Source organism: Microcoleus sp. Pol7_A1 (assembly GCF_036701085.1).
GTDB classification, from domain to species: domain Bacteria; phylum Cyanobacteriota; class Cyanobacteriia; order Cyanobacteriales; family Microcoleaceae; genus Microcoleus; species Microcoleus asticus.
This window is the reverse complement of sequence record NZ_JAUBQD010000005.1, coordinates 57,389-115,059: the sequence shown is the minus strand read 5'-3', so window position 1 is coordinate 115,059 and position 57,671 is coordinate 57,389. Positions and strand designations below refer to the sequence as shown.

Sequence of the window (57,671 nt, the reverse complement as noted above, 5' to 3'; positions counted from 1 at the left end):
TGGCAGCCAAGGGCGTAGGTATTTTAATGATTTCCAGCGAACTGCCGGAAATTGTGGGAATGAGCGATCGCGTCTTAGTGATGCGAGCAGGAAGCCTCGTCGGTGAGGTAGGCGGATCGACTGGGGAAGCAATTACGCAAGAGAACATTATGGCTTATGCCACCGGGGCAACAGAGGTAAAAAAATCATGAGTCAAACAGAAGTAAAAAGCACCAGAAATCAATCAAGCGATCGGCAGAAAACAAGTAAAGCTCAAGCTTGGAGAAATTTTATCCAAGTTGCCGGTATCCTGCCGATTTTGGTGGCCATATGTGTAATTTTTTCCCTGGTAACGCCCAACTTTCTTTCCTTAGGAAATTTGATCAATGTCATTCGGCAAGCATCGATCAATATTGTCCTAGCTACCGGCATGACTTTTGTGATTTTGACGGGCGGGATTGACCTTTCTGTTGGGTCAATTTTGGGCGTGACGGCAGTTGTCGGGGTGCTGGTTTCCTTAGTTCCAGGTCTGGGTTGGTTTGCCGTACCGGCGGCGTTAATAGCCGGAGTATTTTTGGGATTAATTAACGGCTCGCTAATTGCCTATTTAGGTTTGCCTCCGTTCATCGTAACCCTGGGTTCTTACACAGCTTTGCGGGGTGTTGCTTATTTAGTAGCTAACGGCACTACCGTTATTAATAGAAATCTGAATTTTGCTTGGGTAGGTAACAATTATGTCGGCCCAATTCCCTGGTTGGTTATTATCGCTTTTCTCGCAGTTTTAGCGAGTTGGTTTGTTTTGCGGCGGACTGTTCTCGGAAGGCATATTTACGCCGTGGGAGGCAACATTCGGGCAGCACGATTGACAGGTATTAAGGTGAGTCGCGTGCTGTTATTTGTCTATGGCGTCAGTGGCTTGCTTTCTGGTTTAGGTGGAATTATGAGCGCGTCGCGCCTCTACAGTGCGACGGGGATGTTAGGGCAAGGCTACGAATTAGATGCGATCGCTGCTGTAATTTTGGGAGGAACCAGTTTTACAGGTGGAATTGGCACTATTTGGGGTACTTTGCTGGGGGCTTTAATTATTGCCCTGCTCAACAATGGACTAACTCTCATGAACGTGTCTTTCTTCTGGCAGTTAGTTGTGAAAGGTCTAGTGATAATTATCGCAGTGACGATTGACAAACTTCGCACCGGTTCAAGCGCAGCGTAATATTGCTAATTCGGTCGATCGGTTCCTTATGCGGAGCTTTGTCCTATGCACATCCAGCATTTTCCTCACCTGATTACTGCTTTTATCCTGGCATCACCGGGTGTATTTCTACTAACATCATCCCCAAGTTTTGCTGCACCAATTGATAGATTAGTTGCTCCTGAACCGTTAAATACCTTGGCAGAAAAACCCTTCGCGCAGGTGAATTCTGTCTCTCAACTCTCGGATGTAAAACCGACTGACTGGGCGTTTCAGGCGCTGCAATCTCTAGTAGAACGCTACGGCTGCATTGTCGGTTATCCCGACGGAACTTACAGAGGAAACCGGGCGCTGACGCGGTACGAATTTGCCGCAGGATTGAATAGCTGTCTCGATCGAGTCAGCGAACTAATTGCCACAGGAACAACCAACCAGATTACTGGGGAAGATTTAGCGATCGTCCAAAAGCTGCAAGCAGAATTTGCCACTGAATTATCGGTGTTGCGGGGTCGAGTCGATGCTCTCGATGCACGCACAGCCGAACTAGAAGCGAATCAGTTCTCGACTACGACGAAGCTGAATGCGGAAATTATTGTGGTGGTAACAGATACCTCGGGTAACAGTGTTGGGGATTCGCGCGATCGCACCAACACTATTATTGCCAACCGGGGGCGATTAAATTTTGAAACCAGCTTCACCGGTCGCGATATGCTGAGAACCCGTTTGGAATTCGGCAACTTGGGCAGGATTGCCGACAACACGGGTACAAATATGACGGCATTGAACTTTGATGGCAATGTCGATAACACAATCACCGTCCCTCACATATTGTATGTCACCCCGCTGACCTCTAATCTCTCGCTGACCGTGGGCCCCACAGGTGTTGGGTATTCCGATATTACCGATTTGCTGACTCCTCCCACGATCGCTAGCGATAGTGAGGGAATTCCCTCGAAGTTCGGACAATACAGCCCCCTCTACCGCCGGGGAGGTGGCGGTGCTGCTGTCAACTGGACGATCGTCAAAAAACTCACCCTGACTGTGGGCTATGTCGCCGGCAATCCCAATCTCTCGCAGCAAAGTAACGGTTTATTCAACGGTTCCTACAATGCTCTAGTTCAGCTTGCCTACCGGGGCGATCGCGGAGCAATTGGCGTAGCCTATTCTCGTACCTTTGCACCAAGCGGTAAAGCCGACCTCACAGGCGGTACGGGCAGTTTTCTGGCTGCGCGACCGTTTGGGGACAATATTGCTACATCCAGCGATTCTGTAGCCGTACAAGGATTCTACCGCCTTGCTCCCCGCTTCCAAGTTCACGGTTGGGGCGTTTATACTCGCGCCAATGCAGAAAATTCCGGTGTTAGCAGCGTTTCGGATGGTAGAGGTGGCGTGGTTTTGCTAAATGTTGACGGTAACGATCGCGCCGATATTGTGTATGCAGCGATCGGGATAAGTTTCCCAGATGTAGGAGGTGAAGGCAACCTACCCGGGATTTTGGTGGGTTTGCCAGGTCGCGTGACGAGCAGTAATGTGCGCCGCGAGCGAGATACTTCCTATCACATTGAAGCGTTCTATCGCTTTCAGGTCAACGACAACATTTCCATCACCCCTGGTGTTTGGGCCGTTGTTAATCCTGAGAATGACAGCCGCAACGACACTCAATGGGTTTGGTTGCTCCGCACGGGCTTTAACTTTTAACCGGAAAGATATTTTACTAACCTAGTCCTGGACGCAAAAACCCAGTTTCTTGACGTAATTGCCTCATTTGAGACGATAATCACAAGAAACCGGGTTTTTTAGACTGATATTGCATCCAGGGCTTCAATTCCATGCCACACAACAAAAAACCCCTACCATTGCTGGCTGGGGTAGAAAATTATCAGGGTGCATCTACTAATGTGCTTACTATAGCATCTATTGTGGGGTGTCACCCCTGATTGGTGACACCCTGGAAGATTTTTTAATTACAATAAATTATACTTGAGGTTATAAAACATTGAGAAAACTTGTATATGAGAGCGGATTGTCGCTCTTAACCTAAGATAGGACAGACGCAGGAATCCTCAGAAACCTTGTTAATTCATAGATTTATGCTTGCCAAAGCCAAGATTTTCCAAGAAACCGGGTTTATGAGCGCAAGTCCGATAAAATTTAAAATTTAGAATAAATCTGTGCTAGACCTCAAATTAATCCGAGAAAACCCGCAAGCCGTGCAAGAAAGCCTCAACCTGCGCGGAGGTAACTATGAAATCGAGCCGATTTTGCAATTAGACAAACAGCAGCGGGAGTTGGAAGGCAAGCGATCGCAACTGCAAGCCCGCAGCAACGAAATTGCCAAACTCATCGGTCAAAAAAGAAAATCGGGTTTACCCCTCGAATCTCCCGAAATTCAAACTTTGCAAGCCGAAGGCAACGAAGTCGGCACGCAGTCGAACGAACTGCAAGCACAGGAAAAAGACCTAAAAGCTCAAATAGAAGCTTTATTGCTACCGCTGCCAAACTTGCCGAGCCCGTCAACGCCGATCGGCAAAAATGAAGAGGAAAACATCGAAATCCGGCGCTGGGGAGACGAATACATTCCCCAAAATTCCGGTATTTTACCGCACTGGGAAATCGGCGATAAATTAGGAATTCTCAACTTTGAACGAGCCGTAAAAATCGCTCAGCCCCGCTTTGTGTGCTTAATTGGAGCTGGTGCAGCCCTGGAAAGAGCGATAATTCAATTTATGCTCGATCGCCACACAAAAGCAGGTTATGTAGAAGTTATTCCCCCATTTTTAGTTAACACTGAATCCCTGACTGCTACGGGCCAATTACCCAAATTTGCTGAAGAAAGTTTCAAGTGCGACCAAGATGATTTGTGGTTAATTCCTACTTCCGAAGTTCCGGTTGTCAATTTGTACAGAGGTGAAATTTTGACAGCAGAACAGTTGCCAATTTATCACTGTTCTTACACTCCTTGCTTTCGCCGCGAAGCTGGTAGTTACGGCAAAGATACGCGGGGATTAATTCGATTGCACCAATTTAATAAAGTTGAATTGGTGAAACTCGTGCATCCGAGTACCTCGGAGGCAGAACACGAAAAGTTAGTGCAGGATGCTGAGGGAGTTTTGCAGGCGCTGAAATTGCCTTACCGGGCGATCGAACTGTGTACGGGCGACTTAGGTTTCGCGGCAGCAAAAACCTACGATTTAGAGGTGTGGCTGCCATCTGCGGGCAAATACCGCGAGATTTCCAGTTGTTCAAACGTCGCAGATTTTCAGGCGCGGCGGGCAAATATTCGCTTTAAAGAAGCGGGGAAAAAAGGCACTCAATTTGTTCACGCCCTCAACGGTTCCGGTTTAGCTGTGGGCCGCACAATGGCGGCAATTTTGGAGAATTACCAGCAGCCAGACGGAACTGTAAAAGTGCCGGAAGCCTTACAACCCTATTTGGGACGGGAAGTTTTATAACTCACTAGGTCATTGAAATCGCCGAGTAATATTAATTCCGGTTGCATCGGAATTAATATTACCCGAAATCAGGACACGGCACTGCCGTGTCCCCACAATTTATCACCGTAGGGATACGGCACTGCCGTATCCTCTATATCATTCCGGCGCAGCCGGAATTGATACTATATTACAAATTTCTTAGAGCTTCCTTGATATCGAGGGCTAAAAATCTATCCAATGCGAGATACATCCAGTAAACAGATAACTGACTGTCACTGCTAGTCTTGTGAAATCCCAAAGCCAGAGCCTGTTTTTCGTACATGGGGTGAATCATCAGCGTGTACAAGTCGCAAAGATTGGGGAAATCTGTTTGCATTTCGACTAAAAATTTTTGTGTGTCTTCGAGGAAAGGAATTCGGTATTCTGACAAATACTGCGGATCGATCATCCAACTGCGGACAAATACAGACTGGCAATTTGGATCTCCTGGTAGCGCCATATTGAAAGGATCGATCTCGGAAATAGAACTTAAATGAAGGCTTTTGCTAGGAGCGTTAAAAAAATTTACTTCAGATTCCGTAGCGGTGGGATAAAGTAAGTAAAACCCGACTGGATTGAGATTATCTGAGCGGCGCAAAACTCGCATTCCCTTTGAGTATTGACTGGCCAAAAGCCGCAGGATTTTAGCAATTTTGTGGGGAACGGCGTTAGTGTTGCGGTTCATCCAGTTGTAATTGGTGGCTAATAAATTTGCAACGGGAATCGCGTCGCACCGGGGGTTAAAATTATCTAATTCGAGTTGTACGGGATTTTGAGGTTCGGAAATATTTAAAATTTCTGGAATGGGTTGAATTTCTATTTCTGTAGTGTTACCGTCAAAGTGTTTTTTAATTAACCCCAGGGCTGCTAATTTATCTAACATCATTCCCGCCGCCCGATCGCTACCGCGATCGGAATCGCAGTAAAATAGTTCTGCGGCTTCCCGGTGAGTGCACTGCACTTCTGTTGCGGGCAATTCCAGTTTCCCCAGCGGCGGTTTGAGGCGGGGCTGATTTTCCTGAAGCTGTTTAACCAATAAGTAAATCCACAGCCTGATAAAGCATTCAGCCCTAGTGCGAGTTACGCCGACTCGTTTCATCAACAGCGAGACAGCCGTGCGTCGTTGAGATTGAGAATACCAAACATTTATTTCTTCCAAATCCATTGTAGTTGCCAAGCAGTGAAGGAACTCTACTTACATATTGGCTCACTTTCTGAAAAAACTTCACCATGATTCAGGTGACTTGTGCTTGCTGTTGCTCGATTTCTGTGATTTCGAGAAGCTTGACAAAATAGCTAGTTTCTCGTTGCAACTTCACTGCTTCCCAAGCCACAATCAATTTTAGATATTTCTGGCTTGATTTAACACAACAACGAACCCGAGTAAATTAGCAACTTGAGAGGTTTACCCCATGTACAGTGCTTATATCAATCGGATTGGCAAATTTTTACCCGGCTCGCCAATTAATAATGATGAGATGGAAGAGTATCTCGGCAAAATTGCCTCGCGCCCTTCGAGAGCCAGGCAGCGAATTCTCAACAGCAACGGCATTCAACAGCGCTACTACGCGATCGACAAACAGCAGCAAACACTATATTCTAACAGCCAAATGGCAGCGTTTGCCGTCCGTGACGCGCTCGCCCAGGGAAATTTGGAGCCAGGGGCGATCGACTTATTGGCCTGCGCTACCACTTTACCAGATTTATTAGTACCGGGATTTGCCAGCACAGTACACGGGGAACTTTCCGAATTATCTCCCCTAGAAATAGTGTCAACTCAAGGAGTTTGCTGTGCCGGAGTTAGTGCTTTAAATTACGCCACATCCCAAATCGAACTAGGCAAAAAACAAACAGCAATTGCCGTCGCTTCCGAATTTCCCTCGCGCCTGTTCAAAAACACCAAATTTGAAGATGAAACTTCCGTGCAAGCGGGAAAACCCCTGCCTTTCGATACAGAATTTCTGCGCTGGATGCTATCAGACGGTGCCGGAGCCTTTTTGCTGCAAAACCATCCCAACTCCACGGGAATTAGTTTAAAAATAGAATGGATTGAACTGGTTTCTCATGCCAACGCCTATCCTGTTTGTATGTATTCAGGATTAGCAAACGAAACATCAACCAAAAGCTGGCTGGATTATTCCTCCTACCTCGATGCAGCCACAGCGGGAGCTTTTGACTTGCGGCAAAATATTCGCTTGCTGGACAATGTAATGAAATTAGGCATTGAAGGTTGGCTGCGGTTGATTAAATCAGGGAGGGTTTGTCCGCAAGAAATAGACTGGTTGCTTTGCCACTACTCGTCTCACTTTTTCCGGGGACAAATTGTAGAACTTCTGGAACAAGCAGGCTGCATGATTCCCGAGGAAAAATGGTTTACTAATTTGTACACGCGGGGAAATACAGGGTGCGCTGCGATTTATTTAATGTTAGAGGAATTGTTCAATTCTGGTAAGTTGCAGCCCGGGCAAAAAATCTTTTGCTTTGTGCCTGAAAGCGGGCGATTTACAACCGCCTACATGATGTTAACTGCTGTGACAAATACCAATCAACCTATAATTTCTCAAATTTCTAACTTTCTTGAGTTTCCCGAAGCTTCGCCTCTCGAAAGCGTTAAACCTGAACAGCCCAACTCTCCGCAAGCTTATTTGTTGCGGGAGTTAGCATGGATTTGGCTGAAGTTCGATCGCGAAATTCGTTCTGTTCCCATTGTCCGCAAATTGTACCGGGGAGAGTTTACAATAGAAGACTATCAAGCTTTACTTTGCAATCTGCGCCCGCAAGTTGTCGAGGGAGCTCGCTGGATTGCTCGCGCTGCTTCTAACATGAGTGATTTTCGACTGCGATCGACTTTTATCGGTCACGCCCAAGACGAACACCGCGACTATCAAATGCTAGAACAAAATTATGTTGCTGTGGGCGGTGAATTGTCAAAAATTGTGGAATATGATAAGAATATTGGCAGCGAAGCACTGTCAGCTTTTATCTTCCACCAAGCCTCGCGGGAAAATCCGGTTGATTTAATTGGCAGTATGTTTATCATCGAAGGATTGGGAAATCGGTTGGCAGGAAAATGGGCAAAACAAATTCAAGAAACTCTCGGTTTGCAAGATGAACAAGTATCGTTTTTAGCTTATCACGGAGCTAACGACGAGTCGCACCTCGGCAAACTGGAAAATTTGATTAATGCCGAATGGATGACAGATGATATAGCCCGCCGCATTGTCAAAACCGCTCGTGTCACTGCTCGTTTATATTTGCTGCAATTGGAGGAAATTCGCTAATGCAAAAGCTGCAAAAACAAGATACCGAAAATCTCCCAGATGAGCGAAAAATCCCTTACGCTACCAAACCTTACAACCGCCGAGATCCGAATGTTTGGGACGTGCTGTTTTGCGATCGGTCGATTCCCGTCGATTTAGTCGCCAAAGCCTACATGATGCGGGATTTGCAAAACTGGACTCGCAATTATTTGCTCATCCCGATCAAAGTAATTGCTAACTTGTTGCTCGCGTTAATTATGACAACAAAGCGCTTATTGCCCTTTCAATTTCGCGCTTACACTTTAATGCACAAATCGGCTGCATTTTTCCTGAATAACTTTGTCTCGCCAGAAGCTTGTTATTTAATTGTCCGGCACATCTGCGCCGGCTCCAACATTATCAACTTCTTGATTGACAACGGCCCCGACACCCAGATTGAAAAGTCAAAGCTTTATCCGCGCACAGTTAGCGATTTAGCTAACAATGCGTTTCTCGAACACGACTTAATTCTCTATAACTTTGTCTGGGATTACAACCAGGCAATGCTGACAAATCCTAACTGGTTGCAGGCAGTCAAAAAACGGGGAATTAATTATGATAGCATTCAACCAGTAGAAGTTTCAATAGATTTTGAAAAACGCAGATGGCTAAAAATTCTGGATTTAGAATCTGCGATCGAGCTGTTTAAAGTATTTTATTCTCTGTGTTTGACTAGCGACGAATTTGCGCGAGCAGTGATGTCGCTTCAGTTAGATGAAAACTTCGGAGTTTACGTCAGCGAGATTACTGGAAATTGCGACTGGAATCATGTAATTGTCAACCGCCATCCGCTAGCGCCAAACAGTCCGTTTAATGCGGCACGCGACTTGTTTTTGCACGGGATAATTTCGGAATATCTATATCGGTATTTGGAACTGCAAAAAGAGATGAACTAAACTCCGATTAAATAACCCTAAATACCGTAGGGTGGGTTTTACCAAAAATATTTAATAACCGCAAACAATCTACCTAAACCCGCCTCATACAACTAATAATCTACATCAACCCTTTCTTTGATATAAAAAAAATGTAGATTCCAATTGACCGTTGAGCGGGGCGGGTTCACGAGATTGTTTTTTTAGGCATAGATGGCTGGTAAAACCCGCCCTTACGCAATCAGAAATTATAGTGGATTTTTCAGGTAAAGTTAATAGGAGAACTCAAGCTGCTGCTAGCTGTAAGTATTCCGCTGATTTCGGCAAATTCTGATTCACAACAATCCATTTACCTGTAATCGGGTCGCGGTAAGTAATAAACGGATTGGATTTTAAGGGTTCACTGCAAGGTTTAGCCGCCATTTGTACACACTCCCAAAAACTGGTATTGAATAACTACTACAACACCATACCTTTAATCATCGGATGTTTTGCCTAAAATCTGCGTGATTTATACCTGAACAATAGGTGATATTTTAGGTATGGTTTGGTGACAGCGAGCAGTGGCCTAATGTGATTGAAAACTGCGTTGGCAGTGAGCAGTATCACCAAAAAGCATCCGTAAAAAAAATCTGCCTTTTGGCTTTTACCTTCTACCTTCAAGAGGGCGACTATTTTAGTGTAGATCTGATATTATTAAGTAAGGTAAAGACGTTTATCAGAGATCCCCTCACAAACTTATGGTGCTATTTGGATTTGGCAAAAAGTCGAGCCTGCCCTCTCCCCAAGAGGCATTACCGGGACGGGCAGAGTCGATGTCGGTACCGGCAAGTCACTTTGTTAACGGCAATCCGCTCAAACCTCCCTTTCCAAACGGCATGGAGACTGCCTTGTTTGGCCTGGGCTGTTTTTGGGGAGCAGAACGCAAATTTTGGCAGCAAAATGGAGTTTTTTCGACGGCTGTTGGCTACGCAGCCGGGATTACTCCAAATCCTACTTACAACGAAGTTTGCAGCGGGATGACGGGACATAACGAAGTAGTTCTGGTTGTGTTCGATCCGAAAGTAATTAGTTACGAAACGCTGCTCAAAGTTTTTTGGGAAAGTCACAATCCTACTCAAGGAATGCGTCAGGGAAACGATTCTGGTACTCAGTACCGATCGGGAATTTACACGTATTCAGCTACCCAAATGCAGCAAGCTGAAGCTTCGCGAGATGCTTACCAGCAGGCTTTGACGGCGGCCGGTTACGGGAAGATTACCACTGAGATTATTGAGGCTCCTGAGTTTTATTACGCAGAAAGCTATCACCAGCAGTATCTTGCTAAAAACCCGAACGGTTATTGCGGTTTGGGCGGTACAAAGGTTTGTTTGCCTGCTATGTCTCAGGCTTAAAACTTGACCCAGCTTAGGGATAGGGACACATAGTTCAGGACACAACAATGTTGTGTCCCTAGAACATAGATCGGGACACAACATTGTTGTGTCCCTACACAAGAGGGCTTATAGAAAGCAACAAAAAGCTGAATATGTTAGTAGTTTAAAACAGGTATTAAATGTTGAGTGCTGTTGTAATTATCAATCTACTAATATCTCTGGTTTGCTTTTATATCGCTGCGAAGGTGTGGAAAATCAGGCGGACGATCGCACTTTTAGAAATTCGGATCGCGGCAATCGAACGCTGTAGCAGCAATGTCCTCAGCACGTCGCCGGATTTTCTTGCTAACAGGCAGCAAGGTACCCGCCAACTGCGACGGCGTTATCAACAATTAGAATTGCAACTGCAACAAGTTCAGCAACTTTTGGGATTGCTGGGTTTGGGACGGACACTTTGGCGGAGGCGCGCTCGACCTTTGAGGTAAGCTATCCTAAAACAGTCGCCCGTGCTGACTCCCTAGGATTGTCAACAATATTTCTACCTTTGCAAAGGGCTGCGATCGGGCAAACGTGCCTAAAATTGGTGTATAGAGAGAAGTTATACAAATGTCAACTAAACGTTCAGGATTATTTATTGGCGGTTTGCTTGTGGGTTCTGCGATCGGGGCCGTAACTGGGTTGCTGATGGCACCGCGAACGGGCAAGGAGACGCGGCAGATATTGAAAAAATCGGCTGATGCTTTGCCCGAGTTGGCGGAAGATTTATCTACTAGCGTGCAGTTGCAAGCCGATCGACTTTCTGAAACTGCAATCCGAAATTGGGACGAAACTTTGATTAGACTCAAAGAGGCGATCGCGGCAGGTCTGGAGGCGACTCAGCGGGAACGCCAAACGCTGTCGGAAACTGAAGTCGAAGTGAGTCCCCCGTTGCGCCCTCCCGTCCGCTAAATGACATGAAATCCCAAACCCCAAATCCCAGATTCAAGTGAGCGATCCCATCTTTTGGCTAGGACTTTCGATTTTTCTAGTGGCAGTTAGCCTGACTGCTGTTTTAGTGACTTTAATACCTGCAGTGCAAGCCCTGGCCAGGGCAGCGCGCAGCGTGGAAAAGCTCGCTGACACGCTTTCTCGCGAATTTCCGCCCACTTTGGAGGCGATTCGGTTGACGGGGCTGGAAATTAGCGAGTTGACGGATGATGTCAGCGAGGGAGTACAAAGTGCGGGCGAGGTTGTCAAACAGGTCGATCGAAGTATTGGTAGCGCTAAAAAGCAGGCGCAAAACGTGCAGGTAACAACTCGCAGCGTGGTGACTGGGATTAAGGCTGCTTGGAAAACTTTAACTAGGAAGCCGCCCGTGTCTGGGACAAATCGCCGATCGACAGAGAGATTGTCGCCGAGTCAAAGAAGTGCGATTTCGCTGAGGGATTCGGGTTTGGAGGATAGGTATTCTGGGCCTTACGGTGCGGGTGCGAGTAATGGGGAATCGCCACGGTTGAGGGGTAGCGATGGTTCGGGTTTGCCGGGGGATGCGGAAGATTTTGAAGAAGTGCGATCGAACGATTCTTGATTGCACCCAATTCCTCATCATCCCTCAACAGCACACCCATCCCACCAGCAAGGATTCCGATCGATAAAATCCATCAAAGCATCATACTTAGGCGAACCCTTTTGTTCCACATATTCCAAAGCGCCCCAACTTCCCCACTTACTAAATCCACCCACGTCCACAAAGTGCATGAAAAGACTGCCTCCAGCTTGTTTCCAACTATTCAGTAATTGGGTGTACATATCATACATTTCTGGACGCCTATTTAATTCCATAAAAAACTCAGTCAGTTTTTCGTTATTCTCCACTCCTTCAGTACCTACAATATGTTGACCGCCCTCGTAAACAAATAACTTGAGACCTTTTTTTTGAGCCACATCTAAGAAATACCTAAAGTCATTATCAACATCTGGCAAACTATCTTTGAAACCAGGAAGCAACCCGCCCTCTCTTAATTGCTTAAAAGCTTTCCCAAACCCGCCATCTGCGTCCTTCAACCAAGACTCTACTGTGCTGACACTTTCTTTCCCGCCCAAGTTGCCGCTAAAATATCCAGCTATGGCTAGGGCATCAATCCCGTGTTGATAACAAGGTTTATTGCCCTCAGCTACCCAAGAGGAACACTCTAAAGCATAAGTTTCTAAATCTCTCCAGCCTCTTTGAACTCCTAAAACGCAGACAACTCGATTCTTTTGATCCTCAAAAACACCTTTCCAGATATCGCACATTTGAGCAGTACGCATTCCGTACCATTGCATAAAAGCGTCGCCTTTATCTCCCCACTTCGCTTTACCTTGTTCCAAAGCATAATGCGATTGTGGAAATGACCAATTCCAAACCTCATTAGAATACTCTACATAAACTTTCAGCTTGGGATCTACACTATCTTTTACCCTTTTAGCAAAGTTAGTCATATATTCATCAGTAGCCTGATGCGGGATATTAAACCAGGGTTCTGCTTGGACTTTGTTAGCTAAATTAACCATAACTTCTATGGGAACATTTCCTCTATAAGCATAGGATACGCTCTCTGGTTTAGGTCGGTTTGACCAGTCTTTTTGTTCCGAACCATTTGTTCCCATCCAGTCCATAAAACGCAAAACTTTAAACTTTTTAATCTTGTCTATAAACAGCGGATTAAATATTTCACCGCTTTGATAAAGCTGTTCATCTTGGGATCGAACAACTTTAATATTGCGGATATAGTTCCCTGTTTTCTTCGGATCGGTAGCAGTAATTGTAATCATTATGCCTCCGCCTTGTGTGGCATCCACATTAATGATATCCCTCCCGGGTTTCGACGCAGCCTCATCTTTTTTGGCATCATAGGTATATTCGATCGCACCCTCACCCTCATAAGTAACAATATATTGCCCTGAAGGATAGCGATTGGGGATTTCCCTCAGTAATAGCGTACTTACCCTAGTATATTTAGGAGCATCTTCGGGAGACGGAAGAGACTTCACCCACCCATTTTCATCAAGGTTTAAAAGATTATACTCCTCTGTATCCCATTCACCTTTACAGTTTGGTTGTCCGGTGACGCATTGAGTGATCCATTGTCTAGAAGATTTAAAAGCATCTAAAAAGGGTAATTGTGTGGAGTAGTCAGCAATACCACTAAGCCCAACTCCTAAAGAAGAGCGAGAATTTGACGTATTTTGTACATCTGCACGCACAGCTACTTTGTTATCTACTTGCCGTGCTGCTGTGGGAGCAATATTAGTTGTTAAAGCCCAACATCCGGGAATGAAAATGACAAAAATTAATAAACCCAGCACAAAGCCCAGAGCTTTTTTGTTCGATCTGATACTTAATCGAGACATAATTTTGACTGATTTTATTGTTTTAGGTAAAATCCGAGCGGTAAGACAGTTTTAATTTCGATATTTTATCAAAAAGTTCCTTCTAAAACTATCAGCTATAAGATTATTAACATTTTTGCCTCTCAGTGGAGGGGCGATCGCCCTTTCTGTCCCCAAGTGCGATCGCCCTTATCTAACTTCTATTCTCCTCACATTACTAAGCAACTGCAAGTTCATATTGCAGAACTAAAATTTCATCGGCTTTTAACATAGCCATAGCATATTCACTCCCTTGACTATCAGCAAACTCCACTAAATACTGACATTCCTTTCCCGTGTCCTCATACACTTCAATAATAGTTCCCACAAGTCCAACTGGCAAACTAGAAATATATGCGTATTCTGGTTCCACTAGCGCTAATCGCTTATTGGAAATCGGCTTGAGAATCGCAACAGAATCCAAAAGTCTAAAGTTTGTGAGCATAGTTTAACAAAAGCTGAAATCCAACAACGGTTAGAATTAGTTGAAGTAATTTCCCAGAAGTACCTTCTCCAGGTTTTTAGGGGCAGGTTTAGTTAGAATATACACGCTTTCAGCGAGTTTACCCATTTCACGCACCCGCCCTCCCCACGCTAGGATTTACCTCTTACTTAGGCCTTAAGTTCGCGCTGCTAAACTCAGAAGCCACAATCATCGACCCAATCCCCGCATCCGTAAATATTTCTTGCAGCAAAGCATGAGGAATTCGACCGTCAATAATGTGAGCACCATTTACACCCTGAGCCAAACTCCGCACACAACAATTAACTTTCGGAATCATTCCCCCAGACACAACTCCCGACTCAACCAACTGTCTCGCTTCTTGAATATCTAACTTAGCAATCAGACTATCCGGCTTGTGATAATCCTCTAAAATTCCCGCAGTATCAGTCATCAAAATCAACTTTTCCGCTCCCAAACCAGCCGCAATTTCCCCAGCCACCGTGTCAGCATTAATGTTGTAAGATTGACCCTTTTCATCGGCTGCCACGCTCGACACCACCGGAATATAACCGCTGTTCACCAAAGACTCCAAAATCTGGATTTTCACGCTGCTGACTTCACCAACAAATCCAATTCCTTCCCGACCATCTGGACGAGCTTGAATCAGATTGGCATCCTTGCCGCACAATCCCACTGCTTTGCCGCCAGCTTGGTTGATTAACGAAACAATTTCCTTATTTACTTTCCCCACCAAAACCATTTCTACAACTTCCATTGTCGCCGCATCAGTCACCCGCAAACCATCCTTAAATTGCGGCTCAATTCCCAATTTTTCCAGCCAAATATTAATTTCCGGGCCGCCGCCGTGAACCACAACCGGACGCATCCCCACGCAAGCTAGCAGCACAATATCCCGAACCACCTTGTCTTTGAGATTGCTATCTTTCATCGCCGCACCGCCATATTTGACCACTATGGTGCGACCGGCAAAGTGTTGAATGTAAGGCAGTGCTTCGGACAGCACCTCTACTCGATTAGTGTCCGAATTCCTAACAAAATCGCTTTGTTTGAGCATGGGTAAATTACAAAAGACTAAAAACTTAATTCTAAACTTTAATGGCTAAAGCACATATCAACAGCCACAAAAATCACTTTTTGCCTTGATTTTATCGGCGCGCAGGCTCGATCGCCTTTATTGAACCCCATCCTCAAAAATTTCATAGGTATTTTTAATAAAGCCATTAAAAATTATGTACTATAACTTATACATTTTTTGCTACAGTCAAGAAATGTATAGCTCCCTTGATTTACTTAACGTTTTATGTTAACTGCTGTCGCCCAAGACTCCGAAAACCTTCAGTACAAGCTACCATCAGAGACTGACTCATCCCCCCGGATGACGGTATTTTGCGATTTAGACGGGCCCATAGTCGATGTGTCCGATCGCTACTACGCCACCTATCAACAGGGATTGGCCGACACTCAAGCAGCCTATCTTGCTAGGGGAATCAACCTCAACCTCCAAATCCTCAGCAAACAGCAGTTTTGGCAAATGAAACAAAACCGAGTGCCCGATGCTGAAATAGCCAAAAGTTCCGGCTTGTCGGGAGAAGAAATTCACGTTTTTCTCGGATGCGTGAGTCAGATTGTCAATCAGCCAGACTTGTTGCACTTAGATCGCATCCAGCCGGGAGTCCAATGGGCGATCGGACTTCTGCACTCCCGCGGCGTGCGGCTGATTTTAGTCACCCTGCGGCCGAGAAATCAAGCCGTTCAACTGTTGCAAAATTACGGTTTAGCCAGACTTTTTACCAGCATTCGGGGAACTCAGATGGTGGATGCCGCCTATCACAACTATACAGCCTTAAAAACTGAATTGTTGGCTGAAGTTGCTGAAGAATTTGAGTCATCGCTGGGTTCGGCTTGGATGATCGGAGATACAGAAGCAGACATCCTCGCAGGACAAGCATTAGGAATACCTACAATTGCCGTTACCTGCGGAATTCGCAGCCGCTATCAACTACAAAAGCACCAACCTAATTTCATTCTCAGCGACTTGATTATTGCCGTTCATCACTTATTAGGTTCCGGCCAGCAAGTAATAGTAGAATGATTCTAGTTAACAGTAATGAGTTAACAGTTAACTGTTGACTGAGGACTAATGACTGAGGACTAATGACTAACTAAGGCTTTTCTACATTCCTGGTCATTTCCCACAAGCGATTGAGGGGAAAATAAATCACCGGAGCCCAAAGACTGCTAAGAATAGCAGAACACAAAGCCACTCGCTGGTGATAGCTCCAAATTTCCAGTAAAGCCCGATCGCCCATAGCAAAAAATTGCAGCCCCATCACCGTTTCCGCTACCACCGCCATCCCAAATACAATTAACGCGATCGGAATCGGATCTCTCTCAACAATATCTGCCGGAATCGACCAGGTTTTCTGCAAAACAACTGTTAAGACTCCTACAACAACTAGACTCACAGCGTGGGTGGGATGAGGAGCCGTCATCGCATCTTGAAGAAACCCCAAAACCAAGCCCATGCTACCAGCCCCCCAAACTGTACGTTTCCGCTTAATACTCCAAGCTACCAACCAAATTAACAGCCAGTTCGGCCCAATTCCCAGCAATTCCATTCCCGGCATCCGAGTGGGCAATATCAGTATGCACAGCATCACAGATAGAAATGTAACTGCGAAATTGAGAAATTGGCGCGATCGCGAAGACATCCGAGATAAAGCTTTCATTGCTGCTGTACTCCCTCAGATGGTGCAGAAGATTGACTCTGCGAATCCTTTGTTTCGACTTGCTTAGAGTGGGGGTAAACCACCGCCCACTCCAGAGAATTCATCGGTGCAGAGAACTCAACAACAGCTTCTGGAGCCGGAGTTTTATTCATATCCACCGAAACCACTTTTCCCACCGGCAAACCAGGAGGGAACAACTGACTGAAAGAAGAAGTTGAAACCACATCTCCAGGCTTGACATTAGGAACATTATCAAAAAACTCCATCACAGCCTGATTTCCGCCTTTCCCGCGCATAAAACCCATGTGGCGACTGCGGGTAATTCCCACACCCAATTGACTCGTAGCGTCGCTGACTAACAGCACCAAGCTAGTATTAGGAGTAACGCTGACAACCCTGCCTACTAAACCGCCAGGACCCATCACAGTAAAATCTGTTTTAATGCCATCGTTACTGCCGCGACCCAAGGTTACTTGCTGCCACCAGTGGTCGGCGCTCCGACCGACAATAGGAGCTACAATTCCTTGAGGTTTCTTACCCGAAACGTAACCTAAAAGCTCTTTTAGCTTCTGATTTTGATTTTCTAATTCTAATAGCTGCGCTTGCAATTCTTGAGTGCGCGCCGAGATCAGCTCCTCTTGCCCAGAGCCGTTGGCGTGAAAAGGACGAGTCACCCAATTGTAAACTTCAAATACTGCCGCACCTTGTGTTTGCCGAACTCCCCAAGCGGCAGTTACAGCTAAACCTAAAAGAGCAATTTGCAGCCGCAGATCCCACCACTTTCGGAATGTATTTTTTAGCATAATTTCAGTAATCTAAAATTGTTATCTCAGCATTTTAGATTTGAGATTGCAGCCGTATTTCTAAATCCACAATCCCAAATTTGTTAACTACATATTACGCGACGACTGCCCGCTGAAAACCCGTTCCAACTGTTTGTTTTCCAATACCCTACCAGTTCCCAAAACCACGCAGCACAGCGGATCGGCTGCCACGTGAGTGACAATTCCTGTTTCGTGACTGATCAGAGTATCTAAACCTTTCATCAGCGCGCCACCACCAGCGAGCATAATTCCCCTGTCAATAATATCTGCTGCTAATTCCGGCGGGGTGCGTTCCAAAGTACGCTTGACAGCTTCCACAATTACTGAAAGCGGTTCCGACATACTTTCGCGAATTTCTGGGCCTTTGATAGTAACAGTTCGGGGCAAACCAGACAGTAAGTGCAAGCCCCGCACTTCCATCATTACGTCGTCATCCTCTGGAGTTGGATATGCAGAACCTACCTGAATCTTAATTTCTTCAGCAGTGCGTTCGCCGATGACCAAATTGTGAACTTTTTTCATGTATTGGACGATCGCCTCGTTGAGTTCGTCGCCGGCTACCCGCACAGATTCGCTGATCACCGTACCTTGCAAACTCAAAACCGCAACTTCCGTCGTACCCCCGCCGATATCTATAATCATATTGCCAGTCGCCTCAGCAACAGGCAGTCCAGCCCCGATCGCCGCAGCGATAGGTTCATCAATTAACCGCACTTCTCTAGCACCCGCCTGAGTCGCCGCCTCAATGACAGCACGCCTCTCAACTCCGGTGACACCGCTGGGGATGCCAATAATTATCCGCGGCGAAACTAAGCTTCGGCCTTCGTGAACCCTGCGGATAAAAGTCTTGAGCATTAGTTCGGCCGTATCGAAGTCTGCGATTACCCCGTCGCGAAGCGGACGAAGTGCTATGACGTTCCCTGGCGTGCGCCCGAGCATTTTTTTCGCTTCTTCTCCAACAGCCAGCGGTATTTTTAAATCTTGGTCGATCGCCACTACAGAAGGTTCCTGCAGAACAATACCTTTGCCCGATACATAAACGAGCGTGTTAGCAGTACCGAGGTCGATACCCATATCTCTAGATAACGAAAATCGATTGAGAAGACCCACTGATTTGTACCCCCCCCAAAAACTAAAATACTATTGTGTGCAATAATGTTGTTACAAAAATGTAACCGAGGTGGATTCTATTACGTTTTTCATCCTGAGTCTAGTCAGAAATGTACATTGTCGAGCTCAGGTTGAGCGCAGACTTGCCAATCATCCACCATCAATATGTTCTGCTAAGTGGGTGTACAATCAGGATGAAGCCTCACAAGCGTTGTTCCAAGTTCAGTTTGGAGGCTAATGCGCGTGTGGACTGTTTAACTACATCACCGATCGACCACATTCCCAAAAAAGTTTATGAGTCTTAATGTTGTGACTTTAGTAGGCCGCGTCGGCGGCGACCCGGACGTGAAGTATTTTGAGTCGGGTACAGTTAAGTGTAGTTTGACGCTGGCAGTGAACCGCAGAACCAAGAACAGCGATCAACCAGACTGGTTCAATCTGGAAATCTGGGGCAAAACAGCGCAGATTGCTGCTGACTACGTTCGCAAAGGCTCTCTAATTGGCGTCACAGGCTCTTTGAAGTTCGATCGCTGGCAAGACCGCAATACGGGTTCAAATCGATCGAGACCGGTAATTAAGGTAGACCATTTAGACTTGCTGGGTTCCAAACGCGACAACGAGTCGGGTATGTCGCAAAACAACAGCGAATTCTAGCCTTTGGGGAATTTGGGAAGTAATATTTGTGAATTGGGTGGGTGCTCGTGACTTCAGAAAAGTTAGAAATTGTTCAAACTGAGTACCAAGCTGGGCAAGTAGCTTTTGAGAGTGGCCGGTATGCTGAAGCTGTGCAGAGTTTAGAAACAGCTACCGGTTTAGTCGATCGAAATTCCCGGTTGGGCGGTGAGGTGCAGATGTGGCTGGTGACGGCCTACGAAGCCTCTGGCAATACAGAAAGGGCGATCGAGCTTTGCCGTTCGCTCACCCGCCATCCCCGCCAAGAAACCCGCCAGCAAGCAAAGCGCTTGCTGTTCATTCTGGAAGCTCCCAAACTCACTATCCCTCCTGAATGGATGGTGAAAATCCCTGATTTGGCAGCTTTAGATGAAAATGAATCAATCAGTTTTCAAGCCAATCCGAACGCTGATATCAAGTACGCTAAACCCCAGCCCAGCGTACCAGAACCTGTAGATTTAAGTCAGGTTAATACCAAAGACAATCTATTTATCTGGGTAGCTTTAATGGCTATCATAATTACTTTAGCAAGCTTAATTTGGTTTATTTAGCTCACGTAAGGCTTATAGTTGATCGACTGTTGGACATGAAATATAATCGAATAAAAACACATTATTTTTTAGGTAAATAAAATAAATTAAGTAATAAGTAAATGAAGCTTTAAAATACATAAATATAGATTTACGCGAGTATCTGTAGCGAAATGGTAATGCCGTGTCAGGTGTTGGTATCGGCGACTTTAAATAATTCGGATCTGATTAATGATTAGACTTTTTGCATAAATCTTGAGATAGGGAAACCGTAGATGCAACGCAAATGCAACGCAAATGCCTTTCAAGATAGGAGAACGAATGCCTGCAAAAGGTATATTGAAGCAAGACTTTTTAAAAGCGGTCTAAAAACCGGGCATTCGATCGGCTACTCATCCCACACTTACATGAGGGTAATACCATTTTTAAAAAAAATTAAAGTGTAGCCAAGCTCGTAACTTATACAGAATCAGTCATTCCCAATCTAAAATCTAAAATTGTATGAGTGTCAGGCTACCGGCGAACAAAGCTAAAATAAAACAAAGACCAAACCTGAAAGGCTATTATTATTGTGAGTGATTCTACCCTAGAGCAGATTTTGAAATTGGCCTCTCAGCGCGCGGATGCCGCTGAAGTATACTACCTGTCGAGTCAAGACACGCCGATCGAATTTGAAAACAATCGCCTCAAATCCCTACAAACCAAAGCACTGCAAGGCGTAGCACTTCGGCTGATTCACTCTGGCAAAATCGGTTTTGCCAGTTCCACAGATTTAACTCGGATAGACGATTTAGTAGATGCAGCGATTCAAACAGCCGAAATCGGCGACCCCGCAGAATTTGAACTAGCCTCCAACTTCCAGCTAAAAGGCCCGGAAACCACCTACACTCCGCCCACAACTCAAGAATTAGTCGAAAACGGCAAAAACCTGATCGAGCAAGTTCACGCCTACAATCCCGATATTATGGTAGATGTGGGCTTTCACGTCCGCAGCGGCATCGTCAAAATTGCCACGACGCGAGACGTGTATGCCGAAAGAAGCAGCCAAATAGTCAGCGGCTCGATCGCGGGAAATTTGGTACAGGGAGAAGACTTTATGCAAGCATACAGTTACGACGTAGCGCGCGATCGGCCCCTGGACACAAACAGCATCCTCGAATCACTCCTCGAAAAATACCGCCTCGCCGAACATTCAGCCACCATCACCAGCGGTTCCTACCCAGTATTATTTACCCCCAGAGCCGCCGCTAGCACCCTCGGCAGCTTGTTTGATACCATCCTTTCAGGTCAAACAGTAGTTCAAAAAGCCTCTCCCCTAGCCGACAAAATCGGTGAAACCTTATTTGACGAACGCTTTACCTTTTTTGAAGACCCCACTTTAGGCCCTTCTGCTTGTCCCTTTGACGACGAAGGTACGCCCACCACCCGCAAAGTCTTGATAGACAAAGGTACTGTCACCGGATTTTATTGGGATCGCAGGTGGGCCGCTCGCGCCGGTGTACAATCGACTGGCAACGGTTTTCGTGGCGGATTGTCTCGCCCGGGCCCTGATTTGACTAACTTTTGCATTTCCCCAGGAAATACCGCCACTCAAGACTTGATTGCTAGCATGGACGAAGGTCTAATAGTAGAGCAAGTTTTAGGTGCCGGTCAGTCCAATCAGTTAGCTGGCGAATTTTCTGTCAATTTGGACTTAGGCTATAAAGTAGAAAAAGGCAAAATAGTCGGCCGCGTCAAGAATACAATGGTGGCAGGCAGCATTTTTGAAGCCTTTAAAAATTTGGCAGATTTGAGCAGCGAAGCCGAATGGGTAGGCGGTGCGGCATATTTGCCGAGTATGCTGTTTCAACAGTTGGGTGTAGCTTCCAGGCAATAAGTTCAGTGCGGTTAATTCCAGGTAAGGCCGACACTGCTGCCAGCAAAATGTTAGCACTCATGTCAAAAAAACCTGCTTCTGCCACAAATCCTCTGTGAAATCGCCTTTTGGCAGCCCAGAAACCGGGTTTTTGGTAAGCGGTTCGTAAGTCCAGACGTGCCAAACAAACATAGAAACAGTGTCGGCCATTCAGCGCTTTGCTAATTCATGCAAATAGGGAAAAACAGGGAAAAAGGTACAATGAAAGAGCAAAATGTCAAGGATGGAACTCGGAAGAAGAAAAAGCACTTTTTCTTTCTTTTACCTTTGGTTTTTTGCCTTTTAACTCTAGTGACTGGATGCGTTCAGTACGATGTCGGGGTTAACTTTGAGAGTCAAACTCGCGGCGAAATCGTGCAGCACATTAAACTGGGGGAAAGGTTGACGAGCTTCAGCAGCCAAACTGTTGCAGAATGGTTGAAAAGCGTAGAACGCCGGGTGAGGTTGCTGGACGGAAAAACTAAACGGCTTTCCGATACAGAAGTTGTAGTGACGATTCCTTTCAATAATGGAGCCGAGTTGCAAGACAAGTTCAACCAATTTTACAATCCGATCGCACCAACCACAAAATCTCGGGTCGCAAGTCCGCTAGAAACCGATTTGCCGAAGTTTGAATCTCACCTGAGTGTCAAGCAGAATAATTTGTTATTGGTGCTGCGAAATCGGTTGAGTTTGGAATTGGATTTGCGCTCTCTTTCTCTGATTTCCTCTAACGGCAGTCTGCTGCTGAGTCCGGGGGGACTTTTGGAGCTAGATTTTAGCTTGAACACGCCTTGGGGTGCCAAAAGTATTGAAACTGTCGCCGGTGCGCTGGTTCCCGAAAGCTATCAGCAGGGAAAACAGTTAGTTTGGAAGCTCAAACCCGGGGAAGTTAACTATTTGGAGGCGATATTCTGGATTCCCAGTCCCGTAGGAATTGGGGCGCTGATTATTGCCTTATTTGTGGCGGCGGGCATTGCTTTGAAATATCAAATATTGCCAGCACTGGGAATCGGCAAGAAACCGCAAAAAATCGGTCAAACCTAAAGAGAATATGTCCTGCAGGGGCGGGTTAACCAATCTCTTCAATCAACTCTCCGAGCTACAATAAACCCGCCCCTCCCTGGATATTATGTTTAATTGAGAAGATTTGATATTATCAAAAAAACTGGGAACATCTGCCAAAAAACAGTTGACAAATGCCCAATAATTTGCTTAACCTGAATTGAGAATTAGGGACAGAGAAAATGCGATCGCTAAATTTCTTCTTTATCTTTCTGATTTGCTTGGCTCTAGTATTGTTCAGCATCGAAAATACACAGCCCGTCGCGATTCAAGTTATCAAAGGCGTCGAAGTTAAAGCTCCGCTGTGCGTAGAATTAATTGTAGCGACCGGATTAGGGGCAACAGTAGCGTGGCTTTTCAGTCTGTGGTCGAGAATGCAGCGAACCCTCGCCTCGCGCCAAGAGATCCGCCAAGTTCGCGAAAAACAGCAGCGGATTCAGGAATTAGAACAAGATATAGAACGCTATAAAGCAGAAGTAGAATCCAAACAACCTTTGTTAGAAAGTGCAGAACCAATAAGTTTAGAAACAGCAGCTATTGAGGCCAAAGCTGCTGAAATGACCGCCAATTAACTTGATATGCTCTCTCGTTTTCGGAGAGGGAAAATCTAAAATCTAAAATCTAAAATCTAAAATCGAATGGCCGTTTCCCGAGACCAAGATGGCTTAGAAACGATTTCCGAGGGGATCGCAATTTTAATTGACCTCGCCGAACGGGGAGAAATCGATCCTTGGGACGTTAAGGTCATTGAAGTGTTCGATCGATGTTTGAGCAAGCTTACGAACGCCTGCGATGCCGATCAGACTACGGATTTCTCTGATTTGTCCCACTCCGGCCAAGCATTTTTGTACGCTTCAATGCTGGTGTTGCTCAAAGCAGAAAGTATCGTCCTCTCAGAATCCCCCGCGGATTCCGACTCGGCCGACGAGGCGACACTCGAAGACGCAGAGCACTCAGGAGGGCGACACTTGCCCCAGCATTTGGAGCGGCAATTGCGCCGTCGCGGTGTAGCTCAACTACCGCAAAAACGCCCGGTGACCCTCCCAGAACTGATCGAGCAGTTGCAGCTAATGAAAGCAGCAATGGAGCAGACAGTTGCCCCCCGGCGGCGCCCTACCTCAAAAATGCGATCGCAAGCAGCCCAGGCTATCTTTGAGCTAGCTCACCAAGAAAATTTGGTGGAAACTGCTAGTGAACTCGATCGGTTTCTGGCAGAACGGGGCTCGGAAATTGACGAGGGTTGGCTCGACTTGGAACAACTGCTGGAACTTTGGCATCATAAGGATTTGCACTCCTCTGTTGACCCAGAAGTCCCGATATCGACTGGAGAATTTCACTTGCCAAATCATGACCGCGTGGGTATTTTTTGGGCGTTGTTGCTGCTGTCGGCTCAGTCTAAAGTAGAGTTGCTTCAAGAGGAGTTTTACCAAGACCTCAAAATCCGCGCGCTTTGAGCTTGGAGGAGCATCAGATCCGGTTTTGGGGCGGGTTTACCAGTCTCTCGAACTCTTGACAGCTATCTAGGCGAACCCGCTCCTACGGCAATTGTACGTGCATTCACCCGGACTTGATATTATTTCTGATTTCTGGTTCGTTAAATCTAGGTAGATTAGCAATAAATGATTGATAGCCTGCTACGATGTCGCCTATAAACAGGTCAGGATTTTGCTGCGATCGATTCGAGCGCAATCGCTAGCATCTAATTGTTGAGTTTATATCAATTAACAGAGGGTTGAGGAAGTTAAGAATGAAAGCGATGATTCTGGCGGCAGGTAAAGGCACTCGCGTCCGTCCCATTACTCAGACAATACCCAAACCGATGATTCCCATCCTGCAAAAGCCAGTGATGGAGTTTTTGGTTGAATTACTCCGCCAGCACGGATTTGACCAGATTATGGTCAATGTTTCCCATTTGGCAGACGTGATTGAAAACTACTTCCGTGACGGTCAAAAGTTTGGGGTACAAATTGCCTATTCTTTTGAAGGGCGAATTGAGGAGGGAGAAATGATTGGAGAGGCTCTCGGTTCGGCTGGCGGCATGAAACGAATTCAGGACTTCTCGCCGTTTTTTGACGATACTTTTGTGGTGCTCTGCGGCGACGCTTTGATTGACTTGGACTTGACTGCTGCTGTGAAGTGGCACCGGGAAAAAGGGGCGATCGCTACTATTGTTATGAAATCGGTTCCCCGCGAGGAGGTTCCCAGTTACGGAGTGGTGGTAACAGACGAGTCTGGCAAAATTAAAGCTTTCCAAGAAAAACCTTCTGTAGAAGAAGCTCTGAGTACCGACATTAACACTGGTATTTATATTTTTGAACCGGAAATATTCGATTACATCCCTTCGGGCGAGGAATACGATATCGGTTCGCAGTTATTCCCCGCGCTAGTAGCAGCAGGCGCGCCTTTTTACGGGATTACTATGGACTTTGAGTGGGTGGATATCGGCAAAGTTCCTGACTATTGGCGGGCAATTCAGAGCGTCCTGCTCGGACAAGTTAAAAATGTTTCGATTCCCGGAATTGAAGTGCGCCCCGGCATTTACGCTGGTTTGAATGTAGCTGTTAACTGGGATAAGGTTGATATTACTGGGCCTGTGTACATTGGGGGGATGACGATCATTGAGGATGGAGCAAAAATTGTCGGCCCGACAATGATCGGCCCAAATTGTTGGCTTTGCAGTGGCGCGACTGTAGAAAACAGCGTGATTTTTGAGTATTCCCGTTTGGGTCCGGAGGTGCGGTTGGTTGACAAACTGGTGTTCGGGCGCTACTGCGTTGATAAAACCGGGGCTGCGATCGATTTGCAAGCGGCGGCTCTCGATTGGCTGATTACTGACGCTCGCCAAGTTTTACCCACTCAACACGGAGAAGAGCGGCGGGCGATAGCAGAAATTCTCGGTAGTCATCCTGAATAATTGGTAATTGGTAATTGCTAATTGGTAATTGCTCAAGGTAAGGTGCGCACTGCGCACCCTACTTTTACAGTTATTATCTCAGCTTTCAATTCTGGCAAGGTGCTTAGGTTGCACCCTACATTTTAAGACTGAAGATAAGTATATTGGCTGAGACTACGCTCGTAATTTTGCAGCAAAAGTTGGGCCTCGGAAAGAGTAATTTTATTTTGCTGCAAAGCTGCTTCTGTCTGACGGCGGATGCTTTCAACCAAACTTTCTGAATCGTACTGTACGTAGCTGAGGACTTCTTTCATAGTGTCTCCTTTCACAACGTGTTCTATATGATAGCCAGAAGGTGTTAGCTGAATGTGAACTGCATTTGCATCGCCGAATAAGTTGTGAAGGTTGCCCATAATTTCTTGATAAGCACCTCCCAAAAATAGCGCCAAATAGTAAGGTTCTCCAGGTTTGAGAGTATGCAGTTCCAAAACCGATTTCACATCTCGCAAATCAATAAATTGGTCGATTTTGCCGTCGCTGTCGCAGGTGAGATCGGCTAAAATACCGCGCTGAGTTGGTTCTTCATCGAGTCGGTTAATTGGCATAATTGGGAACAATTGGTTAATTGCCCAACTGTCCGGTACAGACTGGAAAACAGATAAGTTAATGTAATAAATGGACGCCATCACTTTTTCTAAGTCTTCCAAATCCTCCGATACATATTCTTTTTGCCGCGCGATCCCCTGTATTTTATCGCAACAAGCCCAGTACAACTGTTCGGTTTTCGCCCGTTCCGCAATTCCCAAATAGCCTAAGTTAAATAAACTGACTGCTTCCTCCTTGAATTGGATAGCATCGTGATAAACTTCTTGGTAATTCTCGGGACTGATAGATTGGTAAATTTCGTAGAGATTGCGCGGAATTTGGTGCGCGTTTTCATCTACTGGTTCGGGTACTTCTCTGGGGACATCGCTAGTACCGAGTACGTCAAAAACTAACACTGATTGGTGAGAAGCGATCGCCCGCCCGCTTTCGCTAATGATAATTGGGACCGGAATTTTGCGCTCGTCGCAGGCATCTTTCACTCCCGCTACTACGTCGTTAGCGTAGTTTTGCATATTGTAGTTTTTGGAAGCGTGGAAGTTTGTTTTAGATCCGTCGTAGTCAACGCCTAGTCCGCCGCCTACGTCCAAGTAGTTCATATTAGCTCCCAATTTAGCCAATTCTACATAAATGTGGCTGGCTTCTCGAATGGCGTCTTTGATGACGCTAATTGAGGAAATTTGAGAGCCGATGTGGAAGTGCAGTAACTGCAAACAGTGGAGCATTCCAGCTTTTTCTAGTTCGGCGACTGCACGGATAATTTCAGGAATTGTCAAGCCAAATTTTGCCCGATCGCCCGTGGAACCTCCCCAGCGACCAACGCCTTTGGTAGTGAGTTTTGCTCGCACTCCCAAAATCGGTTTAATTCCTAATGCTTTGCTCGCGGCAATTGCGAGTTCTACTTCCTCTATTTGCTCCAGCACAATTACGGAAGTTTGCCCTAGCCGCTGCGCCAAAATAGCAGTTTCGATGTATTCGCGGTCTTTGTAACCGTTACAAATTAATAAAGCGCCTGGGTTTTTCAAGGTCGCCAAAGCTATCATTAATTCCGGTTTCGAGCCGGCTTCCAGTCCGAAGTGATGGGGTTTACCAAAACGCACCAAATCTTCAATTAATTGTCGGTGCTGGTTGCATTTGACTGGAAAGACACCTCGATAGACATTTTTGTAATTGTAGCGAGCGATCGCTCTGGCAAAACACGAATTTAAGCGCTCGATCCGGTCTTCCAAAATATCAGAAAATCGAATCAGCAGGGGCAAAGCCAAATTTCGCTGTTTCAGGGATTCTACCAGTTCGCACAAGTCGAGGGAACCGCCGCGATCGCCCTTGGGAGACACTGTAACGTGACCGGCTGCATTGATCGAAAAATACGGTTCGCCCCAACCTTGAATGCGGTAGAGTTTCTCACTATCTTCTATTGTCCAAGATTTTTGTGGCAGTTGAGCCGCCGTTACTAAAGCACTGTCTGGTGCCGCCAAACTCGTGACTGTTGGCGACTGAGTAGATAGCGGATCGAGATCGGAGAAAGCAGCGGTGGCTGGGGAACTCATCTTATCGGAAACCTCGAAATGAGTGGTCAAATAGATAGTTTATCGCACATATCTGGTTTCCTGATGCAGTTAAAAATTCACTTTGGGTACAAAGCCGGGCGATTTTAGATTTTAGATTTTAGAATTGACTCTACAAATTGATGAAGGTGGGGGATTGAACTAAAATCTCAACCGTAATTGCTCTCCTGGACTTATTTCTTCAAGCCAGTATCCGTATGGAGGTGAACTCGGAAACCAGGTTTCCGAGTTCACCTGCGCCAGGAGAGTTGTCGGACGATCGCTCGCCCGACACACACTAACCAAAAATCACCTCCGGCGGCGCCATGTCAGCCCCCATAATCATTCCCCCGTGAGTATTAGACTTCTTCAAGCCCGGTTGAGGTGCTTTTTCTGGGGTCTTCTGAGCCGGTGCAACTGAGGCTGGCGGTGTCACCTGCGTTGGAGGTACTGCCTGTGCTCCGGGGACCACGGGTTGCTGCGACAGCCAACCCAAACCCCCTACAGCCCCAGCCATCAAAGCGGTGTAGCCGATGTACAAATGAACCGGACGCATTTGAAAGCCTTCGGCTGACCCGGAATCGGAAACAGACACATACATACTGGGAATAGGACTCGGAGCGGGTTTGGGCAAAGCATTCGCCATAGCGCTGCCGTCTAGTCCCAAGGCATCGCCGAGTCTGCGGATAAAACCTCTAACGTAAATATCTTGGGGCAGTTTGTCGATTTCCCCATTTTCGATCGATTCGATGTGGTGCAGCGGCACGAGAGTTTGACTGTGGAGTTGCTGCAGGGATAGGGAGCGAATTTGCCGTCCCTTGCGCAATTCTCTACCCAACTCCCGCAGGCACTCTTCTCGCTGTTGAACGGCTAAAGCTGCTTCTTCTTCCTTGGTGAGTTTTTTTGGCTTCTTGGGAAAACCGAACCCTGGGAAAGATTTTCCGGGGACGGTGACAGTTGCAGGTGGAGCCGACTCGACTTTAATTTCGTCTTGGGGCGCTTGTTTGCTGTCTTCAGAAGTGTCAGGCTCTCGATCGGAATTTTCTGTGTCGGACTCGGTTTGGGGCGGCGCTTCCACACTAGCGCTGCGCCAATAGAAGACAGGAACAGTTACTGGTGGCTCCAATTCTTGAATTTCTGTGACCGTATCAATGGCGGGACTTAAAGCAGCAAAACTCTGTTGGGCTACTTGCGGTTCAATTTTGTTTTGTTTGGGAAATCGGTCAAATGCGAGCTTGACGGCTTCTCTGCTAACTGCTCTAATTAAAATTTCGGCTGCGGAGGCTGCTTCGCCCAACATTGTTTGCAAGCTAGCTAGAGCTTGGCTATAGGTGTCGCTACATAGGAGTTCAGATTCTATTTGACTGAGGACAGAACGAAAACTTTCTTGAGAAATTTCAATAGTTACGTGATCTGTCACCCCAAAATAAGCCTCGGGTTTCAGTGCCATGATATTTATTTTGTCTTGCTAGAAGGTATCTGAGTACGTTCTTCGACAGCTTGGCAGTGATTCCGGATGTCGGTTGGGGGAGACAGGGAGAGCGAGGGAGTCAGAGAGTGGGAGAGTGGGAGAGGCGCAATTCCCACTTCTGGATTGTCTATTGCTTGTGGATGCGATCGAGCAACCAAAGAGACCCGAAAATCCCGACAAAGTGGGCAACAGTGGCGTGAGTATTGGCGAGTACCACAAATATGTCTAGGGGCTGAATAAATCGGCCCAAATCGACTGCGGCACCGAACAATGCTTGCGGCTGAGCTAGAGATTTGGCTAAAAGCGTGCCGCTGATGGCTTCTGCGCCGATCAGCGTCAGCAGCATTCCTGACAAATTGCTCCAAAGTGCCAGCCGCACCTCTTTGATGGTGTCTGCTTTTTTGGGGCGGACAGCGTTAGCGGGCGATCGCAGTTGTCTCGACAAGCGGGTGAAGCGGAAAGAGCGATATACGCTGTAAGCGAGTACGGCCAGCCCGCAAATAGCAAAAAATACGCCGCCGCCGGTGCCGGCACTGGTTGAACCCGCAGCGGCGCTAGCCCTGGGGATGGCGAAGGGGATGGCAAAGAGCAAAATGATCGCCGCTACCACCCCTAGCACTACCTGTACCCAGAAGCAAACCCAGCCTGTTGTACGAAGGGCAAAGGCTACTCGCTGTACGGCGACAGGAAGCTTATCATTATCTAACTGATTAGTCATATTTTGAGCGGGTATAATTAATTGGCATTAGTTGGCAGCAGTTTTTTCTCTTCGGGGACGGTTGACGGCGGTTAACCCTCTTTATAATAGAAGTAGCAATGTTTAAGATTTGTAACTAACATTGGATTTCACATTTGAATAGCGTCGATCGCCAGGTATCCAAAGCAATGACACAACTACAACCCACCGTCACTCCCAAACTGGAACAGCCAAAGTTTGGCTTCAACAGCTACGCGGAACGCCTTAACGGTCGAGCCGCGATGATCGGTTTTTCTCTAACTTTAATTATCGAGTATGTCACAGGCCAGGGCTTGCTGTCCTGGTTAGGTCTCAACTAATTTTAGCAACGGCGCGGTCAGCCTTACACTTTGTCTTGACTCTTCCGGCAGCGGGGGTCACTTCTGCTGACCGCGACAAATTCGGGAATTGATTAAAATATTAATTAGAAACAAGCCCAGCGACTTCTCTGCCGAGAGAGATCTGTTCCCGAATGCAATAGCTGGCTTTTGGAGGTGTATATGGGGTGGAATTTTGATTTGACAAGCTTGGCAATTTTGCCTCGCTCCCGTACAATTCCCCACAGGCGAGAAGATTAATTTAGGTGAAGCTAGTCTCTGAACTAGAACTCCCGATCGTTCCGCCAACTCTAAGTTTTAGAGATTGTAAATAAATATAGAACAGAGTAAAACAAATGAATGCTTCGTGGACGCGACTTTTGAGGTCAGCTTACCGTAGAGAGCCAATTACCAGCTTTGTTGTCACAGTGGGCGTTGTCGATGTAGCGATCGGCAGCATCGGTGCGAGTGGTTCTTTATTGGCTTTTGGGCTGGGTACTGCTGGGGTGGCGATGGCTCTCCGCTGGTGGCAAATGTACCGCTCTGGAGCCGAACAATCCGCACCTGCTCCCGAATACTATCTTCCTCCTCAGTCTTCTCGGCCCCAGTTGCCCGTGCTTAACGTGTCTAAAAAAAATCCTCCTTATTAAGATTACCGGACAATGGCGACTGGGCAAGGTGCCGATCGACTCCCTGGATCTGAGGCACTAAAAGATAGGGCAAGAAAGTCTTTCGATCTTGGATGCTTGGTTTATGAATATTTCTGTTACCGAGAAACTGTACAAAATTGGCTCCGTAGCTGCCTGTAGCGGTTTGTCGGTGAAAACTGTTCGCTACTATGAGGAGATGGGCTTGCTGTCTCCTGCGGTGGAGCGCTCGCCCGCTGGTTATCGCTTGTTTGGGGAAGCGGTATTCAACAGGTTAGCGTTTATTAAAAGATCTCAGACTCTGGGTTTGAGCCTTCAGGAGATTAAGGATATTTTACAAGTTCGCGATCGGGGAGAGTTGCCATGCTTTGAAGCGAAGCAGCATCTAACGGCGAAGGTAGAGGCAATTTCCGGGCAAATTGCAGCGTTAGAAACTTTGAAGGGGGAGTTGCAAGGCATTCTCAACTGCTGGCAAGAGCAACCCTCGCAGGCGAGCATTACTCGCACGATTTGTCCGAACATTCAGCGGGATTGAGCTGCGGCAGAAAGATACAAAATAAGGGAAGGAATTATCGGTTTCCTTCCCTTGATGGTTTTGTTGGTGGTTTTGTTGGTGGTTTGGTCGATCGTGTTGCACTTTTAACTGCTTTCGCAGAGTTTGCTGTTGCTTTTTGAGTTGCCTCGCCCTGGCTGAGCCGCCTTTGCCTTTGGAGTTTCTGCCCTCGCTGCGGGGAGACTCCCAACTTTTTAGTCTCATGTTTTTAATTGTTTGCAATACTTCTATAATAGACTAACGCAATTTCACTGTCAAGTATTTTTGAGAGAGATGTTTCCTAGTATTAAGTGTTGACTGATTGGGGTTTGCCACAGGCATAGCGATGGTGCGCCCATAAACACCCTACAGCCCGATGGTGCGCCTATAAGCACCCTAAAATTACAGTTTTTTGTCTGGCGTCAACAGCCCTAATTGTGTATTTATTAGTCCCAATATCCTGCAGGTATTTCAGCATCTGTAAAAATTGGCAGGGTTTCCCAATTTTTTCCCCATTCCGGCAATTGCGCTACTTTTTTTAGCTGAAGCGACATTTTTATTAAGGAAAATCCTAAATTGTGGAAATCTTGAATAAGTTCGGCTTTCAAGAATATTTCATTTTTAGCTAAATCGGGAGCATTAGTCGCAATGACAATGCTGTTGCCGGTTTCAAAATTGCATATATAAATTTGTGCGAACACAGTTTGGATGGTTTTCACCGCCGCCGCATTAAACTCTTGTTTGTGGAACAGGTGGACAACTAGAACACCTGCGATTGACAAGCGAGTTTTGCACAGTTGGTAAAATTCTTGTGTGACCAACCTATAGGGCATATAGCCGCTGCCAAAACCAGCATCCACGATAATTATATCGTTTTTTACTGTGGAATTTTGTTGGGCTAGATATTCGCGCCCGTCTTGAATGGCTACTTTGAGTCTGTCGTCGAATTGAATGCCAAAAAATTTGTGAGCAACTTCGACTACTGTTTGGTCAATATCTGTACATTCGACTATCGCGTTAGCGAAATAATGGTGAAAAAATCTGGGAATGCTGCCGCCGCCAAAGCCAATTAGATAGATATTTTTTGGTTGATTTTTCCAGACTAATGCTAGCAGCATGGCTCTGGCATAGGGAAATATTAAATTTAGCGGATTGTTGAGGTCTAGGATTGATTGAGCTACATTTGTGCTTAAGGTTTCTCTGTCTGCTAAAAGCAGTAGTAGCACTGATTTTATTTTTTTTACTGCTATGCAGTTGTCGCCGGAGTTTTGTTGAAATAGGATGCCGTCTGGTTGTTGCTGAAGCCAATTTATTTGTTCGTTAATAAGTGCTAAATTGCGACTTTGCCGATCGCCTTTATAATCAGTCATACGATTTTAGATTTTAGATTTTAGATTTTAGATTGGGGAATCACTGATGACTATCATGGTTGGGAGCATACCTACATTTTCATTCTTTTTGGGAAGTGGTATCACATCTAAAATCTCAAATCTCTCTTCTCACATTTAATCACTTCAAACCCAATAATAGGGCGATTCCGCCGATCGCACAAACTACCCCCAAAACAGCCCGAAGGCTCACTTTTTCGCCCGCCAGCACGGCTAAGGGCAGGATAAATAGGGGACTGGTAGAACTGAGTGCTTGAGCTATTCCTGCGGGTGCATATTTCAGCGAAATTTGTTGCAGGAAAATCCCGAGATAGGTTCCTAAAAAAGCTGCTATAATGATTGCATTTAATAGTTTGGGCGCTTTTAATTGTTTGAAACTGTCCCGGTTTGTTGGGTTCAAAAAGCACAGCATGACTGCCATGCCGCCGCTCAAGCGCAAGGCCGCAGTCCACAGGGGATCGATATCTATTTGAGTGAAGGCTGCCCGGGATAAAACTGCTCCGGCGGCGTGGGTTGTTTGTCCTAATAAACTAATGGCTAATCCCTGGCAAAGATGTTTTGATGGTAAGGTTGTTTCGGCTGTTCGTTCTGCAATTACCCAAGCGACGCCGCAGATTGTTAAAAGAATGCCTGTACAAGCAATGGGCGATAAGTTTTCTTGCAAAAATATTAAGCCAAATAAAGCTGTTAAAGGGGGAGATAGGGTTTCTAAAAGCAGCGTTCGCCTCGCGCCTAAATATTTTAATACGATAAAGAAAGCGGTGTCTCCGATGCCAATTCCTAGAGCGCCGCTGATGAGCAGCATTGCTAAAATATTAGGGTTGATTGCGGGTAAGGGTTTGCCTAAAATTAGTACAGTGGCAAGGAGCATGAAAAGGGCGATCGCGCCTTTGAGCAAGTTTAGCACCACTGCGGGGATTTGCTGTCCCACTCGCTGCCAGATTGTGGAAGATAAGGCCCAGACAAATGCAGCGCCTAAAGCGGCTAATTCACCCATAAAATCTGTTGACTGTTGACTGTTGTTACCAATTCCCCATGCCATATAAATTAGGGTTCCAGACTTATCATCTGGAACCCTAGATTTATTAAGCTTTTTTAGCAGTGGGCGGGGAGAGAATCGAACTCTCATACCTTTCGGTGTCAGATTTTGAGTCTGATGCGTCTACCAATTTCGCCACCCGCCCTTTTTCGTTTCACCATCATAACACACAGATCGATTTCCTGCAAGCAAAGATTCATAATCTTTTGAACTTGCCCAGCGATCGATCTCTCTGGCGCGCAATACTGGTACAGGATGGGACAACTGAGCCGTCTGAGCTTGTTTGAGCAGTTCTCCGAGTTGAGTGCTGCTGAGGTCGTCGTAGGCCCGCGCCTGCGCCAAAAACGCATCGACATTCAGTTTCGGAGCTAAAGTAGGCGAACCTCCGGCCAGTTTCATCAACAGCGATGCTACCACTTTTGGGTCTTGGGTGGCGAGCAAGGCGGCGCGATCGCACGTAAATTCCGCACACCGCAACCATTCCAACATTTGCGCCTGCAAACCCTGCGCGAGCACGGTTCCCACAGGTGAAATTTGACCCGCAGCCAACACAATTAAATTACCCAGAGTCAGGTAAACTCCGTGCTCGCACTTCAAATGCCCCAATTCGTGAGCGATTACTGCCTTAACTTCCTCGTCTGTAAGCAAATCAATCAGAGAAGTGTGCATCACCACAAAAGGCTGTTTTCCCCGCATCGCAAAGGTGTAAGCATTCGGCATCGGATGCTGGCGGACATAAAGCTGCGGCGGTTCCAAATCAAGAGTTTTGCAGGCATCCAACAGCAATTGATGCAGGTGGGGCAATTGATTTTCGCCGACTTGGACGCTGGAAGCCAGATTTTCCAGCATGAAAAACTGTTCCCCAATTTGTCCCAGCAACTGCCGCACCATCAAATCTAGGCCGGGCAGTTGTTTGAGCGTGTTGGTGGCTTCCAAGTCTAGCGGGTGGCGAAACTGGTCTGCTTTCAAACCGATGAGCGGTATGTTCGACATTTTAATCCTGAGTCATTAGTCAAGAGTCACTGGTCGTTAGTCATCGGTCATTGGGAAGTGGGAATTATGAATTGGCAATTAAAAAAGGTTGAATTATTTTTCTTCCTTCTTCCTTCTTCCTTCTTCCTTCTTCCTAATGACTAATGACTGCTGACTAATGACTAATTAACAGTTTAAACCCGATCGCACGGGATTGACAGGAGCCTCAGCAGTCGCCGGGTCTGTGCCCTCTTTGACGCGCCGCAACTTAGCTCCCAATTTTTGCAGTTTCACCTCTAACTGCTCGTAGCCGCGGTCTAAGTGCTGCAAGCTGCTGATGGTGGTGACACCATCGGCTGCAAGTCCCGCTAGCACTAACGCCGCCGAAGCCCGCAAATCTGTTGCCACTACTGGCGCACCCGACAGCATGGATACTCCGCGCACAATCGCTACATTGCCTTTAAGGCGAATGTCGGCGCCCATGCGGTTGAGTTCTGCTACGTGGCGCAAGCGATTCTCAAACACGGTTTCTTTGATCAAGCTGTCTCCTTGGCTCAGCGTCAGCAAAGCCATAAACTGAGCTTGCATATCTGTGGGGAAACCCGGGTAAGGCAGAGTTTCGATGTCTGTGGCGGAGTGAGTTTGACCGGGAACTATCCGCAAAATGTCGGGGGATTCTGCAATAATTTTCGCCCCAATTGTCTTCAATTTGGCAATGACTGCGGTCAGGTGGTCGGGAATTACCGGCGACAAACTGATTTCGGAGTGAGTGATGGCTCCTGCTACTAAAAATGTTCCGGCTTCAATGCGATCGGGAATAATTGAATAGTCTACCGCGTGCAGCTTGGGAACGCCCGAAATGACGATCGTATTCGTGCCGGCGCCTTGAATTTTTGCTCCCATAGCGCGGCAGAAATTCGCCAAATCTGCGACTTCCGGCTCTTGAGCCGCATTTTCAATCACGGTTTCTCCTTCAGCCAGAGTCGCCGCCATCATCAAAGTTTCAGTTGCGCCCACGCTGGGGTAGTCCAAATAAATTTTGGCTCCTTTCAGGCGGCGGTTCGGCCCTTTGACGTAAGCGTGAACCGTGCCGTGGTCGATGTGGACTTCGGCGCCGAGGGCTTGCAGACCGCGAACGTGGAGTTCAACGGGTCGAGCGCCGATGGCGCACCCACCGGGCAAGGGCACTTTGGCAAATCCCAAACGCGCTAGCAGTGGGCCGATGATGAAGAAGCTCGCCCGCAGTTGGCTGACTAATTCGTAGGGGGCTTGAGCGTCTATGAGGTTGCTGGCGTTGATGTCTAAAACGTCCCCGTTTTGCTGTAATTTGACTCCTACAGCCGAGAGAATTTGCCCCATGCGGGCGACATCGACTAGACCGGGAACGTTGCGGAGACGGCAATCCTCTGGGCATAGCAGGGCTCCTGCCATGACGACTAAGGCCGAGTTTTTGGCGCCGCTGATTTTGACGTGTCCTTTAAGGGGCTCGCGACCCCAAATTTGTAATACTTGTTGTTCGTCGCTTTCAGGTGAAGCTGGCAGGTTAGACGTGTTCTGAGCTGGTGTAATGGGTTTGCCCTCCATAATGCGCTTCGTTACTTTATACATTATTAATTTTGGTTCGATTTTACCGGAAAGTTTTTATATGTCTAGGGGTAACATGAGGAATTTTCGGCATTATATTTGCTAGCATTGAGTCTGCGCAAGGCTTTCAGGTTCGCTCGCAAAAAAAATCTCGATCGAGTCTCATGAAGTTATCTGTATCAAAATTTACGTTCATTAGTAGCGGTCGCTCGGATGGCAGAAGTTGTACTTTTGTCAACGAGCTTTTGAAATAAAAGCAGACTCGGTTGTTGACAAAGGTGTAAGATATCGGTTCGATCGACCATGCCAGAAAGTTTACACATTGTCGATCGCCCCATTGCCTGTGCTAACCTGTGACAACAACCTAGAGCCAAAGCTACTCCTAGCATATGGTTCACATTAAACGGATCGAACTGACTAACTTTAAATCTTTTGGCGGCACTACGGCCATTCCCGTGCTGCCTGGTTTTACTGTGGTTTCCGGGCCCAACGGTTCTGGAAAGTCCAACATCCTCGACGCTTTGCTGTTTTGTCTCGGACTTTCGAGTTCTAAGGGAATGCGGGCTGAACGTTTGCCGGATTTGGTGAACAGCGCCCAAAACAAACGCGGTACGATCGAAGCTAGCGTGACTGCGACTTTTGCGCTGGAAGATGTGGGGGAGGAATGGTTCGCCCGGGATGAAGATGAGGATGAAAATGCAGCAGATGAGTTATCCGTTGAAGCAGAGGAAGTGGAAGGGATAGAAACTGCCAAAACTCAAGACAACAACGGCCAATCATCTCCTGTCAATCAAGAATCGCCTCTATCTGTTGCAGAAGCCGAAGGGATAGAAATTACCGAAACTCCAGACAACAACGGCAAATCATCTCCTGTCAATCGAAAATCCAAAATCGAAAATCGAAAATCGGAAGAGTTATCTGTTGAAGACGTAGAAGAGATAGAAATCGCAGCAACTCAAGACAACAACGGACAACTACTCGCTACCAATCGAAAATCCAAAATCGAAAATCGAAAATCGGATGAGTGGAGTGTGACGCGGAAACTTCGGGTAACTCGCCAAGGTACTTACACTTCAACTTATTACATTAACGGCCAACCTTGCACGCTGACTCAACTTCACGAACAACTCAACCGCTTGCGAATTTATCCCGAAGGCTATAACGTCGTGCTCCAAGGAGACGTTACGAGCATTATTTCGATGAATTCTAAGGAACGCAGAGAAATCATTGACGAATTAGCTGGTGTGGCTCAGTTCGATCGCAAAATCTCTTTAGCTAGGCAGAAGTTGGATGAAGTTAAGGAGGTGGAAGAACGCAGCAGGATTGTGGAAAAAGAGCTGATTTCTCAGCGCGATAGACTTGCTTCCGATCGTACAAAAGCGGAAAAATATCAAAAGCTACGGGCGGAATTTCAAGAAAAGTCGCAGTGGGAAATTGTGCTGAAATTCCGCCAATTGCAGCAGCAAGAATGGAAGCTGCGAGAACAAATAGAAACGGGCGATCGCACTTCGGCATCTCTCACCGAACAACTGCAAGCAATTAACACCCAAATTCAAGAAGCAACCGCCGAACTTGACGCGCTGAATGCCCGCGTTAAAGCTTTGGGAGAGTCGGAATTGTTGGCTTTGCAAGCGACGATTGCGACTCAGGAAGCGGAACGGCGGCAACTGCAAAACCGCAAACAGGATTTGGAAAAAACTGCTGGGCAAATGGCGGCTAATATAGCACAAACCGAGGAAGAAGTTCGGCAATTTAAGCAAAGTTTGGAGCAAATTGAGATTGAAATATCTTATGTTAAGTCTCAAATAGGAAGTTTGCAGGAACAGCGGGATGCAGCCCAGCAAAGTTTAAATGAAAGTCGGGAAGTTGCAAATGCGATCGCCTCGACGGCCGAAGTTTGGGTACAGCAGCAAACGGAACTGCACCGCCAAATCGAAACAATTCAACAAACTTTGGAACCGCAGCGTACAGAACAAGCTACCATTGGCGAAAGAGCCGATCGCCTGCAAAGTCAAATTCAAGAACAAAACCAATCGCTACAAGTATTGGAACAGGAAATTGCAGCGAAAAAAGAGCAGCAATCTCGCCTTGGGGAAACCAAAGGCATGGCATCTTTGCAAGTAGAATCGCTGAATCAGATTTTAGTCGAAGCCGAACAAGAATTGCAACTGCAACAGGAAACTCAAACTCGTTTGTTGGAAGAACAGCGGGAAAGACAGCGCAAATTAGACAAACTCGAAGTGCAGTTTCAAGCACTGCAAGAAGCGACGGGAACGTTTACTGCAAAAATTGTCGCGCAAAGCGGAATTGGCGGAGTTTGCGGCTTGGTGGCTCAACTCGGCAGGGTAGAACCGCGCTATCAGTTGGCGCTGGAAATAGCGGCGGGCGGGCGCATGGGAAATATGGTGGTGGAAGATGACAGCGTGGCTGCTGCTGCGATCGAATTGTTGAAACAAAAACGGGCGGGAAGGATGACGTTTTTGCCTTTGAATAAAATTAGGGGCGGCAGGTATTCGGTGAATGAAAATTTGCGGCGCGCGGCTGGGTTTGTGGATGCGGCTGTTAATTTGATTGATTGCGATTCGCGGTATCAGGAAATTTTTGCTTACGTTTTTGGCAGTACGGTTGTGTTTAGCAACCTCAGCGACGCCCGCCGCTATTTGGGACAGTACCGGATTGTCACTTTGGACGGGGAAATTTTGGAAACTAGCGGGGCGATGACTGGGGGAAGTTCTACTAACAGATCTACCTTGCATTTTGGCACGGTTGAGGCTAGCGAGGCTGCTAGTGAAGCGCGGACGATCGCATCTCTGCAAGAAAGGTTGGAGGAAATTGAGCGGATTTTGGAACGGTGCAAAATTGCGATCGACCGCGCGTCTGTTGCAGTCAAAACTCGCAGCCAAGAATTGATGGAAGCGAAACAAAATTTGCGCGAAAATCAGTTGCGCTTGGAACAGTTGGATTCAGAAATTAAGAATTTGCAAGCGCAACAGGAACAAGTGCGATCGCAAATTGCCAAAAACACACAGGAATTAACTAATTCGCGATCGAGATTGCAGTTGCTGGAACGAGAATTGCCCGCACAGGAAACTCAATTGCAGCAGTACCGACAAACTTTGGCGCAGTTGGAAGAGTCGAACAGTCACAGCGAATGGCAGCAAATGCAATCGAGTTTGCGCGCTCTAGAAGCGCAACTGCAAGAGCGAGAATTGGCTCTGAGAAACGTCCAGCAACGCCTTGTAGACTTGGAAAATCAATTCGGGCGTTTGGAAGACAAAATTAAGGAAGGTAGCGAGAAATTGCAGGATTGGCAAGTGCAGCAAAACGCGGGGGCGGATGCGATCAATCGCATTGTTTCGCAGCAGTTAGAACTCGATCGGCAAATTGCAGAAGCTAAGGCGGCTTTGGGGGAAATTGAGGAAAAATTGGGCGTGCAGAAGGGAGATCGCGATCGGGCGGAATCTCAACTGCGAGAGAAGCATTTAGCCAAACAACAGTTACAGTGGCAGTTGCAAAAACTCCACGAAACTCAGCAAGAACGCCGGGAACAATTAGCCGCAATCCGCACTCTATTGGAAACGCAGCGGGCGGAAATGCCCGACCCCGTGCCGTCGATTCCTGAAAATGTTGAGAAAGCCAATTTAACAGAATTGCAGCAGGAAGTAAAGGCGATCGCCAAACGCATTCAAGCTTTAGAACCAGTCAATATGCTAGCCTTGGAAGAGTACAACCGCACTCAAGAACGCCTTCAAGAATTGAGTCAAAAATTGACGACATTGGAAGGAGAACGCACTGAACTGCTGTTGAGAATCGAAAATTTTACCACACTCAGGCGGCGCGCTTTTAAAGAAGCTTTCGACGCGGTTAACGAGAACTTTCAGACTATCTTTGCGGAACTTTCCGAAGGCGACGGCTATCTCCAGTTAGATGACCAGGAAGACCCCTTCAGCAGCGGCTTGAATTTGGTCGCTCACCCGAAGGGCAAACCCGTACAGCGGCTGGCTTCCATGTCTGGAGGCGAAAAGTCGCTGACGGCGCTGAGTTTTATTTTTGCGCTGCAACGCTACCGCCCGTCTACGTTCTACGCTTTTGATGAAGTGGATATGTTTCTAGATGGGGCAAATGTGGAGCGATTAGCTAGAATGATAAAACGACAGTCTGAACAAGCCCAGTTTATTGTTGTGAGTTTGCGGCGACCTATGATTCAATCGGCTGAGCGTACAATTGGCGTTACTCAAGCGCGGGGAGCTTATACTCAAGTCATAGGACTGAAGTTGTAGTCCCGGAGTTTATGTTAACGCTCGTGTTGAGTGATATATGTACTTAATAAATCAGGATTAAAGTTAGAATGACATCCGAACAAATCTGCCAACGCTCCGACATTCTCGGCACTCAAGTCATCACCCGCGACAGAGGCAAACGCTTGGGGGTGGTCAGTCAATTGTGGGTGGACATAGACCGGCGGGAAGTTGTGGCGATCGGTCTGCGCGATAATATATTCGCGGTCGCTGGAATGCCGAGGTTTATGTTCCTCAACAATGTCAGCGAAATCGGTGACGTGCTGTTGGTGGAAGATGAGAGCGCGATCGAAGATGATGTTGATGTTGAAGTCTACAGCATTTTGATTAATAGCGAAGTTATTACCGAAACCGGCGAACTTTTAGGTAGGGTGCGGGGCTTTAGGTTCGACCCCGAAGACGGTAAGTTAGTTTCTATAATTATCGCTTCCCTGGGAATCCCCCAAATCCCCGACCAAGTTCTCAGCACTTACGAGTTGGGGATTGAAGAAATTGTCAGCAGCGGCCCGAATCGCTTGATTGTGTTTGAAGGTTCCGAGGAAAGGCTCAGGCAGCTTAGTGTGGGTTTGCTGGAGCGCGTTGGTTTGGGTCAAGCACCTTGGGAACGGGAAGAGGACGAGGCAGGTTATTATCCGAAACCCGTGGCTACGGGAAATCAATTGGGCCCGGGCGTGCGGATACCTGCACCGGAAATGCGCAGCAGGGTAGCCGCGCCTGCGGTTGAGGAAGTTCCTTGGGACGAGGACTCGCAGTGGAATCGGCCTGCGGTGCGCCAGCAGCAGCAGCAGATGCGCGCGGTGCAGCCTGAGCCGATCGACGATTACGAGGATTACGAAGAGGATAATTGGGGCGGCGAGGAGGACGATTACGAGGAGGAGTACGAGGAGAAGCCGCAGTACACTCGCTCTGAGAGTTCTCGCCCGAAAGAGCCGATCGTACAGTACGAGTACGAGGATGATGTGGAGGCGGATGCTTGGGCTGACGATGAGGCGCCGAAGCCTTACCAGGCTCCTCGGGTGAATATCCCTGAGAAAAATAAGACTCCCGAGTACGAGGAGGAAGCGAATTATTAGGAATTAATCAATTAGCTGAAACCAATATTTTGCACTCTTCTTAAGAACGGGCAAGATACCCGTTCCACAATCAAGTTTATTTTTTGTGGAACGGGCTTCTAGCCCGTTGCTGATATTTGTGCAAGATGTGAGTTTAAACAAATATTTTGTAGCCACGGGTTTTACGAATAAAATTTAATTCTCGCAAACAATCTAGTGGAGTAGGTTGGGGGATGCAGTGAAGGCGCTCAATCTAATTAAATTAGATCCATGAACTAGATAATACTCGCATGGCAGTTTACTATACTTTTGCTGACATTTCATATTATGTTAATGATCGAAAAAGATTTTGCTAAAAATGTTGCTTTCAGATTAATAACATATCTAATTTTTCCTATTTTTTTATCCACCACCACCGCTGAAATTGTCTTGCGAGTTGCGGGATACAAACCCTGGCAAATAGAAAATGTTGATGTTGCCGTCGAACCAAAAGGTAACTTTTTTACCAAAGACTCGGAACTCGGCTACAAGCATTTGCCGGGTAAATTCAAGGTGACACTTAACGGCAATTACTCATTTAATACAACTCATCTCAATAATAGTTTAAGAATAACACATCCCCTCAATACTTACAATTTATCGTCAAAAAAACCTGAGATTTGGATATTTGGCTGTTCTTTTACCTACGGTTGGTCATTGAATGACAGCGAAACTTATGCTTGGTTGCTGCAAGAGAAATTACCCAAGTATGAAATAGTAAATTTTGGCGTTAACGGCTACGGCACGCTGCACTCGTTGATTCAATTCAAAGAAGCACTCAAACAAGGAAATAAACCCAAAATTGCGGTGATTGCTTATGCGGGATTTCACGACCGCCGCAATACTTTGTTAAGGGCGAGAAGAAAGCAAATGGCTGCTTGGAATAAACTGGGTATTTTATTCCAGCCCGATGCTAGGCTGAATGGAGAAAATAATTTTACCTACAAAATGGCAAAACTTGAATATCACGAGTTCCCGTTGATGCGGGTTTCTGCATTAAGCCATTTTTTGGAGGTTAATTACAATCAATTTGAAGAGGGATTGTACAAAAGTCACGATGTTTCTAAGGCAATTATTAAAGAATTTAACCGTGTGGCGGAGGCTAATGGTGTTAAGTTAGTTGTGGCCGGAATTAATGCCGGTTCTGCTAAGATGTTGGAGGAGTTAAGTGAGGAGGGAATTCCTACAGCGGATATTTCTGTTGATTTGAAAATACCTGCCAACAATAATTTACCTCATGACCTTCATCCAAGTGCGATCGCCAATCGGCAATATGCAGAAAAGTTGGATGTTTTTTTGCAACATACTGTTTTAAAGTAAGTTAACGAACCGCGAAGGCGCAAAGGGCGCGAAGGAAGAGAGAAAGAGGAAGTTTAGAAGTTATTTAGGGTTGCGAGAGTGATGGGAGTATTTGATTTTGTTTCTTTTAAATTGCATCGAAAATTTATAATTGATGGTTTTTTCCTGTTTTTACTTGTTCTTATAACAGTTGCAGTAACATCAATCTATGTATCCAGCGAACATACTTTTTATTGGTGGGATTACGCGGGATACAATACGGCTACAGTCAACACGGCAAATTTATTTCGAGACTCGCCAGATCAAGCATGGGGCGGAGTTATAGACTCGCTATCTAAGGAAAAAAACCTGTTAATTTCTCTGCCGTTAGTGCCGTTTATTTTGTTATTTGGCGAGTCTCGGCTGAGTTACATTCTCAGCGTATCTCTGATTTATGTGCTGCCGTTTCGCCTGTTGCTGGGGGCAATTTCTGCAAAGCTAATTCCAGTTTATCCCCGCCGGGTGTTTTGGTCAACGGTGCTGCTGAGTTTATTAATTCCGATGAGTTGGATACCGACTCTGCGGGGATATCTGGATACTGGCGGCTGTGTGTTTGTAGCCTTGGCAATTTGGGTTTACGTGCAGGATATTAAGCTGAAATCTTGGTGGAAAATCCCGTTAATTGGGTTTTTGCTGGCGGCGGCGATTCTGTTGCGGCGTCATTTTGCTTATAGTGCGATCGCATTTTTTGGTGCAGCGACTTTACAGGTTTTCATCGAGTTTATTCTACTAATATACCGTAGGGAAACGGCGTTGTCGTCTTCAAAAGATAAGGATACGGCAGTGCCGTTTCCCTACATATCCTTGTTTGAATCCGGCATCAAATTGGGTTTGATAGCTGCAACTAGCTTAACTATTTTAATGTTGGTAGCGGGAGATTTTACTCGCAGTGCTTTGACGGTTGACTACCGCAATTTGTATGTTGCTTGGAGTTTGCCTGTAAATGAGATTTTAACTCGTTATGCGAATTTTTACGGTTTGGGAACTTGGCTGCTTGTACTGATAGGCTTTTCGGCGGGAATTCTCAGCCGAATCCTGGTCCCGGCGGCGGCTATTTTTGTTTCGTTGTTTGGGGTTTTGTCGCTGATTGAATGGCTGTTAGTGTTGCGTTACGGCTACTTGCACTATACAATTCATCTTACACCGATCGCACTTTTGGGATTATCCACATTTTTCTGGACAACTTGGCTGACACTCAAGGGAAAAGTTCGATATTTGATGCTGGGTGTCGCGGGCTTGTACCTGATTGTGAATGCCGCAGTTGGGTTAATTCCTCTCAAAATTGATGTGTCAAGACTGTTTGTAGGTAATTTTCCACCGTTAGTGCGATCGGACTACGGCGAAGTTGTAAAATTAGTAGAGTTTCTGCGAAAATTAGCACCGAATGAAGAACCGATTTATATTGCCGGTGCTTCTAACAGTTTTAATGCTAATATCCTCAGACAAGCCAACCGCAAATTAAATCCGCCGGAGGGTTGGTGGAAATTAAATACAATCGGGAGGCCGCAAATTGACTCGCGCGATACTTACCCGCTACCGGAGTTGTTGCAGTCACAATATGCGGTGGTTGCTGTGCCTTTTCAGCAGGTGTTACCGAGTGACGAACAAGTTTTGCGATCGCAAGAACAAGATGTTGTTAAAGTTGTGTACGATGCCTTTACTCAAAACTGGGAAATTGCCCGCGATTTCCAATTGCTACCGGAACAGTTTAAGCTAGAAAACGGCGTGACTGTCAGAGTTTACCGGAGGGTGAAGACGACGGATACAGCAACGGCAGTTAGGACTCTGGATGCGATGCAGCGGCAAATAGTCGATCGACCAGGCACGCAGTTAGATTGGATTAGTTTGCATCAATCAATCTACACAAGTGCCAATTATTCAGTCTATCAAGAATCGGATAACCTATATAAGATTGTAACTCATCCAATTAAAAACAGCCAGAAACTCGATACATCTTTCCTGTATTTAGGTTCGATTTCAGACAAAGTAAAAGTTACAGGCAAACTCAATTTACCTAACCAACAATGTCCGGGAGTTGTCCTGCGCTTGACTTTGTGGGACAAGCAAGGTAAATTAATAGACTCAGCAGAGATGGCTTACGATCAAAAGAGTGCGATCGGCTTAAATCTATTAGTTGAGGGCAAAAATCCCATTTATCTGCTGCTTGAGGTATTGAGTAGCAGGAAACAGAATTTAACAAACCAATGCCGACTGGAGATTAACAATTTGGCTGTCAGTAGGTAACTTGAACCGTCAATGCAAAAACATCAAAAATCCCACTGGTATTTTAATCTATCTCTCTATACTTTTGTCATCATCGCTTCGCTGATGGCAACTGGCTATATTTTCCCCATTGGAGGCAATTTCCCCGAAGTGCCACCCATTCAATTTATGTTAAATCCTGAACTCTATAAAAATGACTATTACGTTCAGGAAATGGTTAAGTTTAATCCGAGATATTACTATTATTATATTATCTATTTGCTCGCAAACTTAGGAACAAGCATTTCCCTAGCGCACTTTATCTATCAATTCCTAGCCTTCGGTTCATTTATCCTAGCTTGCTACGCAATTATCAATATTTATACTAATTCAAAACTGCCCGCAGCAGCGATGGCTTTTTTATGTATAGCCGCTTCATTTACAGACGTTGGTAACACGCTGATATTTTCCACCAAATCCTTACCCAGTACCTTCGCTATGGCCTTCGCTATCTGGGGAATTTATTTTAGTTTGCGCCAGAAATGGCTGACAGGATATTTCTTTTTTGGACTGGCTTGTCTGCTGCAATTTTTAGTGGGTTTGTTGCCAGGATTGATGATGGTTCCCGTTTTGGTAATTCAATCTGTAAAACAGCGAAACTTCAAAACATTGATTTTGGCGATCGCACTTTTAGCAGCAATGGCAAGTATCGTTTACGTACCGATGTTATTAACAGGTACTACCAGCACTCACACTATCGACAACGCTGATTTTGTCTACATTCACGCGAAAGTCCGCAACCCCCACCACATCCTGCCGTCAAATTGGGATGTCGGGAATTGGTTCAACTTTATATGTTTCATAATTGGTGGCTTGCTGTGCATCAAAAAATCTGATTTGTTGCCAAAAGAAGACAAAGTTAATTTTTATACAATTGTTGGTAGCTCGATTTTTGCACTGTTTCTTAATTACATATTTGTAGAAGTTTACCCTTTGGCTTTTATCGCCAAACTACAGTTAGCTAGAACTGTACCTTTTGCTCAATTAATTATATTTATTGCTGTTGTTTTGACAGTCGAGCAACTTTACAGAGAAAAACAAATAGCTATTAGCTTGTTGCTGTTAGCTGTACTAACTTTGCCTTTTAGGGGTATCATTTTCCTAGGATTATCAGTTTGGCAAACAAAAAAATACGTATTTCCCAAACGATATAATATATTGTTGTGGATTTTAGCAGCAGGAACGGTAATTTTCAGCTTGATATATCCGCTGACTGATTCATGGGAAATAATGGGCGATCGAATAATTAGCATCCCAGTTTTTTTCTCAATCCTCGCCTTGCCATTCATTTTAGAAGAAACATCCCTAGCTACATCTATCAAACAAACTATAACTCACACATTAGCCTTAATAACTACTGCCACTTTAGTTTTTGGAATAGCAGGAATTCTGCCCAAACCTATATTAAATGTATTTCAAACAAGAGTTAATATCAATGCCGTTCCCAGAGACGACTTAAGCAAATTAGCTGTGCGATTTTCGCAAAATAGCAGCCGCGATTCACTCGTATTAATTCCCCCCTCAGTTACCAGCTTCCAGTTTTTCTCCGAAAGAGCGATTGTCGTCAACTTCAAGAACTTTCCCTTTACCGAAAAAGGCATCAAAGAATGGCAAAATCGCATGGAAACTGTTTTAGGAGTTCCCTTAAACCCGCAAATGATTTGGGGAGGAAATGACTTTTTCATCCGACGCAGCAGTGCGGATTTAGTCAAAGTAGCCAGAAACTATCATGCCGATTATATCCTGACTCGCAGCGATTGGCACCCAAATATTGACGGAGAAATAGTAGATAGAGAAGGCAAATGGATACTGTTTAAAATTAGATAATACTATTCTTGAAAACATCAGATATTTATTCAGTCTGGCGTTGCGCCGACTTTGTTTGTATAGAAGCGGTTTCAACCGCCGAATCTAATCTGCGGTTAAATATCAAAACCTGAATCATCAATAATTTCGCTAATTTGCTTGTCCACATAATCAGCATCTACATTCCGCGCCATCAACTCAGCTAAAATTCCCAAAGAAATCAACTGCACCGACAGAATTGTACACAAAATCCCAAAAAATAACAAAGGTCTATTGCCGATCGGCCCAAAATTCATCCCCGCCAAATTCAGAAACCAAATAACTATCAAATAACTCAGTGAAACAGTTCCAACCAAGCCAAAACACAATCCCAAACCCCCAAACAAATGACCCGGTTTGTGCAAATACTGCGTCGTGGCTAACACCGTCAACAAATCAATAAATCCCCGCGCATAACGTTCCCAGCCGTAATTAGATTTTCCGTGCTTTCGCGGATGATGTTCGACAACTACTTCCCCAATTTTAAACCCTAAATTGTTTGCTAAAGCCGGAATGTAGCGGTGCAATTCTCCGTACAATTTAATCGACTGCAAAACTTCCCTGCGGTAAGCTTTAAAACCGCAATTCATATCGTGCATTTGCACCCCAGTCAGCAAACACGCAACGGCATTAAACAGCTTGGAAGGTAAAGTTTTAGAAAGCGGGTCGTTCCGCTGTTTTCGCCAACCGGAAACTAAATCAAATCCCGATTCTAAATGATGTAAAAATTTGGGAATTTCAGCGGGATCATCCTGAAGGTCAGCATCGAGAGTAAAGATAATTGTCCCTGCTGCATTGCGAAATCCTGCCGAAAGTGCGGCGGATTTGCCAAAGTTGCGGCGCATTTTAATCGCTTTAATTAGTTTGGGATGTTGGCTGGCTAAATCTGTAATTTCTTGCCAGGAATAATCGCGGCTACCGTCATCTATGAAAATGACTTCGTAACTGTCAATTTCTGTTTGGAACATGACAAGTTGGATTTTGTCAAACAGCAATTTTAGGGTGGCTTCTTCGTTGTGAACTGGGATTACGAAGCTGAGATGTTTTGGCATAGGGCTATTCTATTTCATTTGTGTTGTCAATGAGATTTTTTTATTAACCGCAGAGGGCGCAGAGGAGGAGAAAGAGAGGTTTTTTAGTTTTTATTGATAACTTGGGAGTTTCGCAAGGCTACCCAACCTTCGCGGTTTTTAAATGAGGCATAGGCTGTCAATAATTTATCTGTTGGTGATGTTTGAATGTATCCTCTCCAAGCTGCGAATTCGTAGGAAGGGCCAAACAATTTAACTAAATCTGGGCGCGGAAATCCTGACATGGCAAAACCTCGAACGACATTTTCTTGGTTGAGAATGGCAATACATTTTACATTGTTTTCGGGGTCTCCTACCCACCCAATTACTCTCGCTGCTGTTGGTGCAAGTTTGGTGGCTGTATCAAAATATCCGGGTACTCCGTCTTTGGGTGCTGACAGTAAATTTGCGTCGATTTTTGTGTCTAATGCTGCACAGAAATTGTGTTTTTTGATGTCTCGGTTAAATGGCACTAGGTTGTTAGTTTTTAAGGCATCAATTAATCCGATAAAAGCGGCGGGTTTGTTGCCTACGCGGTCTTTAATTAACGTTACGTCAGTGATGCCTAATTGCAGTGATAATCCTACTAACGGTTGATAGGTTGCTCTGTGGGCGATCGCCATTGCAGTTTCGCCTCCCACCCCGTACATTAAAATAATCGCAACTGTGGCGACTGCAAACAGCGGTGTCAGCCAACGCCCTTGAATTCTTGGTGTTGGCTGCAACTCGCGCACCCACAATACTGTGAGGACAATTGTGCTCATCCAAAACAAGGCTGGAAGTGTGGCGTAGCGGGAAGCGGTGGCCTGTTCGACGCCAAATCCCGATCGACTAACCGCGGCCATTAGCGCCGTTTGCAGCGTGTAAAGTTGGATTGATAGCCAAGGCAGCCAATCCGGGCGATCGACCTTTTTTACAAATAGCCAATAACCCACAAAACCCGTCGCTGCCATCAAACCAATTATACCAATAATTGAAGCAACAATAATATTTTCGCTAAAAATTCCGCCGAGATAAGTGGGAATATATTCGAGAGTTTTGAGCGGGTTAATTTTAGTTAAAGAAGGGTGATGAGAAGGAGTTTTATAAGTTAAAAAATAAATGCCAATCACTCCAATCGAAGCAATGAAATACAAATAAGTTATTCGCCGAGGAAACCGCAGCACAACAGCAGCAGCACACAATATCGGCCACAAAGCTAAAGGAGTGCTGTAACTAATACAGCCTAAAACGCCAAAAACAATGCTGCCAATTACCCACTTATTTTGTTCCCATCCTCCGTTACCAGGCTCGGCTTTGGAATGAATATCCAGAGGCTCCGCCTCCCTCTTTCTTGACAAAAGCTTCACATAATATTGCAAACAAAATATCGAACAAATCACAAATAAATTAGCAATTATCCAGTGAACGCCGCTGAATCCCCGCATCCAATTGTGAGCCGCCGCCGGAGTAAAATTAAAAATAGAAATGCAAAGGAGTAGGGAGATAAATTGCAGGGGAAAACGCCTCAAATTTAACGGCAGCAGAGCGATTAAGACGTAACACTGAATCCAAGCCAAGAACCAGGCAACTAAACATAAACCAATATTTGAACCTTGGGTGACAACTATATTCAAGCCATAAATAATTGCCGGAATCAAGACAAAATGCTCGTTTGCTCGAAATATCCAATTAAAAGGATTTGTAGAGAAACCGTCTACTGAATAAAAATTCCACGTCATCCACCAATAATCAAAATTAGACAAGTCTCCCGCTTGGGATATCAAGTACAAAATATATGACGCTGGTATTAGAATGCCGAGAACTGATGCGGCAATTAAAATATATTGTTGCTTGATTTTCATGGATTCAGACATTGGGAGATTTTTAATTGGTAAGGGCGAGTTTAGGCGAGCAACTTAGAATATAACAGGTAACTCATGAACTAAACCCCCCCTCGCGTTTTGATTTTTCCTATTGAACTAGAAACCCGGTTTCTTCCTGTCTGTCTAGTCGTCAAACCAAAGATGGCGGGCTGAAACCGGGTTTCTTTCTGTGGGTAAATCTTATTTCATTTCACTTCTCTTGCCAGCATTTTTCTGAGTCCTTGCCGCCAGTGGGGAGGATGCGTACCCAAAAGTGCTGATATTTTCACCGTAGACAGAACCGAAAAAGCGGGGCGTTTTGCGGGTGTCGGATATTCGGCGGTGGTGATGGGAATTACGCGCTGAACTTTTAGGGGAAGGCCGAGTGTTGCTGCTTCCTCAAAAATGGCGATCGCAAAATCGTACCAACTACAAACACCGCTGTTAGTGTACTGGTAAGTGCCAAAATTTTTTGGTTGTATTTGAGGAATTATCTGCGAAATTGCCTCCGCTAAATCCCCAGTCCAAGTAGGACTTCCGATCTGATCGGCTACTACTCGAATTTCTTCTCTTTCCTTTCCCAACCTCAGCATGGTTTTGACAAAGTTGCCTTTGCCACCGTTGCCGTAAACCCACGCGGTTCTAATAATAATATGTCGGTTTCCCGCTTTCCGAATTGCTTCCTCGCCTGCTAATTTCGATTTCCCGTAAGTTCCCAGCGGGTTCGTAGAATCTGTTTCCAAATAAGCAGAACCGTGGCTGCCGTCAAATACATAATCAGTAGAAAAGTGAATCAAACTTGCTCCCAGTTTTTCGCATTCTTCTGCAAAAAATCCCGGGGCAATACCGTTGACTGCGTGTGCTAATTCTGGTTCACTTTCCGCTTTGTCTACCGCAGTGTAAGCACCAGAATTGACGACTAAATCCGGTTGAATTTCAGCCATTGCTTGACGTATGCTTTCGGGTTGGGATAAATCGAGGCGAGTGCGATCGAGCGCAATAACATCTCCCGAAGATAATAAAATCGGCTGCAATTCTTGAGCTAGCTGTCCGCTGCCGCCTGCAAGTAAAATTTTCATGATCAAAACACTTGAGCTGTTTTCAACGTTTGTCCAGCTTGGTCTTTAGCTGATAAGATTGGTTGGGCACCATCTAGCGGCCAGTCGATCGCCAAATCGGGGTCATTCCACAGGATACACCGCTCGTGTGCCGGTGCATAGTAGTCTGTAGTTTTATACAAAACTTCAGCCGTCTCCGAAACCACTAAAAAACCGTGAGCAAATCCCGCCGGAACCCAAAATTGCCGTTTATTTTCTGCACTCACCAAACAGCCAACCCACTGCCCAAAAGTCGGCGAACTTTTTCTAATGTCCACCGCTACATCAAAGATTTCGCCAGCCACTACCCGCAGCAATTTGCCTTGAGGCTGCTGCATTTGGTAGTGCAAACCGCGCAGCACATTTTTAGAGGATTTGGAATGATTGTCTTGAACAAATTCGGCCGTCACGCCTGTTTTTTCGACAAAAGCTTTGTGATTGAAACTCTCAAAAAAGAAACCGCGATCGTCTCCGAAAATTTTCGGCTCAATTATCAAAACTTCCGCGATTTCGGTAGATATAACATTCATAGTTAGCTGTGAAAGTGATAAACTCATACTCTGTCTATGCTATTTTACTATGAAAGCCGACGCATATCTCAAAAAATTGTACGCCAATCGATTTGATTCCCGACAAATACAAGCAAAAGTGGCACTCTGGAAAGTTTTAATTGATGAGTTTTTACAAGATTATGTTCCTCCCCAATCAACTGTTTTAGATATTGGCGGCGGCTACTGCGAGTTTATAAATCAAATTAGGGCTGAAAAAAAATATTTGATTGACCTCAATCCAGATTCAAAGTTATTTGCCAATCCTGATGTAAAAGTGCTGAACATTGATGTTTTAACTTTTGACGAGAAACCAGCTTTTAGCGAAGAATTTGATCGGATATTTATCTCTAACTTTTTTGAACATCTCCGCAATAAAGAAGAACTAATCCAAATTATCTCATTTTGTTTTGAGGCCCTTAAGCCAGGGGGTTCTCTCTTAGTTGTCCAACCAAATTTCAAATATTCTTTCAAAGAGTATTACGATTTTATCGATCATCAATTACCCATTACCCACTTATCGCTGCAAGAACTGTTACAAACCGTCGGCTTTGAAATCGACCTAATTATACCGAGATTTTTACCATTTTCGACCAAAGGCAGACCGGCATCGCCCTGGCTTTTAAAATTTTACTTAAAATTGCCTTTTTTGTGGCAATTTTTGGGAGGCCAAATGTTTGTTAAAGCATCGAAACAAAACCAGAGAGGTAGAGACTCATGACACGCATTTCCCGTCAGATGCAGGCAGAGCGATACATCTGCGTTTATCCGCGTTTATCCGCCTGCATCTGCGGTTAAAAAATCCCTACAAAATCGAACTTAAAACCACCTCATTAGCAGCAATCCAATCATAAATATCCTGCAAAGCCGCTTCCGGCCCAATAAGAGGCTGCCACCCTGTTTTCTCCATCACCCTAGAAGAATCAGTAATAAAAATCGGAATATCCCCCGCGCGTTCCTCCAAAACAGGAGGAATCGGAATCGATTTCCCCGTAATCTTTTGGCACAAATCAGTTGTCTCAACCAAAGAAAGACTGTTGCTCAAACCGCCGCCAACATTAAAAACTTCACCATCTAATTTGGAAAAATTTTCTAACTGATAATTAACTAACCTCAACAAATCTTCAACGTGCAGTAAATCCCTAACCTGCTTGCCGCTGCCACCAAAACCGATATAACTCAGCGACTTTTGAAAATAGTGAGCCGCCACCCACAAACCGCAAACTCCCTGATCGACTTTACCCATTTGCCAAGCCCCGGTAATCAACCCGCAGCGGTTAATAATTGCCGGCACGTTGTATGCTTCCCTGTACTCCTCAATCAGCAATTCTGAAGCTAATTTAGTTGCTCCGTAAAGCGAACGGTGTCCTTTTAAAGGGAAGTCTTCTGATATGCCCAACTCGGATATGCCGGGTAAAGTTTGCTCGGGGGCGATCGCAAATCTATTCGGCAACTCTAACAGCTTAACAGACTTGACACTGGCGATCGGATACACCCGGCTCGTAGACAAAAACAGCAAACTCGCACCCGTTTGTCTCGCCAACTCCAAAACATTCACAGTGCCTAGTAAATTCGTTTGCAAAACGTACTGTGGCGAACTAAAACCAGCCAGCACAGAAGGTTCCGCAGCACAATCTATAATGCAGTCAGCATTCAGTGCAACTGGATCTAAATCTGCCGCTGTGCGAATATCCCCGTAAACAAACTGAATCCCGCAACTTTTAAGCCGAGGCAGATTCAATTCTGAACCCCGGCGGCGCAGGTTATCTAAACAAATTATTTGCCATTCTGGGTGCAGTTTCTTCAGGCCAATTGCCAAACAACTGCCGATGAAACCCGCCCCGCCCACAATTAAAATTCTCTCAGGCATTCACTTTTAATTTTGCTATCTTTCTAGTCCGGTGGTAGTCGCCGCGAGAGAGATGTTTTTCGAGCCAGACATACAAGACAATAAACAAATACCGACTCCCCATCTCTTTTATTTTCAGTTTAGAAATGCCGGCAGTCCGATTGTACCATCTCAGAGGAATCACCGTATAGGAAAAACCCCGAACAATTGCTTTTAAAGGCAGTTCCACTGTCAAATTAAAATGATGGCTCAAAATCGGTTGCACGCCTTCAATTACTTCTCTGCGGTAAATTTTAAAAGCATTGGTGACATCGCTGTACCGCAAGCCGAAAATACTTTTGACAAACCAGTTTGCTAAGCGGTTAATTGCTAACTTGTGAATTGGATAATCAACTATAAAGCCGCCTTTGATAAAGCGGGAACCGAAAACGCAATCATATCCTTCTTGCAACTTGCGGTATCCTGCTACCAAATCTATCGGATCGTCTGAAGCATCCGCCATCACAATTGCCACAGCATCTCCGTCAAATTCCGCCAATCCCCGGCGCACGGCAAATCCGAAACCGTTGGGAGGTTGATTGTTGATGTATCTAACTGTGGGAAAAGTCTCTGACAACTCCTGGCAAATATCAATAGTTCGATCGACACTATTGTCATTCACAATCAAAATTTCGTGCGGAATGCCTTCTAAATCAAGCGTCTGGGCGATCGCCCGCACAGTACCGTACAAGCAGCCCTCCTCATTGTGGGCTGGTATAATCACAGAAATTTTCACTCCTCATCCTCCGCGCAACTGGACAAACTGGTTGTCAACAGGATTATACACCCAAGCTTTAATTTCGGTTTGGGCGATCGGCAAATTATTATCCGACAAATCAACCGCCCACCTTGCATTGTTGTACAACTCAGATTTTAAACTCTTAGCGATGTCGGGACTGTCCAAATTTACATAAGCGTTAGCAAAAAAAGATTGTTTATCGCCGACAGATAGCAGTACAATATTCGGCTGTTTCAAATTTCCTGGCAAAACCGCCCAACCGGAAGCCTTGACAGCAGCATTTTTCTTGAGAGTCACCGATTTTTCGCTGGTTTGAGGTTTCTCTAAATAGCCGTAAACTTTCTCGGTATTAGAAATAAACTCTACATTTTTCGCAAACTTTTTCCAACCTATTTTGTCGATAATTGCCGCGCCTTCTCTCACCAGCCAAGTTTTTTTGCTCAGCACCCTCAAACAGCTTTCCGGCGAATTCTCAAAAAAATCAGACTGTTCCAGATAGTTAATTAACTGCAAACAATCTTGAGCGCCTTGTTTGTAAAGAAGTGCCGATCGAGATTGGGCGATCGCCTGCTGAGAGTTAACAATAATTGTAGCAATTAACAGCCCTGCCAACATCCGATAAAAAAAATTGTAGTTGTGGTTTAACGTTGCTTTAGTTTCTTGATATTTACCTCGGACAAACAATTGCCCTAGCTGAACCAAAGCAATTAACAGCAAAATCGAATTCGTCGTATATCTCGACGATTCGAGCGCCTGAATCGCCCCAAATTCCGCCCTGCCAGCAGTAATAAACAGAGCCGATAAAACAGAAAAAAAACCTATTGACAGCCAAGGTAAAGCCTCGTGATTTTCACTAATATTATTCCTATTTGTCATTAGGAGGTACGAAGCAATCGCTGGGGCTGGAGATTGCTTTCCAGGGCGCGCAATGACGAAGAAATAGAATCCCAAAAATAAGAAAATTGCAAATATTAGCAAGCCAACCAGTGCAGAAATACCCGGAAAACGTACAAGTGGTGAACCCAACAAACTCAAAAAATAATCAATCACCACAAGTGGCTTGCTCAACAATGAAATAATACTTGCTTTCCGGCTGGGATGATAATCAATTGAGTAAACAGCACAAGTTGCCACAAACAGCAGCATCCATACAATAATTCTTTTTCGTTTCTGCACGGTATTTCCTTCTAAAGCCGCTACAGCCGGAATTGCTGCTAACCAAGAAAGCAAACCTTGGGCTAGGGAAAAACTAGCAATAAAGCAGAAGACAGCAGCTATAGAGATTCTAATATTAGGCAATAATTTGTGATTTGAAACCAGCGCATAAACCGCAGCTACAAAACACAAATTTACAAAAAACCACGCTAATTGAAATCCCCAAAGCCAGTTTTCATACTGAACTAGGGAACACACCAAAATACAAGTTAAAATATTAGCTAAATGCCACAAATCATCCCCAACCTTCTTAACTTGCATCGAGGATAACTTGTACATAGCGATAAAAGTTATCGCAGCCAAACCTATGCTGGCACACAACTGATAATTAATATTCCATCGGGAAGCAAAAGCCAGCACCGCAATAATTATTTTCGGGAACACTATGCGGTGATTGCTGTGCAAAGCCCAAAAATCGTTAAAAGTTACATTTCCCTGAGCTATTTTCTCAAAAAGGCTAGCTAACCTCCACTCGTCATCAACGGGAACGTTAACGCTAAAATTCGCTACAAATCCGATTAATAACAGGACAGGAATCAGGTATAGAGTAAATAAAATAAATTTTTTCATTAATGCGCGATCGATTGCAGCCACAATTTTATACCAAGCTGCGCTCAATTTTTCTTTTAAGTAGGTCGCTCTAATTCTACTCGTTACCAGGCAGAGCCTGGTAACCCCGGGAGGATCTGCCTCCCATTTTCATGAAAGCTTGCGAGGCAGATCCTCTGGACATGGGTTCCCTGGCTCTTCCAGGGAACCAGTTACAATTAGTCCCCCTCTGCTGGGACTTTGGTTTTGTAGTAGCGAATTCTGTTCGCCTCGAATCAACCTACTTAACAGTCTTGAACGTATCCAGTTTCCCAGTAAATCGGTTGATAAACATCTGCAAAACAGTCCGCTTGCCGATATTAATATTAGAACTCACGGACATTCCAGACTGCAAACCAACCTCCACTTCATTTGCCTTGCCCTTGTTCAAAACAAACTTCTGATTCTTGAGCTTAATTTTGGTTTTGAAAGCGTAGTATTTCCGCAGTTCAGTAGGAGGCTCAGCATCGCTGCTAATCTCTTTCACTTCACCCTCAGCAGTACCAAACTCCATAGCCGGGAAAGCTTCCACATTCACTTCCACAGGCACGCATTGGTATTTCGTCAAACCCAGTTTCTCTCTGTTAACTTCCTTCTCAGGACACACGCAACTTTTACCCTTTTCGCAATCAATCTTTTCTCCATCTAATTGTTTGCCGTGATATGGCTCCAATTTTTCCCGCTTCTGTCTCAAAGCATCCAATACCAGAGCCACATTGCTGTTTTCCAGGTAAACAACTGCTTCCAGACCGTTTTCGTCATCCAGAACCTTGAGTAGCTTTTCAGTTTGCTGCGCTTCGTAATAAGCTTCTTCGCATCGTTGTGGGCGCGGTTCGCCCGGTTTCAGCACCGAATTAATAATGGATTGGCATATCGGATCTTTCGCCATATCCAACTTAGCATTCTCCTTCTTAGAAGGTTTCAAATCGAAGATAACGCCCGATACCGGAGCCTTCATAACTTGAGTGTCGCGGGTTTGCTGCGCTTTTTCAAGTTGAGCATTGATTTCTGATAGCTTTTTCAGGTTTTCTACCTTGAAGCGACTTAGCTGAGAATCGCTGCTGGCAATTTGTTTCTCGTTTTCAGCAATTTTGGTGTAAAGTTCTTTTGCCCAGGAATCCTTGGTGTTTTTCAACTGTTCTTCGGCGCGGCTGATGGACTCCTGAAGGCGCGCTTGCTCTCCTTGCTGGCGCTGTATTTCAGCACTAATTTTTTGGATGTCACCTTGACGCGCGTTAATTTCAC

At 45.6% G+C, this 57,671-nt stretch carries 51 protein-coding genes and 1 tRNA gene (2 of these 52 running past the window's edge); 27 read left to right on the top strand and 25 right to left on the bottom strand.

Translation table 11 applies throughout. The annotated features are described in order from the left end of the window. From QUA20_RS05530 to serS, 4 genes are all read left to right on the top strand, one after another. A protein-coding gene (locus tag QUA20_RS05530) for a sugar ABC transporter ATP-binding protein (protein WP_333186217.1) crosses the window boundary here: on the top strand, positions 1–191 show its 3' end. It extends 1,354 nt beyond the left edge of the window; only the last 191 of its 1,545 coding nucleotides appear in the window; its start codon lies off the left edge, out of view; its stop codon occupies positions 189–191. Further along, the gene (locus QUA20_RS05525) at positions 188–1,192 is read left to right on the top strand and encodes an ABC transporter permease subunit (RefSeq protein WP_333186216.1); all 1,005 of its coding nucleotides are present in this window, start codon (positions 188–190) and stop codon (positions 1,190–1,192) included. The genes QUA20_RS05530 and QUA20_RS05525 overlap by 4 nt, the downstream gene beginning before the upstream one ends. 45 nt (positions 1,193–1,237) lie before the next feature. Then, complete coding sequence (locus QUA20_RS05520; RefSeq protein ID WP_333186214.1) at positions 1,238–2,869, top strand: iron uptake porin; 1,632 nt, start codon at positions 1,238–1,240, stop codon at positions 2,867–2,869. A 473-nt stretch (positions 2,870–3,342) separates the two neighbouring features. After that, on the top strand, positions 3,343–4,623 hold the full coding sequence (gene serS, locus QUA20_RS05515) for a serine--tRNA ligase (protein ID WP_333186211.1): 1,281 nt from the start codon (positions 3,343–3,345) through the stop codon (positions 4,621–4,623). 169 nt (positions 4,624–4,792) lie between these two features. Here the strand turns inward: serS and QUA20_RS05510 are convergent, their stop codons facing one another. Beyond that, positions 4,793–5,809 carry a hypothetical protein gene (locus tag QUA20_RS05510; protein WP_333186208.1) on the bottom strand — a complete coding sequence of 339 codons (1,017 nt, stop codon included), beginning with the start codon at positions 5,807–5,809 and terminating at the stop codon, positions 4,793–4,795. A gap of 247 nt (positions 5,810–6,056) precedes the next feature. Here QUA20_RS05510 and QUA20_RS05505 point away from each other — a divergent pair, with 247 nt between their 5' ends. Further along, on the top strand, positions 6,057–7,925 hold the full coding sequence (locus tag QUA20_RS05505; RefSeq protein WP_333186206.1) for a 3-oxoacyl-[acyl-carrier-protein] synthase III C-terminal domain-containing protein: 1,869 nt from the start codon (positions 6,057–6,059) through the stop codon (positions 7,923–7,925). Next, positions 7,925–8,839: a DUF6999 family protein gene (locus QUA20_RS05500; RefSeq protein ID WP_333186203.1), complete on the top strand. Its 915-nt coding sequence runs from the start codon at positions 7,925–7,927 to the stop codon at positions 8,837–8,839. The genes QUA20_RS05505 and QUA20_RS05500 overlap by 1 nt, the downstream gene beginning before the upstream one ends. A gap of 264 nt (positions 8,840–9,103) precedes the next feature. Here QUA20_RS05500 and QUA20_RS05495 read toward each other — a convergent pair whose 3' ends face one another. Beyond that, a complete protein-coding gene (locus tag QUA20_RS05495; RefSeq protein ID WP_333186200.1) occupies positions 9,104–9,241 on the bottom strand; it encodes a hypothetical protein in 138 nt (45 codons plus the stop codon). Between the two features lie 317 nt (positions 9,242–9,558). Between QUA20_RS05495 and msrA the strand changes: the two genes are divergently transcribed. The 4 genes from msrA to QUA20_RS05475 all read left to right on the top strand — a co-directional run bounded on the left by msrA (position 9,559) and on the right by QUA20_RS05475 (position 11,761). After that, positions 9,559–10,212, top strand: a complete 654-nt coding sequence (gene msrA / locus QUA20_RS05490; protein WP_172184469.1) for a peptide-methionine (S)-S-oxide reductase MsrA — start codon at positions 9,559–9,561, stop codon at positions 10,210–10,212. Between the two features lie 161 nt (positions 10,213–10,373). After that, entirely contained in the window at positions 10,374–10,679 is a 306-nt protein-coding gene (locus tag QUA20_RS05485) for a hypothetical protein (RefSeq protein WP_172184471.1), read from the top strand. 121 nt (positions 10,680–10,800) lie between these two features. Then, the gene (locus QUA20_RS05480) at positions 10,801–11,142 is read left to right on the top strand and encodes a YtxH domain-containing protein (RefSeq protein WP_333186196.1); all 342 of its coding nucleotides are present in this window, start codon (positions 10,801–10,803) and stop codon (positions 11,140–11,142) included. A 37-nt stretch (positions 11,143–11,179) separates the two neighbouring features. Continuing rightward, on the top strand, positions 11,180–11,761 hold the full coding sequence (locus QUA20_RS05475) for a DUF948 domain-containing protein (protein ID WP_172184475.1): 582 nt from the start codon (positions 11,180–11,182) through the stop codon (positions 11,759–11,761). A 17-nt stretch (positions 11,762–11,778) separates the two neighbouring features. Here the strand turns inward: QUA20_RS05475 and QUA20_RS05470 are convergent, their stop codons facing one another. From QUA20_RS05470 to argB, 3 genes are all read right to left on the bottom strand, one after another. Then, entirely contained in the window at positions 11,779–13,566 is a 1,788-nt protein-coding gene (locus QUA20_RS05470; RefSeq protein ID WP_333186192.1) for a cellulose-binding protein, read from the bottom strand. 196 nt (positions 13,567–13,762) lie between these two features. Then, the gene (locus QUA20_RS05465) at positions 13,763–14,029 is read right to left on the bottom strand and encodes a DUF4926 domain-containing protein (RefSeq protein ID WP_333186190.1); all 267 of its coding nucleotides are present in this window, start codon (positions 14,027–14,029) and stop codon (positions 13,763–13,765) included. A 163-nt stretch (positions 14,030–14,192) separates the two neighbouring features. After that, positions 14,193–15,104 carry an acetylglutamate kinase gene (argB, locus tag QUA20_RS05460; protein WP_333186186.1) on the bottom strand — a complete coding sequence of 304 codons (912 nt, stop codon included), beginning with the start codon at positions 15,102–15,104 and terminating at the stop codon, positions 14,193–14,195. A 246-nt stretch (positions 15,105–15,350) separates the two neighbouring features. Here argB and QUA20_RS05455 point away from each other — a divergent pair, with 246 nt between their 5' ends. Continuing rightward, positions 15,351–16,142, top strand: a complete 792-nt coding sequence (locus tag QUA20_RS05455; RefSeq protein WP_172184487.1) for an HAD family hydrolase — start codon at positions 15,351–15,353, stop codon at positions 16,140–16,142. A gap of 70 nt (positions 16,143–16,212) precedes the next feature. On the opposite strand, the gene mreD is transcribed toward QUA20_RS05455, so the two are convergent. The 3 genes from mreD to QUA20_RS05440 all read right to left on the bottom strand — a co-directional run bounded on the left by mreD (position 16,213) and on the right by QUA20_RS05440 (position 18,677). Further along, complete coding sequence (gene mreD / locus QUA20_RS05450) at positions 16,213–16,779, bottom strand: rod shape-determining protein MreD (RefSeq protein ID WP_333186181.1); 567 nt, start codon at positions 16,777–16,779, stop codon at positions 16,213–16,215. Then, positions 16,776–17,582 (bottom strand): rod shape-determining protein MreC, encoded by an 807-nt coding sequence (mreC, locus tag QUA20_RS05445; RefSeq protein ID WP_333186178.1) that lies wholly within the window; start codon positions 17,580–17,582, stop codon positions 16,776–16,778. Before mreC ends, mreD begins: the two co-directional genes overlap by 4 nt. 87 nt (positions 17,583–17,669) lie before the next feature. Next, a complete protein-coding gene (locus tag QUA20_RS05440) occupies positions 17,670–18,677 on the bottom strand; it encodes a rod shape-determining protein (RefSeq protein ID WP_006632285.1) in 1,008 nt (335 codons plus the stop codon). 330 nt (positions 18,678–19,007) lie between these two features. Here QUA20_RS05440 and QUA20_RS05435 point away from each other — a divergent pair, with 330 nt between their 5' ends. The 3 genes from QUA20_RS05435 (at position 19,008) to QUA20_RS05425 (ending at position 21,791) form a co-directional block, all read left to right on the top strand. Continuing rightward, positions 19,008–19,367: a single-stranded DNA-binding protein gene (locus tag QUA20_RS05435; protein ID WP_333186175.1), complete on the top strand. Its 360-nt coding sequence runs from the start codon at positions 19,008–19,010 to the stop codon at positions 19,365–19,367. A gap of 47 nt (positions 19,368–19,414) precedes the next feature. Further along, on the top strand, positions 19,415–19,936 hold the full coding sequence (locus tag QUA20_RS05430; RefSeq protein WP_333186172.1) for a tetratricopeptide repeat protein: 522 nt from the start codon (positions 19,415–19,417) through the stop codon (positions 19,934–19,936). A gap of 550 nt (positions 19,937–20,486) precedes the next feature. Then, the gene (locus QUA20_RS05425) at positions 20,487–21,791 is read left to right on the top strand and encodes a TldD/PmbA family protein (RefSeq protein ID WP_333186169.1); all 1,305 of its coding nucleotides are present in this window, start codon (positions 20,487–20,489) and stop codon (positions 21,789–21,791) included. A gap of 57 nt (positions 21,792–21,848) precedes the next feature. On the opposite strand, the gene QUA20_RS05420 is transcribed toward QUA20_RS05425, so the two are convergent. Then, positions 21,849–21,980 carry a hypothetical protein gene (locus QUA20_RS05420; RefSeq protein ID WP_333186167.1) on the bottom strand — a complete coding sequence of 44 codons (132 nt, stop codon included), beginning with the start codon at positions 21,978–21,980 and terminating at the stop codon, positions 21,849–21,851. A gap of 51 nt (positions 21,981–22,031) precedes the next feature. Here QUA20_RS05420 and QUA20_RS05415 point away from each other — a divergent pair, with 51 nt between their 5' ends. The 4 genes from QUA20_RS05415 to QUA20_RS05400 all read left to right on the top strand — a co-directional run bounded on the left by QUA20_RS05415 (position 22,032) and on the right by QUA20_RS05400 (position 25,788). Next, positions 22,032–22,856, top strand: coding sequence for a DUF3153 domain-containing protein (locus tag QUA20_RS05415; protein WP_333186165.1), 825 nt, complete (start codon positions 22,032–22,034; stop codon positions 22,854–22,856). Positions 22,857–23,056: 200 nt separating this feature from the next. Beyond that, a complete protein-coding gene (locus tag QUA20_RS05410; protein ID WP_333186161.1) occupies positions 23,057–23,446 on the top strand; it encodes a LapA family protein in 390 nt (129 codons plus the stop codon). A 66-nt stretch (positions 23,447–23,512) separates the two neighbouring features. After that, positions 23,513–24,328 (top strand): segregation/condensation protein A, encoded by an 816-nt coding sequence (locus QUA20_RS05405; RefSeq protein ID WP_333186158.1) that lies wholly within the window; start codon positions 23,513–23,515, stop codon positions 24,326–24,328. A gap of 293 nt (positions 24,329–24,621) precedes the next feature. Next, positions 24,622–25,788, top strand: coding sequence for an NDP-sugar synthase (locus tag QUA20_RS05400; protein ID WP_333186156.1), 1,167 nt, complete (start codon positions 24,622–24,624; stop codon positions 25,786–25,788). Positions 25,789–25,910: 122 nt separating this feature from the next. On the opposite strand, the gene speA is transcribed toward QUA20_RS05400, so the two are convergent. The 3 genes from speA to QUA20_RS05385 all read right to left on the bottom strand — a co-directional run bounded on the left by speA (position 25,911) and on the right by QUA20_RS05385 (position 30,106). After that, positions 25,911–27,920, bottom strand: a complete 2,010-nt coding sequence (gene speA / locus QUA20_RS05395) for a biosynthetic arginine decarboxylase (protein WP_333186152.1) — start codon at positions 27,918–27,920, stop codon at positions 25,911–25,913. A gap of 295 nt (positions 27,921–28,215) precedes the next feature. Beyond that, positions 28,216–29,367, bottom strand: coding sequence for a helix-turn-helix domain-containing protein (locus QUA20_RS05390; RefSeq protein WP_333186149.1), 1,152 nt, complete (start codon positions 29,365–29,367; stop codon positions 28,216–28,218). A gap of 148 nt (positions 29,368–29,515) precedes the next feature. Beyond that, entirely contained in the window at positions 29,516–30,106 is a 591-nt protein-coding gene (locus tag QUA20_RS05385; RefSeq protein ID WP_333186146.1) for a DUF3611 family protein, read from the bottom strand. Between the two features lie 167 nt (positions 30,107–30,273). Between QUA20_RS05385 and QUA20_RS05380 the strand changes: the two genes are divergently transcribed. The 3 genes from QUA20_RS05380 (at position 30,274) to QUA20_RS05370 (ending at position 31,623) form a co-directional block, all read left to right on the top strand. Further along, the gene (locus QUA20_RS05380; RefSeq protein WP_172186391.1) at positions 30,274–30,444 is read left to right on the top strand and encodes a hypothetical protein; all 171 of its coding nucleotides are present in this window, start codon (positions 30,274–30,276) and stop codon (positions 30,442–30,444) included. Between the two features lie 353 nt (positions 30,445–30,797). Continuing rightward, positions 30,798–31,091 carry a hypothetical protein gene (locus QUA20_RS05375; protein WP_172186392.1) on the top strand — a complete coding sequence of 98 codons (294 nt, stop codon included), beginning with the start codon at positions 30,798–30,800 and terminating at the stop codon, positions 31,089–31,091. A gap of 103 nt (positions 31,092–31,194) precedes the next feature. Then, entirely contained in the window at positions 31,195–31,623 is a 429-nt protein-coding gene (locus QUA20_RS05370) for a heavy metal-responsive transcriptional regulator (protein ID WP_333186142.1), read from the top strand. Between the two features lie 443 nt (positions 31,624–32,066). On the opposite strand, the gene QUA20_RS05365 is transcribed toward QUA20_RS05370, so the two are convergent. From QUA20_RS05365 to murA, 5 genes are all read right to left on the bottom strand, one after another. After that, positions 32,067–32,990, bottom strand: a complete 924-nt coding sequence (locus tag QUA20_RS05365; RefSeq protein WP_333186140.1) for a fused MFS/spermidine synthase — start codon at positions 32,988–32,990, stop codon at positions 32,067–32,069. 139 nt (positions 32,991–33,129) lie between these two features. Further along, entirely contained in the window at positions 33,130–34,005 is an 876-nt protein-coding gene (locus tag QUA20_RS05360) for a DMT family transporter (RefSeq protein ID WP_333186324.1), read from the bottom strand. Positions 34,006–34,110: 105 nt separating this feature from the next. Next, positions 34,111–34,192 (bottom strand) — tRNA-Leu (locus QUA20_RS05355). Further along, positions 34,171–35,040: a M48 family metallopeptidase gene (locus QUA20_RS05350; protein ID WP_333186138.1), complete on the bottom strand. Its 870-nt coding sequence runs from the start codon at positions 35,038–35,040 to the stop codon at positions 34,171–34,173. The genes QUA20_RS05355 and QUA20_RS05350 overlap by 22 nt, the downstream gene beginning before the upstream one ends. Positions 35,041–35,205: 165 nt before the next feature. Further along, positions 35,206–36,627: a UDP-N-acetylglucosamine 1-carboxyvinyltransferase gene (gene murA, locus QUA20_RS05345; protein ID WP_333186135.1), complete on the bottom strand. Its 1,422-nt coding sequence runs from the start codon at positions 36,625–36,627 to the stop codon at positions 35,206–35,208. 365 nt (positions 36,628–36,992) lie between these two features. Between murA and smc the strand changes: the two genes are divergently transcribed. The 5 genes from smc (at position 36,993) to QUA20_RS05320 (ending at position 47,419) form a co-directional block, all read left to right on the top strand. Further along, positions 36,993–40,883, top strand: a complete 3,891-nt coding sequence (gene smc, locus QUA20_RS05340; protein ID WP_333186132.1) for a chromosome segregation protein SMC — start codon at positions 36,993–36,995, stop codon at positions 40,881–40,883. A 68-nt stretch (positions 40,884–40,951) separates the two neighbouring features. After that, positions 40,952–41,974, top strand: coding sequence for a PRC-barrel domain-containing protein (locus tag QUA20_RS05335; RefSeq protein WP_333186128.1), 1,023 nt, complete (start codon positions 40,952–40,954; stop codon positions 41,972–41,974). Between the two features lie 306 nt (positions 41,975–42,280). Then, complete coding sequence (locus QUA20_RS05330) at positions 42,281–43,312, top strand: SGNH/GDSL hydrolase family protein (protein WP_333186126.1); 1,032 nt, start codon at positions 42,281–42,283, stop codon at positions 43,310–43,312. An 81-nt stretch (positions 43,313–43,393) separates the two neighbouring features. Next, the gene (locus QUA20_RS05325; protein ID WP_333186123.1) at positions 43,394–45,574 is read left to right on the top strand and encodes a hypothetical protein; all 2,181 of its coding nucleotides are present in this window, start codon (positions 43,394–43,396) and stop codon (positions 45,572–45,574) included. A gap of 12 nt (positions 45,575–45,586) precedes the next feature. Further along, positions 45,587–47,419 carry a DUF6798 domain-containing protein gene (locus QUA20_RS05320; RefSeq protein ID WP_333186120.1) on the top strand — a complete coding sequence of 611 codons (1,833 nt, stop codon included), beginning with the start codon at positions 45,587–45,589 and terminating at the stop codon, positions 47,417–47,419. 95 nt (positions 47,420–47,514) lie between these two features. Here the strand turns inward: QUA20_RS05320 and QUA20_RS05315 are convergent, their stop codons facing one another. The 4 genes from QUA20_RS05315 to rfbC form a co-directional block, all read right to left on the bottom strand. Then, positions 47,515–48,489 carry a glycosyltransferase family 2 protein gene (locus tag QUA20_RS05315; protein ID WP_333186117.1) on the bottom strand — a complete coding sequence of 325 codons (975 nt, stop codon included), beginning with the start codon at positions 48,487–48,489 and terminating at the stop codon, positions 47,515–47,517. A gap of 83 nt (positions 48,490–48,572) precedes the next feature. Then, positions 48,573–50,363, bottom strand: coding sequence for a hypothetical protein (locus QUA20_RS05310; protein WP_333186114.1), 1,791 nt, complete (start codon positions 50,361–50,363; stop codon positions 48,573–48,575). A 194-nt stretch (positions 50,364–50,557) separates the two neighbouring features. Then, complete coding sequence (rfbD, locus tag QUA20_RS05305) at positions 50,558–51,430, bottom strand: dTDP-4-dehydrorhamnose reductase (RefSeq protein WP_333186111.1); 873 nt, start codon at positions 51,428–51,430, stop codon at positions 50,558–50,560. A 2-nt stretch (positions 51,431–51,432) separates the two neighbouring features. Then, on the bottom strand, positions 51,433–51,978 hold the full coding sequence (rfbC, locus tag QUA20_RS05300; RefSeq protein WP_333186110.1) for a dTDP-4-dehydrorhamnose 3,5-epimerase: 546 nt from the start codon (positions 51,976–51,978) through the stop codon (positions 51,433–51,435). 49 nt (positions 51,979–52,027) lie between these two features. Here rfbC and QUA20_RS05295 point away from each other — a divergent pair, with 49 nt between their 5' ends. Then, the gene (locus QUA20_RS05295) at positions 52,028–52,717 is read left to right on the top strand and encodes a methyltransferase domain-containing protein (protein ID WP_333186108.1); all 690 of its coding nucleotides are present in this window, start codon (positions 52,028–52,030) and stop codon (positions 52,715–52,717) included. An 84-nt stretch (positions 52,718–52,801) separates the two neighbouring features. Here QUA20_RS05295 and QUA20_RS05290 read toward each other — a convergent pair whose 3' ends face one another. The 4 genes from QUA20_RS05290 to QUA20_RS05275 all read right to left on the bottom strand — a co-directional run. Further along, positions 52,802–53,866 (bottom strand): NAD-dependent epimerase/dehydratase family protein, encoded by a 1,065-nt coding sequence (locus QUA20_RS05290; RefSeq protein ID WP_333186105.1) that lies wholly within the window; start codon positions 53,864–53,866, stop codon positions 52,802–52,804. Next, positions 53,859–54,620: a glycosyltransferase gene (locus QUA20_RS05285; RefSeq protein WP_172186408.1), complete on the bottom strand. Its 762-nt coding sequence runs from the start codon at positions 54,618–54,620 to the stop codon at positions 53,859–53,861. The genes QUA20_RS05290 and QUA20_RS05285 overlap by 8 nt, the downstream gene beginning before the upstream one ends. A gap of 3 nt (positions 54,621–54,623) precedes the next feature. Next, entirely contained in the window at positions 54,624–56,456 is a 1,833-nt protein-coding gene (locus QUA20_RS05280) for a hypothetical protein (RefSeq protein WP_333186100.1), read from the bottom strand. Positions 56,457–56,667: 211 nt separating this feature from the next. Continuing rightward, on the bottom strand, positions 56,668–57,671 hold the 3' portion of the coding sequence (locus tag QUA20_RS05275) for a chromosome partitioning protein ParA (RefSeq protein WP_333186098.1). It continues 1,003 nt past the right edge of the window; only the last 1,004 of its 2,007 coding nucleotides appear in the window; its start codon lies off the right edge, out of view; it ends in the stop codon at positions 56,668–56,670.

What these genes read in the sequence shown, in the direction of transcription:
- QUA20_RS05525 (WP_333186216.1), top strand. Translation starts at nt 188, where the DNA reads ATGAGTCAAACAGAAGTAAAAAGCACCAGAAATCAATCAAGCGATCGG.
- QUA20_RS05520 (WP_333186214.1), top strand. Translation starts at nt 1,238, where the DNA reads ATGCACATCCAGCATTTTCCTCACCTGATTACTGCTTTTATCCTGGCA.
- QUA20_RS05510 (WP_333186208.1), bottom strand. Translation starts at nt 5,809, where the DNA reads ATGGATTTGGAAGAAATAAATGTTTGGTATTCTCAATCTCAACGACGC.
- QUA20_RS05505 (WP_333186206.1), top strand. Translation starts at nt 6,057, where the DNA reads ATGTACAGTGCTTATATCAATCGGATTGGCAAATTTTTACCCGGCTCG.
- QUA20_RS05500 (WP_333186203.1), top strand. Translation starts at nt 7,925, where the DNA reads ATGCAAAAGCTGCAAAAACAAGATACCGAAAATCTCCCAGATGAGCGA.
- QUA20_RS05495 (WP_333186200.1), bottom strand. Translation starts at nt 9,241, where the DNA reads ATGGCGGCTAAACCTTGCAGTGAACCCTTAAAATCCAATCCGTTTATT.
- msrA (WP_172184469.1), top strand. Translation starts at nt 9,559, where the DNA reads ATGGTGCTATTTGGATTTGGCAAAAAGTCGAGCCTGCCCTCTCCCCAA.
- QUA20_RS05485 (WP_172184471.1), top strand. Translation starts at nt 10,374, where the DNA reads ATGTTGAGTGCTGTTGTAATTATCAATCTACTAATATCTCTGGTTTGC.
- QUA20_RS05480 (WP_333186196.1), top strand. Translation starts at nt 10,801, where the DNA reads ATGTCAACTAAACGTTCAGGATTATTTATTGGCGGTTTGCTTGTGGGT.
- QUA20_RS05470 (WP_333186192.1), bottom strand. Translation starts at nt 13,566, where the DNA reads ATGTCTCGATTAAGTATCAGATCGAACAAAAAAGCTCTGGGCTTTGTG.
- QUA20_RS05465 (WP_333186190.1), bottom strand. Translation starts at nt 14,029, where the DNA reads ATGCTCACAAACTTTAGACTTTTGGATTCTGTTGCGATTCTCAAGCCG.
- argB (WP_333186186.1), bottom strand. Translation starts at nt 15,104, where the DNA reads ATGCTCAAACAAAGCGATTTTGTTAGGAATTCGGACACTAATCGAGTA.
- QUA20_RS05455 (WP_172184487.1), top strand. Translation starts at nt 15,351, where the DNA reads ATGTTAACTGCTGTCGCCCAAGACTCCGAAAACCTTCAGTACAAGCTA.
- mreD (WP_333186181.1), bottom strand. Translation starts at nt 16,779, where the DNA reads ATGAAAGCTTTATCTCGGATGTCTTCGCGATCGCGCCAATTTCTCAAT.
- mreC (WP_333186178.1), bottom strand. Translation starts at nt 17,582, where the DNA reads ATGCTAAAAAATACATTCCGAAAGTGGTGGGATCTGCGGCTGCAAATT.
- QUA20_RS05440 (WP_006632285.1), bottom strand. Translation starts at nt 18,677, where the DNA reads ATGGGTATCGACCTCGGTACTGCTAACACGCTCGTTTATGTATCGGGC.
- QUA20_RS05435 (WP_333186175.1), top strand. Translation starts at nt 19,008, where the DNA reads ATGAGTCTTAATGTTGTGACTTTAGTAGGCCGCGTCGGCGGCGACCCG.
- QUA20_RS05420 (WP_333186167.1), bottom strand. Translation starts at nt 21,980, where the DNA reads ATGGCCGACACTGTTTCTATGTTTGTTTGGCACGTCTGGACTTACGAA.
- QUA20_RS05415 (WP_333186165.1), top strand. Translation starts at nt 22,032, where the DNA reads ATGAAAGAGCAAAATGTCAAGGATGGAACTCGGAAGAAGAAAAAGCAC.
- QUA20_RS05410 (WP_333186161.1), top strand. Translation starts at nt 23,057, where the DNA reads ATGCGATCGCTAAATTTCTTCTTTATCTTTCTGATTTGCTTGGCTCTA.
- QUA20_RS05405 (WP_333186158.1), top strand. Translation starts at nt 23,513, where the DNA reads ATGGCCGTTTCCCGAGACCAAGATGGCTTAGAAACGATTTCCGAGGGG.
- QUA20_RS05400 (WP_333186156.1), top strand. Translation starts at nt 24,622, where the DNA reads ATGAAAGCGATGATTCTGGCGGCAGGTAAAGGCACTCGCGTCCGTCCC.
- speA (WP_333186152.1), bottom strand. Translation starts at nt 27,920, where the DNA reads ATGAGTTCCCCAGCCACCGCTGCTTTCTCCGATCTCGATCCGCTATCT.
- QUA20_RS05390 (WP_333186149.1), bottom strand. Translation starts at nt 29,367, where the DNA reads ATGGCACTGAAACCCGAGGCTTATTTTGGGGTGACAGATCACGTAACT.
- QUA20_RS05385 (WP_333186146.1), bottom strand. Translation starts at nt 30,106, where the DNA reads ATGACTAATCAGTTAGATAATGATAAGCTTCCTGTCGCCGTACAGCGA.
- QUA20_RS05380 (WP_172186391.1), top strand. Translation starts at nt 30,274, where the DNA reads ATGACACAACTACAACCCACCGTCACTCCCAAACTGGAACAGCCAAAG.
- QUA20_RS05375 (WP_172186392.1), top strand. Translation starts at nt 30,798, where the DNA reads ATGAATGCTTCGTGGACGCGACTTTTGAGGTCAGCTTACCGTAGAGAG.
- QUA20_RS05370 (WP_333186142.1), top strand. Translation starts at nt 31,195, where the DNA reads ATGAATATTTCTGTTACCGAGAAACTGTACAAAATTGGCTCCGTAGCT.
- QUA20_RS05365 (WP_333186140.1), bottom strand. Translation starts at nt 32,990, where the DNA reads ATGACTGATTATAAAGGCGATCGGCAAAGTCGCAATTTAGCACTTATT.
- QUA20_RS05360 (WP_333186324.1), bottom strand. Translation starts at nt 34,005, where the DNA reads ATGGGTGAATTAGCCGCTTTAGGCGCTGCATTTGTCTGGGCCTTATCT.
- QUA20_RS05350 (WP_333186138.1), bottom strand. Translation starts at nt 35,040, where the DNA reads ATGTCGAACATACCGCTCATCGGTTTGAAAGCAGACCAGTTTCGCCAC.
- murA (WP_333186135.1), bottom strand. Translation starts at nt 36,627, where the DNA reads ATGTATAAAGTAACGAAGCGCATTATGGAGGGCAAACCCATTACACCA.
- smc (WP_333186132.1), top strand. Translation starts at nt 36,993, where the DNA reads ATGGTTCACATTAAACGGATCGAACTGACTAACTTTAAATCTTTTGGC.
- QUA20_RS05335 (WP_333186128.1), top strand. Translation starts at nt 40,952, where the DNA reads ATGACATCCGAACAAATCTGCCAACGCTCCGACATTCTCGGCACTCAA.
- QUA20_RS05330 (WP_333186126.1), top strand. Translation starts at nt 42,281, where the DNA reads ATGTTAATGATCGAAAAAGATTTTGCTAAAAATGTTGCTTTCAGATTA.
- QUA20_RS05325 (WP_333186123.1), top strand. Translation starts at nt 43,394, where the DNA reads ATGGGAGTATTTGATTTTGTTTCTTTTAAATTGCATCGAAAATTTATA.
- QUA20_RS05320 (WP_333186120.1), top strand. Translation starts at nt 45,587, where the DNA reads ATGCAAAAACATCAAAAATCCCACTGGTATTTTAATCTATCTCTCTAT.
- QUA20_RS05315 (WP_333186117.1), bottom strand. Translation starts at nt 48,489, where the DNA reads ATGCCAAAACATCTCAGCTTCGTAATCCCAGTTCACAACGAAGAAGCC.
- QUA20_RS05310 (WP_333186114.1), bottom strand. Translation starts at nt 50,363, where the DNA reads ATGTCTGAATCCATGAAAATCAAGCAACAATATATTTTAATTGCCGCA.
- rfbD (WP_333186111.1), bottom strand. Translation starts at nt 51,430, where the DNA reads ATGAAAATTTTACTTGCAGGCGGCAGCGGACAGCTAGCTCAAGAATTG.
- rfbC (WP_333186110.1), bottom strand. Translation starts at nt 51,978, where the DNA reads ATGAATGTTATATCTACCGAAATCGCGGAAGTTTTGATAATTGAGCCG.
- QUA20_RS05295 (WP_333186108.1), top strand. Translation starts at nt 52,028, where the DNA reads ATGAAAGCCGACGCATATCTCAAAAAATTGTACGCCAATCGATTTGAT.
- QUA20_RS05290 (WP_333186105.1), bottom strand. Translation starts at nt 53,866, where the DNA reads ATGCCTGAGAGAATTTTAATTGTGGGCGGGGCGGGTTTCATCGGCAGT.